Source organism: Oerskovia sp. NPDC060338 (assembly GCF_042726295.1).
Classification (GTDB): domain Bacteria; phylum Actinomycetota; class Actinomycetes; order Actinomycetales; family Cellulomonadaceae; genus Oerskovia; species Oerskovia merdavium.
Genome location: NZ_JBHXCQ010000018.1, coordinates 1 through 57,671 on the forward strand (window position 1 = coordinate 1; position 57,671 = coordinate 57,671).

A 57,671-nucleotide genomic window follows, 5' to 3' on the forward strand; every position below is an offset into this window, starting at 1 on the left:
GGCATTAACTATCAAGCACACTGTTGAGTTCTCAAGCAACCGACACGCACCGACTCCAACCCGTTTCCAGGCCTTCACTCGGGGCAACTTCTCTAATCTACCAGACTCTTTCCGGCTTCTCAACCCGCCGTTTCCGGCGGAGAAGATCTACCTGAGCCGGCCTCCCAGCAGATCATCCAACGACGCACGAGTGCCTCGTCGAGATCTTCAGGGTGGCCACCCGGGGGTTCCAGCCACTTCGCGGCGGCTCCGAGGAGCTTCGCAGTGGTGTCTGTTCCTCCCTGCCGGGCTGACTTCCAGAACATTACGCGGTGCGCCTCGACTCCGTCAACTCCGCCTGGTGCAGCCCTCCGTCGCCACGCCGGACACCCGGAGAGCCTCGCGCACGGTGCTCGCTCGACACCACCGTGGCTAGGTCCCCACCCGCCCCACGTCCCGGACCTGGCGCCCCGCTCGCGCCCATCGGAACGAGACCCTGTCCCCCGGTCGGAGCTGCGCCGCGGTGTCGAGCCCGTCCGCGGCGACGACCGCGATCACCGGGTAGCCGCCCGTGACCGGGTGGTCGCGCAGGAACAGCACCGGGTTCCCGTCGGGCGGCACCTGGATCGCCCCGGGCACGAGCCCCTCGCTCGCCGGCTCCCCGCGACGACGGCGGATCGTCGGGCCCGAGAGGCGCAGCCCCACCCTGTTGCTGGCGTTCGAGACCTCGAACTCCCCCTCGAGCAGCGTGGCCAGTGCGTCGTCGTCGAACCACTCCGGCCGGGGTCCCCCGCGGACGTCCAGCGCGACGCCCACCGGGCCGCCCGTCGGGAACGCGCGACGCGAGGGCACCGCCTCGACGACCGGCAGCGCCGAGGGTCGCGGCCCGATCGCCACCAGGTCCCCCGCACGCAACGGCGCCGGCCCCAGCTCGGCGAGGACGTCGTACGAACGCGACCCGAGCACCGGCGGGGCCTCGAACCCGCCCCGCACGCCCACGTAGGTGCGCGCTCCACCGACGGGGAAGCCCAGCCTCAGCACCGATCCGGGTCGCGCGACGAGGAGCGCCTGCATCCCGACCGGGGTCCCGTCGAGCGTCGCGGGCGCGGGCGCGCCTGCGAGAGCGAACGTCGCTCGCTCGTGGAACCGCACGGCCAGCCCACCGAGCGTCACCTCGAGCGCGGCTGCGGCGCCGTCGTTGGCGAGCAGCCGGTTCACCAGACGGAGTGCGCCCTGGTCCGCCGCGCCGGACCGACCGACGCCAGCCGCGGCCCACCCCGGGCGGCCCCCGTCCTCGACCAGCGTGAGGAGCCCGGGCGCGAGGACCTCGACACCGCGCGGCTCGCGCGGGGCACCCCGGCCGACACGCTCGGCCGCACCGGGAGCACCAGGAGCACCGGTCGCACCGGGCACGAGCCGGTCCTGGCGGGCTCGCCCCGGTCCACCGGCCGCGGCGCCGCCGCCGTCGTCACTGCCACCGCCACCGCCACCACCGCCGACAGGAGTGCGCCCGCCGTCACGCGCGGCCTCGTCACCCTCGCCCACGGTCTGGTCCCCGCGGGCCCCACCGTCCTGGTCGTCGTCCAGCCGCTCGACCGCGCGGAACCGGACCCGGGTGCCCGCAGTGAGCAGCGCGGGCGGGTCCCGGTCGACGTCGAACAGGTCCACGTCGGTCCGCCCCAGCAGCCGCCACCCGCCCGGCGTCGCCCGCGGGTAGACCGCCGTGAGGTCTCCCGCGAGCGCGACCGACCCCGCAGGAACCCGCGTCCTGGGCGTCGCGAGGCGGGGCGCGGCGATCGCCGGGTCCACCTCGGTCAGGTACCCGAAGCCCGGCATGAAGCCGCCGAACGCGACCACGTACTCGCGGCCCGTGTGACGGGCGACGACCTCGCCGACCGACAAGCCGGCCCACGCGGCGACGTCGGCCAGGTCCTCCCCGTCGTAGACGACGGGGATCTCGACGACCGCCGCCTCCCCCGGCGCACCGGCTCGCGAGTCAGGATCCGTTCCTCCCTCCGCGTGCCCGCGGCGGGCGACCGAGGCCCAGGCCGTGCGGACCTCGCCCTCGACGCGGGCCAGGTCGGCGGAGCTCGCCGTGTCGTCGAGCAGCACGAGCACCGTGCGTGCTGCGGGCACGACGTCCGCGACCCCAGGCACACGCCGTGCCCGCAGCGCGGCGGCCAACGCATGGACCTCGTCGAGCCCGGGCAGGTCGACCAGGAGCGCCAGGTCGCCGTAGGGGCGCACCGGCAACCGGTCGGTCCCGTCCCCAGCACCGTTCACGGTCGCTCCCGTGGTCGCGCCCGCCGTGCCCGTCCGGACGTCGCCTCGGGGCGGCCCGCCGACATCCGCCCGCGCCGTGTCACCACCCTGCCCCCGGCCGCCCGCCGGCCGCGCGGCGTCCGTCGGCCTGCTCATCCGCAGAACCGCTGCACGACGACGCCGCTCGCCTCGAGCGTCCGACGCACCTCGGTCAGGAGCGCGACCGCGCCCGGGGTGTCGGAGTGGATGCAGACCGAGTCGGCCTCGACCGTGATCTCGCTGCCGTCGGACGCGACCACGACGCCCTCGGTCACGAGGCGCAGCGCCCGCTCGGCGACCGCGGCCGGGTCGTGCAGGACCGCGCCGGGGATCCCACGGGGCACGAGCGACCCGTCTGGCGCGTAGCCGCGGTCGGCGAAGACCTCGTGCACCACCGGCAGCCCTGCCTGCCGGGCGTGCCGAAGCACGGCCGAGCCGGACATCCCGACGACCGGGAGCGTCGGGTCGTAGCCCGCGACCGCCTCCACGACCGCGCGCGCCTGCTCCTCGTGCCGGACGATCGCGTTGTAGAGCGCGCCGTGGGGCTTGACGTACCGGACCCGGTCGCCGGCCAGGCGCGCGAAAGCGTCGAGGGCGCCGAGCTGGTAGACCACGTCCGCCGTCAGCTCCGCGGGAGCCACCGCGAGGAAGCGCCGTCCGAAGCCCGCGAGGTCGCGGTACGCGACGTGCGCGCCGATGCTCACGCCCCGCTCGACGGCGGCTCGCGTCACGGTGCGCATGATCGTCGGGTCCCCCGCGTGGAACCCGCACGCGACGTTCGCGCTGGTCACGAGGTCGAGCAGGGCGTCGTCGTCCGCGAGCACCCACGGCCCGAACCCCTCGCCCAGGTCCGCGTTGAGGTCGATGCGGCGCGCGCCGGGCGCCGTGAGGTGTGCCATGTCCCCATCATCGCCGAGAACGCCTGCGCCCAGCAGGAGCCGACGCGGACAACAGCGGCCCCGGAGCACGGCTGTCGGCCGTGACCTCGTGGTCACGACCGGCTGTCCCTCCGGGTTCTCCGGTCCCGGTGACTCGGCTCCGTCGCCGGGAGGTTCCGTCAGGCCATCGAGGGTTCGGCGTCGACCAGGTCGGCGCGGATCTCCTCACGCAGCTGTGGCGTGGGTTCGTGTCCGTGCTTGCTGACCATGTGGTCGTACGCGGCGTCGAGGACCTCCTCCTCCTCGCCAGCGATCGTCAGCGTGCAGTTGATCACGCTGGGCGTCGTCCGACAGTCGACCATCTTCCTCATGTGCTCTCACCTCCCCTCACGCGGACCCCGTCGTCGGGGCTCTGGGCGGGGCGGCGTCCGTGGGCTGGGCGGGCGACGTCTCCGGTCCTTCCACCGTCCTCCGTGCGCGGTGAGGTGTCAACGGCGCGGGTCGCTCGCCCGCCGGGGCGCGCGTCCGCAGGGCGGGGGCGCGCGCGGCTCCGTGCTCGCCGGCCCGACGGCGGTCCGCGCCTCCCGCGCGTGGGTGCACCCGGGTAGATTGCGCGGGTGACGACCACCCTGCGCCCCGCGACCCCGGACGACGCCGAGCACCTCGCGGCGCTCGCGGCGATCACCTTCCCGCTCGCGTGCCCGCCCGGCTCGGACCCCGCCGCAGTCGCCGAGCACATCCGCACGCAGCTCTCCCCCGAGAGGTTCGCGGCCTGGGCCGCGAGCGCCGACCACACGCTGCTCCTCGCCGAGGCGGCGGACCCCGGGGAGGACCTCGACGGCGCCCCTGACGGCGGCAGCACCCCGCCCGACGGCACCACAGCGGGCCACCGTCTCGTCGGCTACGCCCTGCTCGTGCGCGCGGTGCCCGCCGACCAGGACATCGTCGCGGTCGTCGGCGACGAGCCGACGGTCGAGCTCTCCAAGATCTACGTGCACCCCGGCTCCCAGGGCACGGGGGTCGCGAGCGACCTCCTGCGGGCCGCGCTCGACGCGGCGCCGGGGCTCGTCCCGGACCGGGCCGTGTGGCTCGGTACCAACGAGGAGAACGCACGGGCCCAGGCCTTCTACCGCAAGCACGGCTTCGAGGTCGCCGGGAGGCGGACCTACGTCGTGGGCGGCGAGTCGCACGACGACGTGGTGATGGTCCGCCCGCTGGGCTGAGCGCGGCCCGGCACACTCCGGGGCACGCGGCGCACCGTGGCGAGCGACGCCGTCGGGCACCGGGCTGAGCCGGGCCCCGCACGCGTGCCGGACGACGGACGGGGCGGGACCCCGAAGGATCCCGCCCCGCCCGCTGCTGCGGTCGACCGGCCGTCGACCGTGCCCGTCACTCGCGCGACGGGTCAGCCTCTCGACCGGTCACCCGGTCACCCGCAGCTCGTGGCCCCGTAGGCGACGTCGAAGGTCGTCGTCCGACCCCCGGCCGTCGCGGTGACCTGCGCGACCCCTGCCTCCACCGCGCCGGCACGCGCGCTGAAGGACTGGTGCGCGGACTTCCCCGGCGCGACGCCGAGGAAGGTCTTGGTGCCGAACGGCGTCGTGACGACGATGTCCGCGGGGACGTCCTCGTCGTTGACCACGCGGACCGAGACGTTGGCGGTCCGCCCCACGCACTGGGACCTGACCGTCGTGGTGACCTCGACCTCGGGCTCCGGCTCGGCCGTCAGGTCCTTGACCTGGACGTTGCGGAACGAGACGTCGTCGCCGTTGCCGTGGTTCTGCAGCCCGATGTAGCCGGACGACAGGTCACGCGACGGTTCGGTCGAGGTGAAGTCGTTGATCAGCGTCCCGTTGAGGAACACCCGGATCCGCTGCCCCTCGACCTTGATCTCGTACGAGTTCCACTCCCCCGGCGCCTTGAGGACGGCGTCGCGAGCCGCGAGGTCGGCGCTCTGGAACGTGTAGATCGCACCTGTCGTGCGGTCGTCGGCGTCCGTCGCGTCGATCTGGATCTCGTAGCCCTGGTTGACCGCGACCCACGGGTCGTTCCCCGGGTCGGGGAACCCGACGAAGACGCCCGAGTTGTCGTCCCCGGCCATCTTCCAGTCGAGCGTGAGGCTGTAGGCCTCGAGCTCCTCGGGGTACCAGAGCAGGCCCATGCCCCCGGTGGACAGCATGGAGCAGTCCTCCTGGAGCGCGAACCCGCCCGGGCCGGCCATCTTCCAGCCCGCGAGCGACTCGGCCGTGCCGTTGAAGAGCATGCGGTAGCCCTCCGCGGGCGTGGCCGGCTCGCAGACCTCGGGCTCGTCCTCGACGAACGTGACGTCGCCGAACGCGACCGTCGTGGGAGCCGTCTGGTTCTTGCCGAGCGCGAACGGCCCCGGCGCGATCCCCGCGAGCGTGTCGTTCGTGACCGGTGCGAGGTCCGTCCAGGTGACACCGTCGAGCGACCAGGAGCCCGTGAACGTGCTCCCGTCACGCGTCAGGCGCACGTGATACGTCTTGTCGGCCTCGCGCGGCAGGTCGGACACGCCGGGCTGCGGGTTCTGGACCACGTCGCCCTTCTCGCTGCGTGCCTCGAAGCCCACGGTCCCGGCTCCCGCCCCGTTGTGGATCACGCCCACCTTGACGTAGTTGGCCTGGTCCTTGAAGACCATGAGGCCGCCCTGGTGGTAGTTCTGCGTGAGGTCGGCCGTGATGGTCGTCTCGACCGTCCACTCGTCACCCGTGACGACCTTGTTGCGCAGGATGTTCGGCACGGTCGAGTTGGTCGCGCCGAACACGTCGTCGTCCGTGGTGGTCAGGCGCAGCGAGCCGCCGCTCACCGCGAGCTTGGACGCGTCCGGGTTGACGACGTACCAGCGACACGCGTCGAGCTCGGTGCCCTCGAACGTGTCGCTCGCCGTCGTGCCCTCGCACGTGGGCGGCGTGCCGTCCACGAGGCGCACGTAGTCGAACGCGACGTCGATCTGCGCCGTGCCCGCGAGCTTGCCGAGCGCGAAGACCCCGACCCCGGCGTCCTGCGCCGCCACGTTCTTCACGCCACCGGGCAGCGCGGCCCAGGACTGGCCGTTGTCGACCGAGACCTGACCCGTGAACGTGTCGCCCGCCCGCGAGAGACGCAGCAGGTACTCGCCGTAGACCGGCTTGGCGAGGTTGTCGATCCCCGGCTGCGGGTTCTGCGTGACGTCCCCGACCTCGCTGCGCAGCTCGGCGCGCACCGAGCCGTCGTCGTTGCCGACCACGTCGAGCTTCACGTAGTTCTTCTCGTCGAGGTAGACGATGATGCCGCCCTGCTGGGCCGACCTGGCGAGCGGCGCCGTGAACGACGTCTCGACGGTCCAGGTGTCGCCCGGCTGGTCGGTCGTGACGATGTTCGGCACGGGCGAGTTCGCCGTGCCGTAGAAGTCGTCGTCGGTCGTGGTGACGACCCACTTGCCGTCGCGGACCTCGGCGAGGTCCGGGCGGTAGCTGTGGACGTCCCAGCGGCACGCGTCGATCGACGCACCGAGGAACTCGTCCTCGGGCCCGCGCTGCGGGTCGGGCTCGGTGCACTCGAGCGCACCGAACGTCGTCACCTTCACGGTGCCCGACGCCGAGGCGCCGGCCGGGTCCTTGACGGTCACCTTGGCCGTGAACGCGCCGCCCGTCGTGTAGGTGTGCGAGACCTGGGCCCCCGTGCCGGTGCCCCCGTCGCCGAAGTCCCACGCGTACGTGAGGTCGTCGCCGTCGGCGTCGGTCGCGGTGGCCGTGAAGGTCACGTCGAGGGGGGCGTCGCCCGTGGTGGGCGTGCCCGTGACGGCCGTGAGCCTGGGTGCCACGTTGTTCGCGGCCCCCTTGCCGGCGAAGTGGAGCGAGTCGACGTCGAACATGTCGCCCGTGCCCCCCGACGCCGAGCGCGCGACGAAGAACAGCGTGTTCGTGCCGCCCGGGTCGGTGATCGGCACGACGTCGGACGACGCGTGCGTCTCCCAGCTACCCGTCGAGCCCATCGTGATGGTCCCGAGGAGCGGACCGTTCGCGGCCCCCACCCGGACGTCGATGAGACCGCCCGCGTTGCCCGACGTGTAGCGCGCCGAGATGCCCGTGATGTCCTTGAGGTTTATCCGGTCGAACGCGAACCAGTCGCCCGCGGCGATGTAGCCGAGCTGCTTGGCGCCCTCGGCCGCGGTCTTGTCGACGACCTGGACCCCCTGCTGCGACGTGAAGTACTCGGCCTGCTTGGTGCGCGTGTGGAGCACCACCTCGTCGTCGCTGCTGAGAGCCGGCACGCCCTCGGCGCCACCGTCGGTGTACGTCGCGTTGACGACCCCGAAGATGTTGGCGTCGAGCCCGTGGCCCTCGTCCTTGACGGTCGTCAGGACGCCCTCGCAACCGGTCGCGCTCGACAGCGGGTGACCGTGGTTGTCGTGGCCGAGGATGTACTCGACGACGACGTTGTCGCAGTCGACCTGCGTCCCGTCCTCGGCGTCGGTGACCGTGACCTTGAACGGCACCTGGTCACCGAAGTCGAAGAACTGCCCGTCCTGCGGCAGGTCGAGCGTCACCACGGGGGCGGTGTTGCCGACCGTGATCGTCGTGGTCGCGACGCCCGTCTTGCCGTCGGGGGCGGTGACCGTGAGACGGGCCGTGTACTGGCCCTTGGTGGTGTACGTGTGCGTCACGACGGGTTCGGTCGAGTCGACCGTGCCGTCCGAGTCCACGTCCCACGCGTACGTGAGCGGCAGGTTCTCCGGGTGCTTGGAGGCCGACCCGTCGAGGACGACCTCGAGCGGCACGCCGCCGTTGGTCACAGACGCCTCGATCTCGGCGACCGGGGAGCGCGAGCCCTTGACGTAGTCGATGCGGTAGACCGCGGAGTCCGCGGCGCCGCCGAAGTAGCCGCTGCCGTAGTCGAGCACGTACAGCGAGCCGTCCGGACCGAACTCGAGGTTCATGGGACGACGGATGTTCAGACCCGTCAGCGCCGGGGCGAAGCCCGCGGGGCTGCCGTCCTCGTCGAGCACGGCCTCCTTGATCCAGCGCCGCTCCCACTCGTACAGCAGGGGCTTGCCGTCGTAGTACGCGGGGAACTTGGTCTCCGAGACGAGCTCGGGGTCGTAGTTGTAGACCACGGCGCCCATGGGCGACTCGCCGCCCGAGCCGAACGCGGGGACGTTGCCGCCGTCGTAGGGCTGCCAGGCCGCGATGGCCGGCGGCAGGTCCACGAGACCCGTGTTGTTCGGGCTCGTGTTCTTGGGAGCGCTGCAGTCGAACGCCGCGCCCGAGGTACCCGTCGCGAAGTCGTAGTCGACGTAGGGGACGTTGGCCCCCACGCAGTACGGCCAGCCGTAGTTGCCGGGCTCGGTGATGACGTTGAACTCGACCGAGCCGCCGGGGCCGCGGTTCGTGTTCGCCCCGCCCGCGTCGGGCCCGTAGTCACCGAGGTGCACATAACCCGTGGCCTTGTCGACCGAGAACCGGAAGGGGTTGCGGAAGCCCATCGCGTAGATCTCGGGGCGGGTCTTGTCCGTCCCCGGGGCGAAGAGGTTGCCGTCCGGGATCGAGTAGGTCCCGTCGTCCTTCATGGTGATGCGCAGGAGCTTGCCGCGCAGGTCGTTGGTGTTGCCCGACGAGCGCTGCGCGTCGTAGGCAGGGTTGCGCGTCGCCCGCTCGTCGATCGGCGTGTAGCCGTCCGAGGCGAACGGGTTCGTGTCGTCGCCCGTCGACAGGTAGAGGTTGCCCTCGGCGTCGAAGTCGATCTCACCACCGGCGTGGCAGCACGTGCCGCGCGAGGCCTCGACCTCGAGGATCTTCTTCTCGCTCGCCAGGTCGATCGTGTTCTGCTCGGTCAGCGTGAAGCGCGAGAGCTGGTTGTAGCCGTCGAAGGCCGCGAACGACTCGGGACCGGTCCCGTTCTCCGGGGCGTCGCCCGCGGGAGTGCTGAGCCGCGGGGCGTAGTAGAGGTAGACCCAGCGGTTCTCGGCGAAGTCCGGGTCGATCGCGACCCCCTGCAGCCCGTCCTCGTCGTGCGAGTACACCGGGATGGTGCCCGCGAGCGAGGTCGTCGCGCCCGCGGTCGTGTACCAGACCCGGCCGTCGCGCGAGGTGTGCAGGACGTCGCCCTCCGGCAGGACCGCGAGCGCGATGGGCTCGCCGGTCTTCTCGGCGCCCTTCGCGAGCGTGATCTGCTCGTACGAGCTCTCGACCGTCGCGCCGCACTCGGCGTCGACCGCTCCCGCGGCGGTCTGGATGCCGCCCAGGAGGTGCTGGACGAACGCCGGGTCGCTGTACGACTCCTGCGTGTGTCCGCCGCCCGTGTACCAGGAGCGGCCGCCGGCCACGTCCTGGCACCAGGCCGTCGGGTGGTCGGCGCCCATGGCACCGCCGCCCGGTGAGTAGCTCGCCTCGTCGAGGGTCGCGAGCACGTGCACGTCCCCGCGCGGGTTCTCGCGGAAGTTGTACCACTCGTCGTACCGCTCCCACGTCGCCGGCAGGTGCGCGGTCGAGGGGTGGTCCTTGTCCGCGACCACGACGTTCGCGGTCTGGTTCTGCGGGTGGGCCGAGAAGTACGCGCCCACGAGCTCGCCGTACCAGGGCCAGTCGTACTCGGTGTCGGACGCCGCGTGCACGCCCGCGTAGCCGCCGCCGTCCGCGATGTAGGCCTCGAACGCGGCCTGCTGGTCGGCGTTGAGCACGTCACCGGTCGTCGAGAGCCAGACGACGGCGTCGTAGCCCGCGAGGTTCGCCTCGGTGAACGCCCCGGCGTCCTCGGTCGCGGTCACGGCGAAGTGGTTGTCCACGCCGAGCTGCTTGATGGTCGCGATCCCGGCCGGGATCGCGTCGTGCCGGAACCCGGCGGTCTTGGAGAAGACGAGCACGGAGAACTCGTCGTGGGCGGCGGCGGGTGTCGCCGTCAGTGCCAGGGTCGGGGCAGCGAGGGTCAGCGCCAGGAGCGCGCTCACCCCTGCCCGTCTCCTTCGGTGTCGTACGGTCACAGCTTTCTCCTTTGAAAGTCGATCGTCGTCCTCGGCGGCGGCCAGGGCCGTCCACCGGTACTGCGTCCGTCCTCACCTCCTCGTGCGCACGGTGCTCCTGGGTGCCCGCCGGGACTCGGCCCACCCGCAGGTGGTCCCGGCGGGCACCGGTCTAGTGGTCGCTCTCCCCCAGGCTCGCGGCGCCGTCGCCCGCGTCGTCCGGGTGGAGCGGGAGGAACACGTGGACGTGCCCCTGGTCTGCGGCGACGCTCAGGTCGTCGAGCTGGGTCGCGGCCATGCTCCACGTGTCCGCGGCGCGCAGGCGCAGGTCGCCCGCGAGCGCGAGGAGCTGCGCCCGGGCCGGCTCGGCCGACGCCTCGGCGAGCTCGAGCGTGTCGAGCGCGTCGCCCAGCAGCGCGATCGAGACGCCCAGACCGTTGCGCGTGACGTTGTACCCCGACGCGCCCGTCGGGAGTGCCTCGGCCTCGGTCGCCAGGGCCGCGAGCTGGTCCCGCCACCCGGCGAGCTGCTCGGGCGTCGCCGGGTTCCCGGGCGCGCCGTCGAGCGGGAGCGCCACGGACAGCTCGTGCATGGTCGGCACGAGCCGCTCCTGGGCCGAGACCGCGAAGTCGGTCACGACGCCCAGGTTCTCGGCGTCGCGCGCCACCTCGGCGGCCTCGAGCTCGGCCACGCGCGCGGGGTCGACGGCGTACGCGCCGGACGCTCCGTCGTCGGGACCTCGCGTCGTGGCCCAGACGACCACTGCGACGACCAGGACGACCACCGCGACCGCGGCGACCGCGAGCCACGCGCGACGAGCGCGCGAGAGGTTCCACGGCCACCGGGCGCTCGCGCGCTCCGGTGGCCGCTGCTGGGGACGGCCGGCACCGTCCCCGGACCGGGGCCCCGCTCCCCGAGCGGTCGCCGACCGGGCTGCGAGGTCCGCCTTGCTGCGTCGTGCTGCGGTCTTCTGCGCCACGGGTCGGTTCCTGTCTGTCGGGGGCGGGAGGTTCGTGCCGGCGCGGGCGCCCGGCACGAAGACGGAGGGTGATGCGGGTGTACGGAAGAGGCCTGCCGGGAGACCTGGCAGGGAAGCGCTGTCAGAGCCGTACGCCGTCGGGCCCGTCACGGGCGGGACGACGTGCGCGGCAGGCGCCGCCCCCGAGGGGGCGACGCCTGCCGCTCGTGCATCAGCTGCAGGAAGCAGCCGCATAGTCGACCGTGTACGTCGACGTCCGGTCCCCGATCGTCGTGGTGACCGTGACGGAACCCGCCTCGATCGCCCCGAGACGCGAGCTGAACGTCTGCGACGCGGACTTGCCCGGAGCGACACCCGTGAAGGTCTTCGTCCCGAACGGCGTGCTCACCTTGATCGTCGCGGGCGCGTCGTCGGTGTTGACGACCCGCACGTTGACGAGCACCTTGCCCGCAGTGCACTGGGGCTTGGCCACGACCTCTGCCGAGACCCCGCCCTCGACCGCGGGCACCGAGAGGGTGAGCGGCTCGCTCACGTTCCCGGCGACGTCGACCGCGCGGTACGAGACCTCGACGGCCCCGTCCCCGACCACGACCGGCTCGCCGTACGTGAGCCACTCGCCCTCGGCCGTGTCGGCGAGTCGGTACTCGACCCGCGCGACGCCCGAACCTGCGTCGGCGCCCGCGAGGGTCACCGTGCGCTCGGCGAGCTCGGCCGTGGCCGTCGGCACCGTGGCGTCGATCTTGACCACGTGAGCGACCTCCTCGGAGACGTTGCCCGCCTCGTCGGACGCCCGGAAGGCGAGCGTGTGCTCCCCGTCCGTCGTGAGCGCCACGCCGGCCGTGTACGGGGCCCAGGCGCCGTCGGCGACCTTGACCTCGATCGACGGCGCCTGCGAGACGTCGTCGGTGGCCGTCGCGGAGACCGTCACGGCCCCGGTGTTCCAGCCGGACGCGCCGGCCGCCGGGTCCTGGGCGACGGTCACGACCGGCGCCTGCGTGTCCTCGTCACCCGTGGTGACGTGGAACCAGTCGAACGCCACCTTGACCGGGACCTCCTGCTCGGGGCCGATGGCCACGAGACCGAAGGACGTCAGTGCCGCGTCGTTCGTGACGGGCGCCCCGAGGGACGTCCAGTTCACGCCGCCGTCGCTGACCCAGCCCTGGTAGGTGTTGCCCACCTTCTCCATGCGCAGGTACCAGTAGCCCGACTCGGTCGTGTCGGCGATCTCGAGCTGGCGGTTGCCGCCGCTCGAGGCCGCGTTCTTCTCCGACGCGAGCTCGGCACCCAGGTTCAGCGGGGTGCCCGGCTGGTTCTTGGCGACCACGTCGAGCTTGACGTAGTTGTCGTCGTCGCCGTACGCCATCAGACCCGCGTACTGCCAACGGTGCAGCAGCGGAGCCTTGAAGCGGGTCTCCGCGACCCAGTCGCCCTCGGGGGCAGCCTGGAGCACGAAGTTGCGCGGGCTGATCGGGTTGTTGTTGTTGATGTCCCCCGGCTGCGTGGTGATGCGCAGCTCGCCACCGGCGACCTCGACCTTCGAGGCGTCGTAGCGGACCACGTTGTTCCAGCGGCAGCCGTCGAGCGAGGTGCCGTCGAACTCGTCGGACGGCTCACGCGTGCCGTCGTCCGTCGAGTCCGGCGTGACCTTGAACCAGTCGACCAGCGCGACCGAGTCGGCCGTGCCCGTGTCGCCCGCGGCGATGACGCCGAAGGTCGCGTTCGCCTTGACCGGGGCAGAGCCCGCGATCGCGGTCCACGTCTGGCCGTCCGCCGAGTACGCGGCCGTGATGGCCGTACCCGTCGAGGTCAGCTTGAGGTACACCGACGACGGGAAGTTCGCGGCGACGTTCGTCTGGCCGTGCCACGTGCGCGCACCGCCGGTCTCGGTCTGGAACTCCAGGAAGCGGTTGCCGTTCTGGTTCTTCGTGAACGCGAACTTGGTGTACTCGTTGTCGTTCACGTGCACGAGGAGACCCGCGTGCTGCCAGTGCCGTGCGAGCGGGACCTCGACCTTGGTCTGGATCTCCCACGCCCCGGCAGGTGCCGGCTGACCCAGGTAGCTGATCGGGCCCGGGACCGCCTCGTTGATGTCGCCCTGGACGACGGGCAGGACCGCCTTGCCGTCCACGACCGTGATCGACTTTCCGGGCGCGGTGCGCACCACGGTCCAGCGACCGGTGTTGATCGACGGGGCGTCGAACTCGTCGGACTTCTGCGCCGCGCACTGCGGCGGCGTGCCCGTACCCGGCTCGGTCGGGTCGACCGGGTCGTCGTCGAACGTGAAGTCCTGGAACTCGACCGCGCTCGTGCTCGAGCTGTGCGCCGTCACGAACAGGCCGACGTCCTGGACCGACGCCGCACCCGGCAGGGACACCGGGTCGCCGATCTGGGTGAAGTTCTCGCCGTCCTTGCTCCACGACGCCGTGTACAGGTCGCCGTCACGCTCGATCCGCACCCACGCGGGGTAGCTCGTCGAGCTCGCCGCGGACGACGTCACGAGCTGCCCCGCGGCGTTGCCGCGCAGCCACTCGAAGCCACCGTTCGGACGGATGCCGAGGGCCGCGTAGCCCGGCGACTTGCCCGGCTGCGTCACGTCGTTGCGGACGATCAGACCCGCCTTGGCGGACCCGTTGGAGTTGCCCTGGCTGTTGACCTTGACCGTCGCGGACCACTTCTCGTCCGCACCGGCCTCCTTGTAGATGGCCGAGTACTCGTCGGTGCCCTGCCACATGTTGGCACCCGCAGAGGTCACGAGGTACTTGCCCTCGGACAGCTGCTCGAACGTGCCGTTCGCGTTGGTGTAGGTCTTCATGCCGGCGAACAGGTCACCGACCTGCGCCATGACGATGCGGGACTTCGTGGTGAGGCCCTTGTCGTTCGTGGCGACCGCGGTCAGCTTGTAGTAGTTGTCCGCCGTCGCGTTCCACGTCGTCGTGTACGGCGCGGACGTGTCCGTGCCGATCGACTGGCCGTTCACGAAGAACTCGACCTGCGTGACGGTGTTCTCGGCGTCCGTCGCGTCGGCCGAGACCGTGATCGCACCCTGCTCGAGCTGGACGCCCGCCTCGGGAGCGGTCACGACGACCTCGGGACGGGTCGTGGCCGAGATGCCCTTGCCGTGCGCCTCGATGAAGTTCAGGCGACGCTCGCCCGCCCCGGGGAACACGACGTACAGGGTGAAGCTCTCGCCCGGGTCCGCCACGTCGACGCGCACGTCGGTGAAGGTCCCCAGGCCGGTCTCCGGGACGGAGGCCGTGGCGAGGAGCTCGCCGTCGGGAGCGTCACGACGCAGCTCGACGGTGCCCGCCTGGGCTGCCGAGACGCGCAGCGACAGGGCGCTGATCTGGTGGAGGTTGAACGGGTCGTACGAGGACCAGGCCCCGTCCTTGCCCGTGATGACCGACCCGCCACCCTCGACGTCCCGGCTCGGGAGCTGGGTCGTGCCCTGCGAGGCCGTCTGGAACTCGGCCTCACGCTTCTTGCCGAACACCAGCGTCGTGTCGGAGCCGGTCAGCGCGGGCACGCCGCCCTCGCCGCCGCCGTCGGTGTAGCGGGCGTCGAGCACGTAGAAGACGTTCATGTCCTCGCCGTGGCCACCGCCCAGGCCGGTCTCGACCGAGCCCGTCGTGCCGTGGAGCGGCTCGGACGGGTGCGCGTGCGCGTCGTGGCCGAGCGCCGGCTGGATGATGACGTTCTCGTCGACGATCGAGGCGTCCTCGGCGTCGGTGACCGAGACGTCCCAGTCGATCCGGTCGCCGAAGTCGAAGAACGACCCGGTCGGCGGCAGGTTGAAGTCGACCTCGGGGCGCGTGTTGCCCACCGTGATCGGCGCCGTGGCGGTACCGACCTTGCCCGAGGGGTCCTTGACCGTGAGGCGGGCGTCGAACACGCCGTTCTCGGTGTAGGTGTGGGTCGGCTTGGCCTCGGTCGAGTCCGTCGTGCCGTCACCGTCGAAGTCCCACGCGTACGTGAGCGCCTCGTTCTCGGGGTCCGTGCTCGCCGAGCCGTCGAACGTGACGGTCAGCGGGGCCGTGCCCGAGTCCGGTGTGGCGGCCGGCTTGGCCACCGGGGAGCGCGAACCGGAGATGTAGTCGATGCGGTGCAGGCCCGAGTTCGGGTTGTCACGGCCGAAGCCGCCGCCCCAGTCGAGCACGTAGAGCGCGCCCTCGGGGCCGAACGTCGAGTCGATCGGTGCGAGGAACTGCTCGTTCGACAGGAAGGGGTTGACCTTCTCGACCGCTGCACCCTGTGGCGTCGCGTCCTTGAGGTCGATCGAGTACATCTTGTTGCGCGCCCACTCGTAGAAGAAGGGCTTGCCGTCGTAGTACTCGGGGAACTTGGTGTCCGACTCGAGGTCGGCGTCGTAGCTGTAGAACGGACCACCCATGGGTGCGAGACCGCCACCGGCGTTGATGACGCCGGGGGCCGAGGTGCGCTGGTAGCCGTAGTACATGTCCGCGGGCTGGGCCGGCGGGAGCTGCGTCAGACCCGTGTTGAGGATCGAGTCGTTGACCGGGTTGGCGCAGTCGAAGAAGGCGCCGACCGTGACCGGGTTGGTGCGGTAGTCGACGTCGCGGAAGGGCTCGTTCTTGCCCATGCACAGGGGCCAGCCGAAGAAGCCCGGCTCCTGGATGTAGTTCCACTCGGCGATGCCCGCAGGACCGCGGTTCGCGAGGTTGTCGGAACCGTTGTCGGGCGAGTAGTCGGCCACGCCCAGGTTGCCCGTGGCGGGGTCGATCGTGAACCGGAACGGGTTGCGGAAGCCCATGGCGTAGATCTCGGGCAGCGTCTTCTCGGTGCCCGGGGCGAACAGGTTGCCCTCGGGGATCGTGTACGTGCCGTCGGCCTCGGGGTGGATGCGGAGCACCTTGCCGCGCAGGTCGTTGGTGTTGGCCGACGTCGCGCGCGCGTCGTGCAGCCGGCCCGGGCGCTCGGAGATCGGCGCGTAGCCGCCCGAGGGCTCGGAGTGCGGGTTCACGTCGTCGCCCACGCCGATGTACAGGTCACCGGTGCGGTCGTCGAAGATCAGGCTGCCGCCGGTGTGGCCCGGCTCGTCGGGCAGACGCCCGGCCGGGACCTCGATGAGGACCTTCTCCGAGGCCGGGTCGATCACCGTTCCGCCGGGACCGCCGTCGGTCACGGTGAAGCGCGAGATCCGGTTGAAGAAGTTCTCCGGGTTCGTGTCGTCGGAGCTCGCCGGCGAGTAGTACTGGTACAGGTACCCGTTGGTCGCGAAGTCCTTGTCGAGCGCGATGCCCAGCAGGCCGTCCTCACCACCGGAGTACACGGGGATGGTGATCGCGGTCGAGGTGTTCTGGGTGCGCGGGTCGTAGACGCGGATCTGTCCGCGCACGAGCTCGGTGAAGAACACGCGGCCGTCGGGCGCGACGTCCATGCCGAACGGTGCGCTCGTGTTGGTGTCGAGCGCGACCTTCTCGAACTGGCCCCAGTCGGTGCCACCACAGTCGCCCGCGACCTGACCCGACGCCCACTGGACGCCGCCGACGATGTGCTGGACCAGGTCCGGCTCACCGGTGAAGTGCGCACCGAAGTGGCCCATGCCGGTCATCCAGGCGCGGCCACCGTCGTAGGGCTTGCACCACGAGATCGGGTGGTCGGCGCCCATCTTGTTGCCGCCGGCGTCGTAGGTCGACTCGTCCATCGTGGCCAGCACGTGGGCGCTGCCGCGCACGTTGGCCGAGTAGTTGTACCACTCGTCCGCGCGGTTCCAGCGCTGGTCGAGGTGGCTCGTCGAGGGGTGGACGCGGTCCTCGACGCGGACCGTGCCGGGCAGGCCGGGGCTGTTGCCCGTGGCCGCGTGACCGGGCATGAGCGCCCCGATCATGTCGTCCCACCAGCCGTAGTTCCCGCGCATGTCGGTCGCGTTGTGGATCGCGACGATGCCGCCGCCCGCCTGCTGGTAGCGCTCGAGCGCGGCCTTCTGGTCGGCGTTCCACGGGTCGCCCGACGTCTGGAACATCACGAGCGCGTCGTACTCCGCCAGGCCCGCGTCGGTGAAGACCGAGGAGTCCTCGGTGTGGTCGGACGCGATGCCGACGTCGGCGAACGCGGCCTCGAGCACGGGGGTGCCCTGCGTGATCGCCTCGGAGTGCCGGAACTGGGTCGTCTTGGTGAAGATGAGGACCTTGCGGTCGTCACCGGGTTCGTGTGGTCCGTCGTGGGCAGCTGCCATGGTCACGGGCGCGAGGGTGAACGCCAGTGCTCCGATGGTCAGTGCCGCGACGGCTCTTCCCCGCAGGGGAAGTCGCGCAGCCTTCATGTGTCTTGCCTCCAGGGCAGTCGGCACGTGGTTTGCGTGCCCCGCTCGTCGGTGAACGGGGCGCACGTGCTGTGAAGAGATACGTCGTCCCACGGCGTGCCGGCGCCGTCGGTGATTCCTACCGATCGATCAGCCGCGCATCAGTCCTTTCAGGAAGTCCAGGCCATCGACGGCGATGGCGTCCTGGGTGGGGGCGAGCGGACGCCAGATGGAGGCGGCCGTCGCGATGGTCGCGTTGTCGGCGGTGAACGACTCGATGCACAGCGAGCCGTCGTAGCCCACCCGGTCGAGCGCGCCGAGGAACGCGGGCCAGTCGAGGTGGTCGCTGCCGGGGGCCCCGCGGTCGTTGCCGCAGACCTGCACGTGCGCGATCCGGTCCCCGGCGCGCGTCACCGCGGCGGCCAGGTCCGTCTCCTCGATGTTCATGTGGTAGATGTCGAGCATCAGCCCGATCCCGGCCGACGGCAGCGGTGCGACGACCGCGAGGCCCTGGTCGACCGTGTTGACGAGGCTCGTCTCGTAGCGGTTGAGCGGCTCGAGGCCGATCCGCACGCCCGCGGCCATCGCGTGGTCCACGACGGGGGCGAGGTGCTCGACCAGCTCGGCGTAGGCCGCCTCGCGCTGGACGGGGGTCATCCGCCAGGTGCGCCCGACGGACGCGTACGCGGGCCCGCCGATCACGCCCGCACCCACGGTGCGCGCCATGTCGACGACCTGGCGCAGGTAGTCCTGGGTCCGGCGGACCGTGCCGGCGTCGGCCGCGACGAGCTCGCGGCCGGGGCCCATGACGAGGGACACCGAGGCCCCGAGGCCGTGGTCGGCGAGCACTCGCGCGGCCTGCTGCGGGTTCCAGTCGGTCACGTCCTCGACGGGCAGCTCGAGGACGTCGAATCCCCACCCGGCGACGCGCGGAGCGATCTCGCGGAGGGAGGCGTCGGTCAGGGGCGAGGTCCACACCCAGGTGTTGACCCCGAGGGGGCGCGTACGAGCCACGGTGCTCTCTTTCGTCGGCGGGTGCGTCACCCGGGTGCCCGACGCCGGAGCTCGCCCTCGCGCGGAGGGCGGGCTGCGTCGTCGGGCACCGTGGGTGGAACGTGCGGTCGTGCTCTGGTGGGCCGTGCCCGGCCCCTCGACCTGGTCGAGGGGCCGGACCGCTGGCCTACCGGTCGTGCGGTCGGACCGGTGCTGGGATCAGCGCTCGGTCCAGGCGGTCGGGAACCCGGGCAGGTCCTCGCCACCGAACTTGGCGTAGTGCAGCGACGGCATGTCCTTGTTGGCGTCGAGGTATGCCTCCAGGTCCTCGCCCGTGATGGGCGACTGCGGCAGGACCCACTCGGCCGGGACCTGCTCGCCGTTCCAGATCTTCTGGGCCGCGAGGATCGGGGTGCGCCACTGGAAGTTGGAGTACACGGCGCCCAGGGCGGTCATGTCCGTCTCCTGCCACTTGCGCATGAAGCTCAGCTCGTCCTCGCCCATGAAGACGGGGTAGGGCTTGCCGGCGTCCTCGAACGCCTCGACCGCTGCGACGGCGCCGTCACCGGCGTCCATCCAGATGCCGTCCACGTCGCCGCGCTGCAGGTACTGCGTCACGATGTCCTTGATCTTGGCACCGTCACCACCGGTGAACTCCTGGCCCACGACCTCGATCTCGCTCTCGGAGAAGATCTTGTCCGCCGCGGCCCAGCGGTTCTCGAGCACGTCGACACCGGGCAGGATGCGCAGGGCGAGGACCTTGGAGCCGGGCTCGAGGTTCTCGACCAGGAACTCGGCGCCGTCGGCGCCGTAGGCGTAGCCACCGATCGGGTGGATGTAGGTCACCATGCAGTCGGAGTTGACGCCGCGGTCGAACACGATGACGGGCTTGCCGCTCTCGCACGCCGCCTCGACCGCCGGGGTCAGGGTCGCGGTGGTCGAGGGCGAGATGATGATCGCGTCGCAGTCACCGGCCTCGACGAACGCCTGGATGTCGGAGATCTGCTTGTTGTCGTCGTCGGCCGCGTCCGAGACGCGGAACTCCGAGATGTCGCCCGAGGCCTTGAGGACCTCGACCTGCTGCTGCATCGTGATGAAGCCCGTGACACGCCACGGGTTGGAGACCGAGGCGTTGGAGAAGCAGAGCTTCTTGCCCCCCTCCTTCGCGTACTGCGCGGTGTCCACGTACTCGGGGTCGATCGCCTGCAGCCACGGCTGCTCGCCCGGCCCCTCGGGGACCGCCGAGCGCTGCGCGAGCTGGCGCTCGTAGTCGGCCTGCACGAACCACTGGCTGTTCGCACCGGACTCGTCGGACTCCTCCGTGGACTCCTCGGTGGCCGCGGCACCCGCGTCCGGGGTGTCGGCGGGCGCGTCGGTGGTGCACGCAGCGGTGAACAGCAGTGCCGCGGTCGCGGCCCCTGCCATGAGAACTCGAGAGCGTCGCATGTTCCTTCTCCTGATGATCGAGAGACTTCTTTGTCCTGCCGTCGCAGCGGGTGCGGCGGCCTGTCGGGGACGGATCTGTGTGGCGTTCCGGGGGGTGACCGGAGGTCTAGGGTGCTGCTGGCTGGGGCTCCTTGGGGACGGTGGGTTCGGGGACCCCTGCCGGGGTGGTCGGGGAGCTCGGGGCTGCCTTGGACCTGCGCGGCATCGCGGCGTAGGCGACGGCCGCGATGATGATCACGCCCTGGACCGCGGGGCGGATCGTCGACGGCAGGCTGAGCTGGTTGAAGAGCGTGAACAGCGCCTCGAGGGTCAGCGCGCCGGCCATGGCCGCGACGACCGACCCGCGACCGCCGCCCAGGACCACGCCGCCCAGGACGACCGCCGTGATGGCCATGAACTCGAGCCCGTCGCCGACCTGGGCCGTCACGCCGGCGTAGCCGCCGATGAGGATGCCTGCGACCGTGGCCATGAAGCCCGAGAACAGGAAGGCGCGCGTGCGCACCCACCAGACCGAGGCGCCGGAGAAGGCGGCCGCCACGTCGTTGTCGCCCGTCGCGACGAGGGTGCGCCCGTAGGGGCGCCGCATGATGATCACGGCCACGACGCCGAGGACGAGCGTGATGAGCACCGCGTACGGCACCTGGAACTGACCGGGCGTGTCCGGGAAGCCGCCGCGCCCCCACTGGCGGAAGCCCTCGGTCAGGGAGCCCGTGGGCGCCCCACCGGTCCAGAGGCGGATCGCCCCGTACAGGACGAGCATCATGCCGAGCGTCGTGATGAACGACGGGACCTTGAGCAGCGTGACGATGAGGCCGTTGATCAGCCCGACCCCCAGACCGAAGAGGACCATCAGACCGATCACGGGCCAGGTCATGGACTCCTCGCCGTCGATGAGCTTGGCCGCGATGACGACCTGGGCCCCCACGAGGGACCCGACCGAGAGGTCGAACTCACCGGAGACGATCACGAAGTACTGACCGATCGCCAGGACGATCAGCGGTGCCGCCTTCTTGAGGAAGGCCATGAGCGACATGGGCTCGCCGAACGACGGGTTCATGACGAGGATCGCGACGAAGACGACGATCAGCAGGGCGTAGACGGTCCAGGAGCTGCCGGACGTGGCGCGCTGCACCAGGCGGGAGAAGCCGTTGCCGGAGGGCCCCGGCTGCGGTGCGCCGGCGGTGCCGGTGCCGCTCGGCGTGGTCGCGGACGTGCTCGCGCTCATCGGGTGGCCTCCTTGCCGGACGAGGTGGACGGGGCGGACGCGGACGAGGAGCCTGGAGGGGCCTGCCTGTCCCGCGCGCCGCCGGGACGGACGGACTGGGCCAGTGCCCGGAACCTCGCTCGGCTGCTCGCGGGGTCGATCTGACGGCGGGCGTACATGGCGACCGCGGCGATGATGATCGCGCCGCGCAGGACGTCCTTGAAGAACGGGCTGACGTCGAGGACGTTGAACACCGTGTCGAGCGAGGCGAGGATCAGGACGCCCGCGATCGTGCCCATGATCGATCCGCGCCCGCCCATGAGCAGGGTCCCGCCGAGCACGACGGCCGCGATCGAGTTGAGGTCGTAGCCGTAGGTGTAGACCAGGGCGTTGCCCGTGCCGAAACGAGCGGCGATGAGGAGCCCCGCGACGCCCGCGCACAGCGAGCACAGGACGTGGGCCAGGATGATCGACCGGTCGGTGCGGATGCCCGAGAGCCGGGCGACGTCGATGTTCCCGCCGACCGCGAACATGTGGTACCCGGAGCGGGTGCGGTTCAGCAGGACCACGCCGAGCACCATGACCACCGCGAGCACGATGACCGAGATCGGCACCGGGCCGATCCGCGTGTAGCCGAAGCCCTGGAACGCCTTGGGGATCTCGCCCGACGGACCCTTGTACTGGGTGTCGAGGTAGCCCTTGATGATGAGGCCGACGCCGAGCGTCGCGATGAACGAGTTCACGCGGAGCTTGGAGATCACCAGGCCGTTGACCAGGCCGACCCCCGCGGCGACCGCCAGGGCCGCCACCACGCCGAGCCAGATGCGCGACGGGTCGCCGGCCATGGTCGTGGCGGCGACGAGCGAGGACCAGGCCACGACGTAGCCGACCGACAGGTCGAGCGACTTGCAGAGGATCACGAACGTCTGCCCGATCGCGACGAAGCCCAGCAGGCTCGTCTGCGACAGCAGGTAGAACAGGTTGCCCTGGCTGAAGAAGTTGCCGCCCTGGGCCGCGACCAGTCCTGCCGAGATCACGAGGATCCCGACGAGGGCGAGGTAGACGATCCCCGTCGAGCCGAGCCGGCGCCGGCGCGGGCCGGAGGTCGACTTCGCGCTCCCCGTCGAGGGCGAGGCGGTGCTCACCGCGGTGCTCATTGGTCCTCCTGGGTGGTGTCACGCTGCGCGTGCCGGGGGGAGGCGGGCTCGCCGCCGGGCAGCACGGACTGGGGTGCGCGGGCTGCGTCGCCCACGGGTACGTCGAGGGCGGAGAGGTCGACCTCGACGTGCTCCGAGGTGTCCCCCGCCCCGGTGGCCATCGCCATGATGGTCTCCTCGTCGCTGCCCGCGGGGAGCTCCCCGGCCAGGCGGCCGTCGCGCATCACGAGGATGCGGTCGGCCATGGCGACGACCTCGGGGAGCTCCGAGGAGATGAGCAGGATCGCGACCCCGCGCGCCGTGAGGGTGCGCATGAGGTCGTAGACCGCACGCTTGGCGCCGACGTCGATCCCTCGCGTGGGCTCGTCGAGCACGATCACCGAGGGGTCGGTCACGAGCCACTTGGCGAGGACGACCTTCTGCTGGTTGCCACCCGAGAGGTACTGGACCTCGGCGTCCTTGGAGCGCGAGACCAGGTCGAGGGACGAGAGGATGCCGGGGATCGCCTTGGCGCGGCGGTCGGAGGACCCCGGGGTCACGGAGTCGAGCACGAGCCGCGCGTTCGCGGAGATCGACTGCTCGAGCGCGAGCCCCTCGGCCTTGCGGTCCTCGGTCACGAGCGCCAGGCCCAGGCGGACGGCCTCGCGGGCCGAGGAGACCGTGACGGGCTTGCCGTCGAGCAGGATCGTGCCGCGCGTGAAGGGAGCGACACCGAACACGCCGTGCGCGATCTCGGTGCGGCCGCTGCCCTGCAGGCCCGCGAGCGCGACGATCTCGCCCGCTCGGACCTCGAGGTCGATCCCGTCGACCTGGGTGTTGCCCGCACCCTCGAGCGCGAGCTTGACCGCGCCGGGCACCGTGCCGGGGTCCTTGTCCGGGTAGTAGCCCGCGAACTCGCGCCCGACCATGGTGCGCACCAGGCGGTCCGGGGTGATGTCGGCCGTCGCGGTCGTCAGCACGAAGTCGCCGTCCTTGAGCACCGTGATGGTGTCGCAGAGGTCGAAGATCTCCTTGAGGCGGTGCGAGACGTAGAGGATGGCGACGCCGCGGGCCCTCAGCTGCGCGACGAGCGCGTAGAGGAGCTCGACCTCCTGGTCGGCGAGCGCTGCCGTGGGCTCGTCCATCGAGATGATGCGCGCGTCGTAGGAGACGGCCTTGACGATCTCCACGATCTGCTGCTCGGCCACGGACAGCGAGCCGACCCGCATCCAGGACGCAAGGCCGTGCAGGCCGAGGTCCGCGAGCAGGGCGTCGGTGTCGCGGGCCATGCGCCCGGCGTCGACGATCCCGAACCGGCGGGGCTCACGACCGAGGTAGACGTTCTCGGCGACCGTGCGCTCGGGCAGGAGGTTGAACTCCTGGAAGACGGTCGAGACGCCGGCGGCCTGGGCCGCGAGGGGCGAGGCGAACGCGACGGGCTTCCCGTCGAGCTCCATGGTGCCCGAGTCGGGCTTGTGGACCCCGGCGATGATCTTCATGAGCGTGGACTTGCCCGCGCCGTTCTCCCCGACGAGCGCGTGGACCTCACCGGGCCGCACGTCGAGGTCGATGCCGCGCAGGACCGAGTTGCCGAAGAAGACCTTGCCGATGCCCCGCAGCTGCAGGATGGGCGCGCCCGTGGTGCTCGCGCCTCCTGCTGCCGTCGATGCGGTCATGCTCCTACCTCCACCCAGGTGCCGGTGCGTGCGGATCGGGCGACGGCCTCGGCGAGGCGCGCGGCCCGGAGCCCGTCGGCGAACGTGGGCAGCCCGTCGGGCGTCTGCCCGTTGATGGCCGCCGCGGTGTCGCCGACGAGGGCGTTGAAGCAGTCCTGGTATCCCTGCGGGTGTCCTGCGGGGAGCCGGGAGTAGCGGGCGGCCTCGGGCGTGAGCGCCTCGGGGTCGCGGATGAGCAGGCGGCTCGTGTCGCGGCGGCCCTCCCAGAGGGTCTCGGGGCCCTCCTGGTCGAACGCGAGGGTCGACTCGGAGCCCGAGATCTCGAGGAAGAGCCGGTTCTTGCGCCCGGCCGAGACCTGGCTGATGACGGCCGAGCCGAGCGCTCCTCCGTCGGTCTCGTACTGCAGGGTCACGGCGTCCTCGGTGCGGACCGCCGCGGGGCGGCCGTCGGCGCCCGTGCGCTCGGCGTTGATCGTCGCGGTCTGCGCGACGAGCCGCACGATGCGCTGCCCCGTCGTGAACTCGAGCAGGTCGCAGAAGTGCGAGCCGATGTCACCGAACGCACGGCTCGCGCCGCCCAGGGCGGGGTCGACGCGCCAGTTGTCGTCGCTCGCCCGCAGGAGCCAGTCCTGGAGGTAGGAGCCGTGCACGAGGCTGATGGTGCCGACCGCGCCGCTGCGGACCCGGGCGCGCGCCTCGCGGACCATGGGGTGGAAGCGGTAGGCGAAGGGCACGACGGCGACGCGGCCATCGGTGGCGGCGGCCTCCTCGGCGAGGCCGGCGAGCGCGATCGCGCCCTCGAGGTCCATCGCGAGGGGCTTCTCGCACACCACGTGCTTGCCCGCGGCCAGCGCGGCCGTGGCGAGCGGGACGTGCAGGAAGTTGGGGGTGCAGATGTGCACGACGTCGATGTCCGGGTCGTCGATGAGCTCCTGCGACGTGGCCGCGTACCCCAGGGCACCGAGGTCGGCGGCGGCCTCGCGCGCCCCCGGCGCGTCGATGCCGGCGACCGAGACGAGGTCTCCCCCGGCCGTGCGGATCGCGCGGGCGTGGACCTCGCCGATGAACCCGGTCCCGATGATCCCGGCGCGGTAGCCCGCGGCGGGCAGTCGGCTCGGGAGCAGGTCGCTCGCGGGGTGGACAAGAACTGGGGTGGTCGCGGTGCCCACGACGGCACGGCCGTTCAGGGAGGACGGCTCCGTCCTGGCTGCGGGGGCGGTGACGGCCCCGTGGTCTCGCGCGACTTCTTCGGCTCGCATGTCCCATACCGTAGGGGGACTTATGTCGAGCGTCAAGCAAAAGCCGGATGTTAGATGTCACCGTAACTCCATCGGTTAAACAATTGCCGAGGCCTACTGTCGCGCGGCTGAACCGTGACGAACCGCGTGCCGAGACGTGCCCCTCAAAGGTCTCGACCCTCGCCCCGGACACGCCGGAAGGGCGCCCTCCCCGGTGGGAGGACGCCCTTCCGGCGCCTGCTTCCTGCTGCTACTCCTTGGTCGAGAACGCCGCGTCGAACGCCGCGTCGGGAGCCTCGAACGCGTACTGCTTGACGAACGCGAGGGCCTCGGGCGCACCCACGAGGCGGTCCATGCCCGCGTCCTCCCACTCGACCGAGATCGGACCGTCGTACCCGATGCTGTTGAGCATCCGGAAGCTGTCCTCCCACGGGACGTCCCCGTGACCCGTCGAGATGAAGTCCCAGCCACGGCGCGGGTCGGCCCAGGCCAGGTGCGAGCCCAGACGGCCGTTGCGGCCGTTGTGCATGCGCTTCTTGGTGTCCTTGCAGTCCACGTGGTAGATCCGGTCCTGGAAGTCCCACAGGAACCCGACCGGGTCCAGGTCCTGCCACACCATGTGGCTCGGGTCCCAGTTCAGCCCGAACGCCTCGCGGTGGCCGATCGCCTCGAGCGTGCGGACCGTCGTCCAGTAGTCGTACGCGATCTCGCTCGGGTGGACCTCGTGCGCGAAACGGACCCCGACCTCGTCGAACACGTCGAGGATCGGGTTCCAGCGGTCCGCGAAGTCCTGGTAGCCCGCGTCGATCATGGCCTGCGACGCCGGCGGGAACATCGCCACGTACTTCCAGATCGAGGACCCCGTGAAGCCGACGACCGTCTTGACGCCCAGCCTGGCCGCCAGGCGCGCCGTGTTCTTCATCTCCTCGGCTGCGCGCTGACGCACGCCCTCGGGGTCGCCGTCGCCCCACACGCGGTCCGAGAGGATGTCGCGGTGACGCTGGTCGATCGGGTCGTCGCACACCGCCTGGCCCTTGAGGTGGTTCGAGATGGCGTAGACCTTGAGCCCGTGCGCCTCGAGCAGCGCGAGCTTGCCCGCGACGTACTCGTCGTCGTCCCAGCGCCAGGGATCCAGGTGGTCGCCCCAGCAGGCGATCTCCAGGCCGTCGTAGCCCCAGCCGGACGCGAGGCGTACGACCTCCTCGAAAGGCAGGTCGGCCCACTGGCCGGTGAAGAGGGTGATCGGTCGTGCCATGTCGGTGTCTCCTTCGTTCCGTCGTGCTGCGGGTGCGCCCGTGTGCGGCGTGCACCCGGGTGGGCTGTGGTGCGGCGCGCGGTGGTCACCGCCGCGCCAGGTCTCAGGGGCGCTCGGCGGCCGTGGCCCGACGGCGGAGCACCAGCACGGCTCCGGCGGCAGCGAGCAGCACGACCACGCCGACGACGATCGCGGTCGTCGGGACGCCCGCCCCGTCGTCCTCGCTCGCGGCAGCGGACGACGCGGCCTCGTCGCCCTGTGCGGCGACCTCGCCGTCGGCGCCATCCTCCGCGGGCGCGGGCGGGGCCGCCGGGGGCACCACGTCGATCTGCGTCGTCGCGGTCGTCGCCACGGGCGTCGTGGTCGTCGCGGTCACGGTCCAGTTGCCCTCGCCCAGGACGTCGGGGGCCGACGTGTACCAGCCGACACCCTCGGAGGCCGAGGAGAGCTGGATCGGACCGACCTCGGTGCCCTCCGCGGAGACCGCGGTCACCATGACGTCGACGATCTCCTCGACGGGGTGCCCGTCGGTCTTGTACGTCACGTTGACCGACACGCCCCCGGCACCGTCACCGCCGATCGACAGGATGATCTCCCCGCCGTGGGCGCTCGCCGGCGCCGCGCCGAGCACCGAGGCGAGCAGCAGGACGGCCCCTGCCAGGACCGCGCGCAGCGCGTGCGAGAAGGGGCGGGGGCGCGGGGTACGCGTCCGGTCCGGACCGGAGCTCCGGTTCGCCTGCTGAGTCATGTCGCTCATCACCTCGTCGTGAAGGAAAGGGGTCGTGCGTCGGGCTGCGCGGCCCGGCGGGCCGCGCGGTGGTGCTGGTCCTGCTGGTCCTGCTGGTCCTGCTGGTCGTACGGTAGGTGGCTCCCGGCACCAGCCGGAGCACCGGGTTCCGGTGCCGGGAGCCGGCACGTCCTCGTCGTCGACGGGGAAGTGCCAGACGTGCTGACGAGCCTCGGCCATGGTGCCGACGTCCCGGCCGAAGGGTCGTCGACGCCACACGTCGGTCGAGGCTCCTCAGCCCGCCCGTCAGGGGCGGTGGGGCCGCGGTTCACCGCGGCCCCACCGGTGATCGGTCAGCCGCAGCTCGCAGCGGCGTGGTCGATCGTGTACGTGCTGGTCCTCCCCTCGGCGTCGGTCACCGTGACGGTGACCTGACCGGCCTCGATCGACGCAGCACGGGTCGCGAACGACTGGTGGGCGGACTTGCCCGCCGCCACCCCCGTGAAGGTCTTGGTGCCGTAGGCCGAGCGCACCACGATCGTGACCGGGGCGTCACCCGTGTTGACCGCGGTGACGCCGAGCGTCACGCGGTTCGCCACGCACTTCGGTGCGGCCGTGACGGTCGCGGGGACCAGCTCACCGGCCGGCACCTCGAGCGAGGAGGCCGTGACGTTCCCGGCCACGTCCGTGGCCCGGTAGGCGAGGGTCGCAGCGCCGTCGCCGACGGCGACCGGTGCCTCGTACGCGACCCAGGTCGTCCCGTCGAGCGAGTACTCGACCGACGCGATCCCGGAGACGGCGTCCGTGGCCGTGATCTCCACCGTGCGGTCCTCGCGCAGCGTCGCCGCCGCGGTCGGTCCGTCACCGTCGATCTTGACCGCCACGTCGGCGCCCGTCACGTTCTCGGTGCCGGCCGAGGCCCGCACCTTGATCGTGTGCTCACCCGGTGCGTCCACGACCACGGGGGCCGTGTACTCGGCCCACGCGCCGCCGTCGAGCTGGTACTCGCGGTAGACCTGCTGGCCCGCCGCACCGCCCGTGGTGGCGACCGTGACGGTCACCGGACCGGTCCACCAGCCGTTCGCGCCCGACGGCGAGGCCGGGTCGAGCGACCCGCTCACCGTGAGCGGCTCGGCCTGCGGGCCCACGACGCGGAAGTGCTCGAACGTCGCGGTCGCCGAGGCCTTCTGGCCCGCGCCGAGGGCGTACAGCCCGACCTTGGCGTCCGCCAGGCCCGGGTTGGTCACCTTCTCGGCGATCTCGGTCCAGGTCACGCCGTCGGCGCTGTACGAGCCGGTGAAGGTCGTGCCCACCTTGGCCAGGCGCAACCACCACACGCCCTGCGTGAGGTTGTTGACGTTGGGCTGCGGGTTGAGGACGGTCGCGCCGGCCTCGCTGCGCATCTCGAGCCCACGGTCGACCGCCGCGCCCTGCTGGTTCTTCGTGATGAAGTCCAGCTTGACGTAGTTGTCGTCGTCGCCGTAGAGGATCAGACCACCCTGCTGGTACTGCTGGTCGAACGTCGAGCCGTCGACCTTGGTCTCGACCGTCCAGTCACCAGCGGGCTGGTCCTGCAGGACGATGTTCGGCACGTCGGTGTTGCCCGTGCCGTAGATGTCCGTCGGGGTCGTGTCGATCTCGAGCTTGCCGCCCGCGACCCGCAGACCCGATGCGTCCGGACGGACCACGCTGTTCCAGCGGCAGCCGTCGAGCGACGTCCCCTCGAACTCGTCGTCCGGCCCGGCCGCGGTGGCCGTGTCGTCCGGCGTGATGTGGAACCAGTCGAACTTGGCGTCGACCACGGCCGGCACCGAGCCGTCGTTCGCGAACGCCACGAGCCCGATCTTCGGGTTCACGAGGCCGTGCAGCGACTTGGTCTCGGACATGGCCGTGAAGTCCAGGCCGTCGGCCGAGTAGTACGCCCTGAGGTTGGACCCGTCGCTCGTGTAGCGCACGTAGAACGTGTCCGGGAAGTCCGTCGTGATGTTCACGTTGGACGCGGCCACCTCGTTGGGCGTGCCGTTCTCCTCGCGGATGAACTGGAAGACGCGCGAGTTGGGGTTCGCCCCGGTCCCGCGGCCCTGGATCACCATCTTGGCGTAGTTGTCGCCGTCGCCCCACAGGAGCAGACCGGCCTGCTGGTACTGGGCACGCGCCGGGAAGGTGACCTTGGTGGTCGCCGTCCACGGACCCGACGGGAGGTCCTGCAGGACGATGTTGGACACCGGTCCCTCGCCCTGGCCGTAGAAGTCCGCCTTGCTCGCCGGGATCACGAGGTGACCGTCGGCGACCGCGAGCTTCTGGTCACGACGGATGATCGTGGACCAGCGGTCCTCGTCCACCGCGGTGCCCGTGAAGTCGTCCGAACGGCCCGAGAAGCACATGACCGGACCGGACTCGTTGACCTTGATGTTCACGTACTTGACCGTGTAGGCGCCGCCGGCGTCGGTCACACGGACCTGCAGCCGGTAGGCGCCCGCCGCGGTGTACGTGTGCGAGAACTCGGGGCCACCGTCGACGAACCCGCCGCCCAGCCCGTCGTCCCACGCGTAGACCAGGTCGGACGCCTCGCCGTCGGGGTCGGAACCCGTCGCGGTCGCGGTGACCGTCAGCGGGGCCGAGCCGACCAGGGTGGGCACGTCGAGCTCGACGTCGGGACGGATGTTGTCCGTGACGCCGCGGCCGTCGATGTCCATCCAGTTGACGTTGATGCCGCCCGAGAGCAGGACGAAGTAGAGCGTCCCGCTGCCTTCCGGCACGTTCGTGAGCGGCGTCGAGACGTCGCGGTAGACCTGCCAGTCCCCCGTGTTCGGCACGGTGATCCGGCCGATCTCCGGGCCGTCCGGAGCGTCCCAGCGCAGCGAGACCACGCCGTTCGCGTTGGGCGAGGCGACGCGCAGGCTGATGGCCTCGACGTTCGTCAGGCTCACGGGCTCGTGCGCCCACCAGTCACCGGGCTCGATGTAGCCCAGGTTCTGACCGCCGCCCGCGGAGTCCGAGGTGGTCTCCTTCTGGACGCCGGGGGTGCCGCTGGTCCCGATCGAGGTCTCGCGACCCGTCGAGGTGTAGAACTCCGACTGGACGCGCTTGGGCTGGAGCACCTGGAGAGCGTTGCCCGTCAGGGGCACGCCGGCCTCGCCGCCGTCGTCGGTGTAGGAACCCTCGATGACCCAGAAGATGTTCGACTCGATGCCGTGACCCTCGTCGCGAGCGGTCTGGAGGACCCCCTCGCAGCCGTACAGCTCCTCCATGGGGTGAGCGTGCGAGTCGTGGCCGAGCGAGGTGCGCAGCGCGACCGACGAGCAGTCGACGTCGCCGTCGGGGTCCTCGACCGTGATCCGGTAGCGGACCTGGTCGCCCCACTCGAAGAACCCGCCGTTGTCCGGGAACTCGATCTTCACCGTGGGCGCCTGGTTGCCGACGACCACCGTGACGTTGGCGACGGCGAACTTGCCGTTGCTGTCGGTCGCGGTGAGCTGGGCCGTGTAGGAGCCGTTCGCGGTGTAGGTGTGGGTCGGGTTCGCCTCGGTCGAGGGCGCGGAGCCGTCGCCGAACGTCCACTGGAGCGCGATCGGGTCGCCCGACGGGTGACGCGTGCCCTCCGAGGAGAACTGGACCGTCAGGGGTGCCGCACCGCTCGTCACGTCCGCACGGGCGTGGGCGATCGGCGACGGGTCGCCCTGGACGTAGTTGACCTTGTAGACCGCGCTCGAGTCGTTGTTGCCGCCGAAGCCCGAGCCCCAGTCGATCACGTACAGCGCGCCGTCAGGACCGAAGTCGAAGTCCATGGGGCGGTCGAACCCGTTGGACGGGTCCAGCACGCCCGGCATGATCCGGTTGATGTCGACGATCTGGTCACGCTTCTCGCCGTCGAGCTGGATCGAGAACATCGTGCCGTGGTTCCACTCGCCGAACAGCGCCTTGCCGTCCCAGTACGCGGGCCACTTCACGTCGGAGTCGAGCTCGGGGTCGAACTCGTAGACGGGGCCGCCCATGGGCGCACCGCCGCCACCGATCTCGGGGAACTGCGGGTTGGCCGCGCCGGTGTACCAGATCTCGGCGGCGATGGCGGCCGGGAGCTTCTGGATGCCCGTGTTGTTCGGCGAGTCGTTGGTCGTGCCCGCCGCGCAGTCGAACGACGCACCGGACTGGCCGGTCGCGAAGTTGTAGTCGACGTACGACGTGTTGGCGCCCGTGCAGTACGGCCAGCCGTAGAAGCCCGGCTCGCTCACGACGTTCCACTCGACCGCGCCGCGGGGACCGCGAGCGGGGTCGGCCGAGCCCGAGTCGGGACCGTAGTCGCCGACCAGGACGTTCCCGGAGGCGTTGTCGATACCGATCCGGAACGGGTTGCGGAAGCCCATGGCGTAGATCTCGGGCCGCGTCTTGTCCGTGCCCGGGGCGAACATGTTGCCCTCGGGGATCGAGTACGTGCCGTCGTCCTCGGGCGTGATGCGCAGGACCTTGCCGCGCAGGTCGTTCGAGTTCGCCGAGGAACCCTGGGCGTCGAAGTTCTTGCGGCCGGGACGCTCGTCGGTCGGCGTGAAGCCACCGGACTCGAACGGGTTGGTGTTGTCACCCGTCGCGAGGATCAGGTTGCCGTCCTCGTCGAAGATCATGTCCCCGCCCGCGTGGCAGCACGTGTCGCGCTGCGTGGTCACGGTCAGGAGCTTCTTCTCGCTCGTGGGGTCGAACGTCCTCGACGCGGTGTCGTAGGTGTAGCGCGAGATCCGGTTGTGCGGGCCGTCCGACCCCACGTTCGCGGGCGACCAGTAGGCGTAGAGCCAGCCGTTCGTCGCGAAGTCCGGGTCGAGCACCAGGCCCAGCAGCCCGTCCTCGTTGGCCTGCGTCACGTTGAGGCTCAGCGCCGTCGTCGTGACGTTGGCGTCGTGGTCGATGCGGCGGACGCGACCGTCACGCTCGGCGTAGAACACCGTGCCGTCGGGGGCGACGTCGAGCATCATGGGGTTGCTCGTGTCCTCGTCGAGCGCGACGCGCTCGAAGCTCGCGCTCTGCGTCGCGTTGCAGTCCGAGTCGACGACGCCCGCGGCGGTCTGGATGCCGCCCAGCAGGTGCTCGACGAATCCCGGCTCGGTGTAGCTGGCCTGGGTGTGCCCGCCGCCGGTGTACCAGGAACGGCCGCCCTCGTAGGTCTGGCACCACGCGATCGGGTGGTCGGAGCCCATCTTCGCGCTGCCCGCGTCGTACGAGGTCTCGTCGAGGCTCGCGAGCACGTGGACCTTGTCTCGCGGGCTCGTGCGGAAGTTGTACCACTCGTCGTGGCGGTCCCAGCGGGACGGCAGGTGCGCGGTCGAGGGGTGGACGCCGTCCTCGACCTTGATCGTGGCGTCCTGGTTCTGCGGGTGCCCCGAGAAGTAGGCGCCCACGAGGCCGCCGTACCAGGACCAGTCGTACTCGGTGTCGGACGCCGCGTGCACGCCCGCGTAGCCGCCGCCGTTCGCGATGTACCGCTCGAACGAGGCCTGCTGGTCGGTGTTGAGCACGTCGCCCGTGGTCGAGAGCCAGATCACGACCTCGTACTGCGCGAGGTTCTCGTCGTTGAAGGCGGCCGCGTCCTCGGTGACGTCGACCGTGAAGCCGTTCTCGGTCCCGAGCTTCTCGATCGCGGCGATGCCGGCCGGGATCGCGTCGTGCCGGAACCCGGCGGTCTTGGAGAAGATCAGCGCGTCGAAGGGGGCCGCGGCGGCCTCCTGGGGCACCACGACGGACGTGGTGGCGGACTGGGCGGCACCGGGGGTGGCGGCGAAAGCCGCCGCCCCGGTCGCCATGGACAGTGGGAGCGCCACCGCGGTAGCGGCGACGGCCGCGACCGTGCGCATCGTTGCGCGCGGGGCTCTCCAGAGCACGTTTCTCACCTAGGACTCCTTGTGATGATGGGACAAGGGTGCTGCGCTCCGGGGTGTCGACGGCATCGGCCGTGACCCGTCGTCACCGGTGGCGGACCTGCTCCGCCGGGCATCTCGCACCACGCCGCACTCCGGCGCGTGGCTCCCGCACGCTGCGGGCCGAGACCTCCTCTCAGATCTGCTGCCAGTCGCTGTCGGACGCAGCGCTGCGCTCGACGGCTTCGAGGATTCGCTGGACGGCCAGGCCGTCGGCGAAGGACGGGGTGGGCTGGGTACCGGCAGCGACGTCGCGCACGAGGTCGACCGCCTGGTGCGTGAACGCGTGCTCGTACCCGAGCCCGTGACCGGCGGGCCACCAGCTGGCGATGTACGCGTGCTGGGGCTCGGTCACGACGATGCGCCGGAAGCCCGCGACCTGCGGGTCGTCCGAGGCGTCGAAGAAGTGGAGGACGTTCATGTCCTCGAAGTCGAACGCGACCGACCCGAGCGAACCGTTGATCTCGAGACGGATCGCGTTCTTGCGGCCGTAGGCGAAACGGGTGGCCTCGAAGACTCCGAGCCCGCCGCCCGTCAGGCGCGCGAGGAAGACCGCGGCGTCGTCGACCGTGACGGGACCCGTCTCGGTGCCGCCCGTGCCGGACAGGCCCGAGAAGCCCGTGGCGATCGGGCGCTCGTTGACGAACGTCTCGAGGATGCCCGAGACCCCGGTGATCGACTCGCCCGTGATGAACTGCGCGAGGTCGATGATGTGGGCACCGATGTCACCCAGGGCACCCGAGCCGGCCTTGGTCTTGTCGAGGCGCCACGAGAGCGGCGCGGTCTCGTCGGCGATCCAGTCCTGGAGGTACTGGGCGCGCACGTGGCGGATCGTGCCGATCCGGCCGTCCACCACGAGCTGGCGGGCGAGCTGGACCGCGGGGACCCGACGGTAGGTGAAGCCCACCGTGGCGAGCACGCCGCGCGCGGCGGCGGCCTCGGCGGCGGCGACCATGAGCTCGGCCTCGGCGACCGTGTTGGCCAGAGGCTTCTCGCACAGGACGTGCTTGCCCGCCTCCAGGGCCGCGATCGCGATCTCGGCGTGCGTGTCGCCCGGGGTGCAGATGTCCACCAGGTCGACGTCGTCGCGCGCCACGAGCTTGCGCCAGTCCGTCTCGACGTCGTCCCAGCCGAGCTTGTCCGCAGCAGCCGTGACGGCTGCAGCGTTGCGGCCCGCCAGCACGCGCATCTCGGGCGCGAGCGGCAGGTCGAAGAACCGCGGTGCGGTGCGCCATCCCTGCGAGTGGGCAGCCCCCATGAACGAGTACCCGACCATGCCGATCCCGAGGGTCGGGTGACCGTTTTCTGCCATCTCAGGCACTTCCTTTCGTGGTGGACGTCGCGGGCCGGGCGCCCGCCGGGGGCGCTGCGCCCGGCCCGCGACGTCAGTGGTGGGTCGTGCTCAGGACTCGAAGGCCGACGGCAGGTACTCGTCGACGTTGTCCTTGGTCACGACCGGCGCGAAGAGCTGGATCTGGCGCGGCACGCCCATCGAGGCGAGGTCGCTCATCGACTTGCCGTGCTCGATCAGGCGGGCCAGCTTGATGCCGTCGGCTGCCTGGGTCGAGGGGTAGATGACGGTCGCCTTGAGGACGGTGTCGTCGGCCTCGATCGAGCGCATGACGTTCGCCGAGCCGGCGCCGCCGACCATGAAGAACTCGTCACGGCCCGCGTTGTCGATCGCCGCGAGGACGCCGACGCCCTGGTCGTCGTCGTGGTTCCAGATCGCGTCGATCTTGGGCGCGGCCTGGAGCAGGTTGGCAGCCGCCTGCTCGCCGCCCTGGACCGTGAAGTCGGCCGCGACGCGGTTGCTGACCTCGAGCCCGCAGCCCTCGAGCGCGTCGGAGAAGCCCTTGCTGCGGTCCTGCGTCAGGGGCAGCGAGTCGATCCCGGCGATCTCCGCGACGACCGCGTCCTTGTTGTCGCCCAGCTGCTCGCAGATGTAGGTGCCTGCGCTCACGCCCATGCCGTAGTTGTCGCCGAGGACCGTGGACCGGGCCGCGAACGGGCTCGAGAACTCGCGGTCGACGTTGATGACCGTGATGCCCGCCTCCATGGCCTCGGTCGCGACCTCGGTGAGGGCTGCGCCGTCGAACGGGAGGATGACGATCGCGTCGACGCCGTCGTTGATGAACGTCTCGATCTGGCTGATCTGGAGGTTGACGTCGTTGGTTCCCTCGGCGACCTTGAGGTCGACGTCGTCGTACTTGTCCGCCTCGGCCTGGGCGGCCTTGGTGATGGCGCCCATCCAGCCGTGGTCGGCCGCGGGGGCGGAGAAGCCGATGACGACCTTCTCGCCCGAGGCGTCGTTGTCCGACGACGCGCCCGGGGCGGCGGCAGCGGCGCTGGTCTCCGAAGGGGCCGGCGTGTTCGACGTGCAGGCCGAGGCGAACAGCGCGACCGAGGTGAGCGCGACGGTCGCGAGGGCCAGACGGCGTGGCATCGGGGTACGGGTACGAGCGGACATGAGGATCTCCCTTGATTCTGGTCCTGCTGGTGCTGGTTGGGACGTGCTGGACGTGCTGGGTTCCGGCCCCGCGGGCGGGGTCGTGGTGCGGTGGTGCGGTACGAGAAGCCCCGACGGCGGAGCTAGTCGGATCTGGTGCGCGAGGCGAAGCGCTGCTGGAGGAGCACGGCGACCACGATGATCACGCCCTTCGCCACGTTCTGCGCCGAGGTCGACATGTTGTTGAGCGTGAAGATGTTGGTCAGCGTCATGAAGATCAGGACGCCGAACACGGTCCCGACGATCGTGCCGCGGCCGCCCACGAGGAGCGTCCCGCCGACCACGACCGCCGCGATGACGTCGAGCTCGTAGAACAGACCGTTCGTCGAGGAACCGGCCGTGGTGCGGCCGAGCATCATGACCGCCGCGATGCCGGCCGTGAAGCCCACGAGGCAGTAGAGGTACATGAGGTGACGCTTGACCTTGATGCCCGCGAGGCGGGCGGCCTCGGGGTTGCCTCCGACCGCGATGGTGCGTCGACCGAACGTCGTGCGGTTGAGGAGGATCCAGCCGGCGACCGCGACCACGACGAACATCCACACGAGGACCGGGATCCCGATGAAGTCGGCGCGGAAGAAGTTGAGGAACGGCTTGACCGTGACGATCTGCGTCTGCCGGTTGGAGATCATCTCGGCGAGCCCTCGGGCGGCGACCATCATCGCGAGGGTCGACATGAACGCGACGACCTTGCCGTAGGCGATGAGGACGCCGTTGATGAGCCCGCAGACCGTACCGACCGCGAGGGCCGTGACGACCATGACGATCCAGTGGGTGTCGGCGGCCATGGTCTGGGTCGCGAGCGTGCTGGCCCAGACGGTGGACAGACCCATGACGGAGCCGACCGAGAGGTCGATGCCGCCTGCCGTGATGACGAAGGTCATGCCGATGCTCAGGACGCCGATCACGGCGGCCGAGCGGAGGATCGTCAGGACGTTGTCGATGCTCGCGAACCGCTCTCCGGCCGTGACGTAACCGACGATGCCGAGCGCCACGAGGGCGAGGACCAGGCCGACGTTCCGACCCATCGATCCATTGAACAAATTCCGGCGCGACGACGCGGGACCGGACGAACCGGAGCTCCCGGCGTGCGCCGACCCGTCCACGACGGTTGCGGTGGACACCTCCTGCTCGCTCACGCGGCACTTCCTTCCATGACGAGGTCGAGCACACCGTGCTCGTCGATCGAATCTGCTGGTCCCTGGTGGACGACGCGGCCCTCCGAGATCACGAGGACGCGGTCGGACAGACCGAGCACCTCGTCGATCTCGCTCGAGACCACGAGGACAGCCGCCCCCGAGGCCGCGAGGTCGCGGATGAGGTTGTAGATCTCGGCGCGTGCCCCGACGTCGACGCCACGGGTGGGCTCGTCGAGCAGCAGGACGCGACAGCCGCGGACGAGCCAGCGCGCCAGGAGCGCCTTCTGCTGGTTCCCGCCAGACAGCGTCCGGGCGTGGCGTTCGACGCCGGCGGGGCGCAGGTCGAGCGAGACCGCCTGCTCCTGTGCCGCCGACCTCTCGGCCTGCTCGTCGAGGAAACCTCCCTTGGCGAAGCGCCCGAACGTCGAGAGGGTGATGTTGCGGTAGACGGGCTCGTCGAGGAGGAGCCCCTGGCTCTTGCGCTCCTCGGGGCACAGGCCGATGCCCGCGTCGACCGCGACCGCGACCGAACCGGCCCGGAGCTGCTTGCCCCCGACCACGACGGTCCCCTCGGTCGCGTGGCGCGCCCCGTAGATGGTCTCGAGGATCTCTGAACGCCCCGAGCCGACGAGACCGGCGAGACCGACGACCTCGCCCGCGCGCACCTCGAAGGACACGTCCGAGAACTCGCCCTTGAGACCGAGCGACTCGACCGCGAGCAGGACCTCCGCCTCGGCGGCGACCGGTTCACGTGCCGGGAAGACGTTGTCGACCGCGCGGCCCGTCATGAGCTTGATGAGCTCCGCGGTGGGCGTCTGCGAGACCTGGAGGTTCTGCGCGACCGTGCGCCCGTCCTTGAGGACCGTGATCCGGTCGCCGATCTGCCGGATCTCCTCGAGCCGGTGCGAGATGTAGACGATCGCGACACCGCTCGAGGTGAGCTCGCGGACCACGCGGAAGAGGTTCTCGACCTCTTCGCTGTCGAGCACCGCGGAGGGCTCGTCCATGACGATGACCCGCGCGTCGTGCGAGAGGGCGCGAGCCATGGACACGATCTGCTTGCCCGCGGCGGACAGCTCACCCACCTCGCGGTGGGGCGAGATCTCGGGGTGACCCAGCCGCCTCATGAGGTCGCGGGTGTTCTTGGCGACCACGCGCCGGTTGGAGAAGCCGACGGTCGACAGCTCGTGCCCCAGGTAGATGTTCTCGGCGACGGTCAGGCCGTCGACGACGTCCAGCTCCTGGTACATCGTGGCGACGCCGAGCTTGAGCGCGGCGACCGGGTGAGGGATGGTGACGGGCTCCCCGTCGATGAGGATCTGCCCCTCGTTGGGCTGGTGCGCACCGGCGAGCACCTTGATGAGGGTCGACTTGCCGGCGCCGTTCTGTCCGAGGAGGCAGTGCACCTCTCCGGGGAGGATGTCGAGATCGACGCCGTCGAGTGCTCGGGCGCCGGGAAACTGCTTGACGATGCTCCGCATCTGCAGGAGCGGCCTGGTGGGCTGAGGGTCTGCGTTGACCATGTGAGAGAAACTAGCCGACCTTTTGACGAGCGTCAATCAGAAGATCTCGATCTTTTGCTTCGTTACAGACCCGTGACCAGCAAAAGTGGACATAGAGGTGCGACGCGCCGGCCGAGACCCTGACTCACGTCCGGCCCCGCGAGCAGGCGGCGAGGACCTCGTCCAGGGTGGCAACAAGGGCAGATTGTCGGGGATATGACGCTACTGACAGGTGGAGGTGCGAGACTCCGTCCGCCGCGGCGTCGCTGCCGCAGCAAACCACACGCTAGGTCGGCTTCTGTCGATCGTCAAGCAAAAGCCGAAGATCGCAGTACGCTAGAGAACGCCACCACTGCGTAGTAACGAGAGGCTCCGTGATACATCGTGCCCACCGAGGAACTGCTGAAGTTCGCCCCACGCCCCACCGGCGCCGGGGACATGTTCCAGCTGCTCCGCGACGGCCAACCCCGGACACGGGCTGACCTCGCCGCGATCACCGGGCAGGCGCGGTCCACGATCGCCGCCCGCATCGACCTGCTGATGGCCTCGGGGCTCATCGCGCCCGCGGGCGAGGCGAGCTCGACCGGTGGGCGCCCCCCGGTGACCTTCGCCTTCAGCCCCGGCGCACGGATCGTGCTCGCGGTGGACCTCGGCGCGACGCACGCGCGCCTCGCGGTGACCGACCTCGCCTCGAACGTCCTCGCCGAGATCGACGCGCCCCTGTCGATCTCGGAGGGACCGGAGACGGTCCTCGCCTGGGTCGCGGAGACGGGTGAAAAGCTCATCGCCGCGGCAGGGCGCGACCTCAAGGACCTCGTGAGCGTCGGCGTCGGTCTCCCCGGGCCGGTCGAGCACTCGACCGGGCGGCCCATCAACCCGCCGATCATGCCCGCGTGGGACGACGTCGACGTCCCGGCGATCCTGGGCAAGACCTTCGACGCGTCGGTCCTCGTGGACAACGACGTGAACATCATGGCGCTCGGTGAGCACCGCACGGCGTGGCCCGCGGTGAGCGACATGCTCTTCGTCAAGGTCGCCACAGGCATCGGCGCGGGCGTCATCTCGGACGGCGAGCTCCGGCGCGGCGCCCAGGGGGCTGCCGGGGACATCGGCCACATCGCGGTCCCCAACGCGACCGACACGCCCTGCCGGTGCGGCAACATCGGCTGCCTCGAGGCCGTCGCGAGCGGCCAGGCCATCGCCGGCGCGCTCAAGAAGGAGGGGCTCGAGGCCCTCAACAGCGGCGACGTCGTCACGCTCGTGCGCGGCGGCGACCTCATGGCGAGCCATGCCGTCCGTCAGGCCGGTCGCGACATCGGGGCCGTCCTGGCCGCGTGCGTGAGCCTGCTCAACCCCTCCATGATCGTGGTCGGCGGCATCATCGCCGAGGCCGGTGAGCACCTGATCGCGGGCATCCGGGAGATCGTCTACCAGCGCTCGCTCCCCCTGGCCACGCAGCACCTGCGCATCGTCACGTCGCAGGCACGCGGGCAGGCGGGCGTGCTCGGTGCGAGCGCCATGGCGATCGATCACGTACTGTCTCCCGCAGCGATCGATGCCCTGATCGCGTGAGCGCCAACGGAGGACTCATGAGCGTGCCGGACCGTCGGGCCCTGATCGTCCGGGGAGGATGGCCAGGCCACTCCCCCGAGGAGAGCACCGACCTCTTCCTCCCCTTCCTCGAGGAGTCAGGATTCGACGTCGACGTCGAGTCCTCGCTCGAGGTCTACGCCGACGCCGGGTACATGGCGGGCGTCGACCTGATCGTCCAGTCCTGGACCATGGGCGAGATCCTGCCCGACGAGATGCGCGGGCTGCGCGACGCCGTGACCAACGGTGCCGGTCTCGCCGGCTGGCACGGCGGGATCATCGACTCGTTCCGCATGGCCACGGACTACCTGCAGATGCTCGGTGGGCAGTTCGCCGCGCACCCCGGCGACCTGGTCGAGCACACCGTGGAGGTCCTGCCCGAGCACACGGACCACCCGCTCGTGGCCGGCCTGGGCCCGTTCCACCTGAACTCCGAGCAGTACTGGGTGCTCGCGGACTCGCTCAACGAGGTCCTCGCGACCACGACGATCCAGCCCACGGCCGACTCGCCGTGGCGCGCGCCCGTGGTGTCGCCGTCGATCTGGACCCGGCAGTGGGGCGCGGGCAAGATCTTCGTGTGCGCACCGGGTCACCAGCTCTCGGACCTCGAGAGCTCCGACCTGCGCACCGTGATCGAGCGCGGCCTCCTGTGGGCCAGCCGGTGAGGCACCACCGCTCCTGAGCGGCACCGTCGCGAACGGTCGGCACCCCTTCCGGGCTGCCGACCGTTCGTGCGTCCGGCCCGACGCCGGAGCGTCCCCCGGGCGTGCGGGTACGCCCGGGGGTGCCGCGCGGGCGGCGACTACCAGGCGCGCGCGACCGCGGTGTGCAGCTCGAGCAAGGGCGCGGTGCGCTCGCTCGGGCCACGCCCGAACCCGCACTCGGTCCCGACCCCGACCTCGCCCTCACCCAGGACCTGCGCCGCGGCCGCGAGGCGGCGCAGCGCGCCCTCCTCGCCGTCCTCGTGGTGGACGACGCCCAGGTAGAGCTCGGTGGTCGGCTCGATCGCGAGGTCGGCGAGCGGCGCGACGTACTCGACGTCGTCGCGCTCGATCGGCACGGGCAGGTGGAACCAGTCGATCTTGCGGGTCACTGTCGTGGCGAGGCCGTTCGCGACCTCGACGAGCCGGCGCGCGTCGGCCGGCTCGACGAAGTGCTTCTCGGCCACGTCGCCGTAGCAGAGGTGGAACCCGAGCTCGACGCCCGCGGGGACCGCGGAGGCCACCCGGGCCGCGCGCGCGACGCAGCCGGCGAGCACCTCGTCGGAGTCGACCGCGAACCACGCCTGCGCGGGTCCGGCCCCGAGGTTCGCGCCCTCGATCAGCGCGAACTCGCTCGCGAGGTCGAGCTGGATCGCGAGGTCCTCGGCGGGGACGGTCGCGACGATCGCCTCGATCTCGCGCAGCATCGCGGCCTCGTAGGCCGTGTGGACGGCCGCACGGGCGTCGGGCACGGCGAACGCCACCACGGGGGCGAGCGGCGTGGGCAGGCAGACCTGGAAGCGGGTCCCGGCCGGGATGACCCCCTCGGCGCGCAGCCGCACGAAGTCCGCGTACGACGACGACGCGGCCGCCGCGTAGCCCAGCTCGCCGAAGGTCAGGTCCCCCGGGGCGACCGAGCCGTCGAGCACGTGCGGGCGCACGTCGAACCCGGCGACGACCACCGGGTCGATCGGGAGGCGCGCCAGACCGGGCACGGCTTCGAAGCGTGAGCCCTGGAACAGGATCCAGTGGAACCTCTCGCCGACCTCGCCGTCGGGGATCCGCCGGAGGTGGGTGCCCGCGTGCGCGGCGACGGTGCGGAACGTGTCCTCGGCGGTGGGGAGGTTCACGGAGCCCACGAGGTGGGCGCCACGCACGAGCGTCGAGGTGTCGGCGGGCGCGACGAGGTCAGGGATCAGGTCCTGGGTCATGCTCGCCATGGTAGGCGCGGGCGCCGATCGGGCGGTGGGTCGTTCATCCCTCGGGCCTGCTCGTGTGGCAGCATCACGCGGATGACCGTGCCGTCGCCCTTCAGCGGGCTGCTCGCCTATCCGATCACGCCCGTGGGACCGGGCTCGGGCGCCCCCGACCTGGAGGCGCTGGCCGGCCTGGTCGCGAGCACGGTCCGCGCGGGGGTCGACGGCGTCACGGTCCTCGCGTCGTCGGGCGCGGGCACGTCGTTCTGCCACGAGGAGCGCGCCGCGGTCGTGGGCACGGCCGTCCGCGCGGCGCGCGATGCCGGGCCCGGCCGCTCCGGGGCCCGGGTACCGGTGCACGTCGCGGTCGCGGCGCCGGCCACGACGGAGGTCGTGCGGAACGCGGTGGCCGCGCAGGCAGGCGGCGCCGACGGCCTCGTGCTCACGCCCTTCTCGTACGTCCCGCTGGTCGACGACGAGGTCGTGGCCCTGTTCGAGGCCGTGGCCGCCGAGACGGACCTGCCCCTGTGCTTCTACAACCGGCCCGCGCAGAGCGGGTACGACGCGACCCCGGAGGTCCTGGCTCACCTGGCACGCCAAGCCCGGCTCCTGGGCCTCAAGGACCCCGCCGGGAGGGCGGGCGTGGGCGCTCGCCTGTCCGCCGTCCGAGGCGCGGTCGACGACGACGCGTTCGCCGTCGGGCTGAGCGGTGACCTCGCGATGATCGAAGGGGCCTTCACGACCCTGCCGTCGAGCGACGCCTGGCACACCGGGGTGGCCGCCCTCGTGCCCGCCGAGTACGTCCGGTTGCACCGGGCGCACGTCGACGGCCGGCCCCTCGACGCCGTGCTGGAACGGTCCTGGCTCCTGGCACTGGCCCGCGAGCTCGGGCAGCTGCGCCCCGTCGCGGGGCTCCACGCGCTCGCCGAGCTGCTCGGCGTGCCGGCCGGCCCGCCGCGAGGTCCGGTCCTCGCGACACCGCCCGAGCAGGCTGCGGGTCTGCGGTCCGTGCTGGCACGCCGACCGGCTGCGGCGGCAGGGGCCGCGGGGCCGGAGGCCGCGGGGTCAGGGGCGCCGGGGTCGGGGGCCGGGAAGCCCGGTCGCGCGAGGTAGAGGTCTCGTGTCGAGGGAGAGGCCCAGAGACCTCTTCCTCGACAGGAGACATCTATCTCGGCGTACGCGTCCGACGGCTTCGCGTCGTCGGCTGATGTCTGTGGCTTCCAGCCCGACGTCGTGGCCGCCGGTCGGTCGTCGGGACCGTCAGCTGCTCGCCGGTGCCACCGGTCGGTCGTCGGGGCCCTCTGCGCCGTCGAGCTCGATCGGCACGTCTGCCTCGTCGGCCGGCACGTCACCGACCGCCGCGGGCCCACCCGCGAGGAGCGCCACGAACCCGGCCTCGTCGAGGATCCGCAGGCCCAGGTCGCGGGCCTTGGTCTCCTTGGACCCCGCGTTCTCGCCCACGACGACGTAGTCGGTCTTCTTGGACACCGAGCCCGAGGCCTTGCCGCCCGCCGCGAGGATCGCCTCCTTGGCGCCGTCGCGCGAGAAGCCCTCGAGCCCGCCCGTGACCACGACGGTCAGCCCGGTCAACGGACCGGCTGCGGACTCGACCGAGCCAGGACCGGGGTGGCCGGGGATGGCCATCTGCACACCCGCGGCCGTCCACTCCTCGACGATCTCGCGGTGCCAGTCGACCTCGAACCAGGCGAGGAGCTGGTCGGCGATGACGGGCCCGACGCCCTCGACCGCCGCGAGCTCGTCACGGCCCGACGCACGGATCGCGTCGAGCGAGCCGAACCAGTCCGCGAGCGCCCGCGCGGCGACCGGTCCGACGTGCCGGACGTTGAGGCTCACGAGGATGCGCCACAGGTCCTTGGTCTTGGCGCGTTCGAGCTCGGCGACCAAGGTCTCGGCCGTGGTCGAGGGCCCGTACACGGGGAAGTCCTTGCGGACGCCTGCGGCGCGGCGCTCGGCGGGCGTCGCGTCCTCGTACCCGGGCGGGTAGGTGCGGCTCACGACCTTCTGGAACGGGCGGGCCACCTTGGCGCTCACCACGGATCCGTCGGACATGGTGACGTCGGCGGCCTCGCTCTTGCCGTCGCTCGGTCGGGGCAGCCCGGTCTCCGGGTCGCGCACGACGACCCGGATCGGCGCGAGCTGTTCGACGGTGAGGGAGAACAGGCCGGCCTCGGTCGGCAGCGGAGGCTCGGCCGGCTCGAGCGGCCGGGTCAGCGCCGCGGCCGTGACCTCGCCCAGCGCGTCGATGTCGAGCCCGCCGCGCGACCCGATGTGCTCGACGCGACCCTGGACCTGCGCGGCGCACGAGCGGGTGTTGGTGCAGCGCAGGTCGACGTCGCCCTCCTTGAGCGGGCGCAGCGGCGCGCCGCACACGGGGCACTCGGTCGGCATGACGAACTCCGTACGCTGCACGCCGTCCTCGCGCAGCGCGACGACCGGACCGAGGATCTCCGGGATGACGTCCCCCGCCTTGCGCAGCACCACGACGTCGCCGATCAGCACTCCCTTGGCCCGCACGACGTCCTGGTTGTGGAGCGTCGCCTGGCGCACGGTGCTGCCCGCGACGAGCACCGGCTCCATGACGGCGTACGGCGTTGCCCGCCCGGTCCGGCCGACGCCGACCTGGATGGCGAGCAGGCGCGTGTTGACCTCCTCGGGAGGGTACTTGTAGGCGATGGCCCACCGCGGTGCGCGGCTCGTCGCACCGAGGCGGCGCTGGAGCGCGAGCTCGTCGACCTTGACCACGATCCCGTCGAGCTCGTGCTCGATGCTGTGCCGGTGCTCGCCGTAGTAGGCGATCATGTCCTGCACGCCCGCGAGCCCGTCGACCACGCGGTTGTGGGGCGAGACCGGGACGCCCCACCGCTCGAACAGGGCGTAGGCGTCCGACTGGCGCTCGAGCTCGGCGTGCTCGCCCTCGTCCCACTGCAGCGCTCCGACGCCGTGCGCGTACATGCGCAGGTTGCGGCTCGCCGTGACGGCCGGGTCCTTCTGCCGGAGCGAGCCTGCCGCGGTGTTGCGCGGGTTGGCGTAGGGAGCCTGGCCGGCCGCGACGAGCGCCTCGTTGAGGGCCGCGAAGTCCTCGACGCCCAGGAAGACCTCGCCGCGGACCTCGATCACCGCCGGGTGCGTGGCCGGGTCTCCCGCGAGCTGCTGCGGGATGCTCGTGATGGTGCGGACGTTGGCCGTGACGTCCTCGCCCGTGCGCCCGTCGCCTCGCGTCGCGGCCCGCACGAGGCGCCCCCGCTCGTACAGCAGCGCGATCGCGAGGCCGTCGATCTTGACCTCGCACAGGTACTCGACGGGGGCCTCGGGCGGGACGCCCAGGTCACGGTGCACGCGCGCGGCCCACGCGGCGAGGTCCTCCGCGGAGAAGGCGTTGTCGAGCGAGAGCATGCGTTCGAGGTGCTCGACCGTCGCGAAGCCCGTCGCGGCCCGTCCGCCGACACGCTGCGTGGGCGACTCCGGGGTCTGGAGCGCGGGGTGCGCCGCCTCGAGCGCCTCGAGCTCGCGCATGCGCGCGTCGTACTCGGCGTCCGACGACACGGGCGCGTCGGCCTCGTAGTAGGCCCGCTGGTCGGCCTCGACCAGGGCCACGAGCTCGGCCCAGCGCCGTTGGGCGGCGGCTTCGTCGAGGGCCGGGGCGGCGTCGGCGGCGAGGGGCTCGAGGAGGTGCGAGGAGGCGTCGTTCACGTGCCCATCATCGCGTGCTCCACCCACACCCGCGCGGTCCACCGGCTCGCCCTGCCCCGACGCAGAGCAGCGCCCCGCGCTGGAGGACGCGGGGCGCTGCGTGCGGGTCCGGGACGAAAGGGGGAACCCCGGACCCTCGGTGAGTGGCGCCACCCGGCAGGACGCGCCACCCGACCCTGACCCGTACCGCTCGGGTCGTCGGTCGGGCTACCGGCGTCCGGGCTGCTCCCCGGACGCCGGTGCCCAGATCATTCCGAGGTCTCGGCGGCCGCGGCGAGCGCGAGCGCCTCCTCGGTGGCCTTGCGCTCGGCACGGACCTCTTCACGGCTCGTGCCGTAGTAGGCCGCGACCATGATGTCCTTCATGTCCTCGAGCATCGGCAGCCGCGGGTTGGCCGGGGCGCACTGGTCCTCGTAGGCCCGCATCGCCAGGGCGTCGAGGCCTCCGATGAACTCGCGCTCCGAGACACCCTGCTCCTTGAACGAGCGCTCGATCCCGACCTTGGCCCGCAGCTCCTCGACGGCCCGGGCGTACGACTCGACGGCCTGCTCGGGCGTCGAGGCCGGCAGCCCCAGGTGCTTGGCGATCTGCTGGTAGCGCTCGTGCGCGATGTACTTCTCGGCCTTGGGCCAGCCCGTGACCTTGGTCGGGATCTGCCCGTTGTAGCGGATCGCGTGCGGCAGGAAGATCGCGTTGGTGCGACCGTGGACCAGCCCGAACGACGAGCCGACCGTGTGGGCCATCGCGTGCACGATCCCGAGGAACGCGCTGCCGAACGCCATGCCGGCGATCGTGGCCGCGTTGTGCATCTTCTCGCGGGCCTCGGGGGCGTCGGCCCCCTGCGTGACCGAGGCCTCGATGTGCTCGAAGACCAGCTTGATCGCGTGCAGCGCCAGGCCGTCGGTGAAGTCGTTCGCGTAGACCGACACGTAGGCCTCGGTCGCGTGCGTCAGGGCGTCGAAGCCCGAGTCGGCCGCGAGCTTGGCGGGCATCGTCGCGGTCAGGACCGGGTCGATGATCGCGACCGACGGGGTCAGCGCGTAGTCGGCCAGAGGGTACTTGTACCCGGTCGCGTGGTCCGTGATGACCGCGAACGGCGTGACCTCCGAGCCCGTGCCCGACGAGGTCGGGATGCAGACCAGCTTGGCGAGGTCACCCAGGGTGGGGAACTTGAACGCGCGCTTGCGGACGTCGAAGAACTTCTCGCGCAGGTCCGAGAACGCCATCTCCGGGTGCTCGTACTTGAGCCACATGACCTTGGCGGCGTCCATGGGCGACCCGCCGCCGATCGCGACGATCGTGTCGGGCTTGAAGTCGCGCATCATCTCCGCGCCCTTCTCGACCGTCTCGACGCTCGGCTCGGGCTCGACCTGGTCCATGATCTGGATCGAGACCTTGTTGGGACGGCGGCCCAGGACGTCGAGGACCTTGTCGACGATCCCGATCTGGCTCATGACCTTGTCCGTGACGATGGTGACGCGCTCGACGTCGGGCATCTGGGCCAGGTACTGGATCGAGTTCGGCTCGAAGTACGTCTTCGGCGGGATCTTGAACCACTGCATGTTGTTGTTCCGGCGTCCGATCCGCTTGACGTTGATGAGGTTGACCGCCGACACGTTGTTCGACACCGAGTTGTGCCCGTACGAGCCGCACCCGAGGGTCAGCGACGGGATCAGCGCGTTGTAGATGTCGCCGATGCCGCCGAGCGCCGACGGCTGGTTCCACAGGATGCGCACGGCCTTGACGCGCTGGCCGAACTCCTCGGCGATGTCCTTGTCCTCGGTGTGGATCGCCCCCGAGTGGCCCAGGCCGTCGAACTCGACCATCTGCTCGGCGAGCGAGATGCCGTGGTCGGTCGACTGGGCGCGCAGCACCGCGAGGACCGGGCTGAGCTTCTCGCGCGTCAGCGGCTCGGCGGGGCCGACCTCGGCGCACTCGGCCAGGATGATCGACGTGCCGTCCGGGACGGTGAAGCCCGCCTGCTCGGCGATCCACTGGGGGCTCTTGCCCACGATCGAGGCGTTGAGCTTGGCGCCCGCGCAGTTCGCGCCGCCGGCCTCGACGCCGAAGATGAACCGCTCGAGCTTGGCCTTCTCCTCGGGGCTCGCGAGGTAGGCGTGCATGTGGGCGAACTCGGCCAGGGCCTCGTCGTAGATCTCGGTGTCGAGGATGACGGCCTGCTCCGAGGCGCACACCATGCCGTTGTCGAAGCCCTTGGACAGGACGACGTCGTTGACCGCGCGGCCGAGCTTGGCGGTCTTCTCGATGTAGGCCGGGACGTTGCCCGCGCCGACGCCGAGGGCCGGCTTGCCCGCCGAGTAGGCGGCGCGGACCATCGCGTTGCCGCCGGTGGCGAGGATGAGCGAGACGCCGTCGTGGTTCATGAGGGCCGAGGTGGCCTCGAGCGAGGGCTGCTCGACCCACTGGATGCAGTCCACGGGGGCACCCTCGGCGACCGCGGCGTCACGCACGATGCGGGCTGCGGCGACCGAGCACTGCTGGGCGCTGGGGTGGAAGGCGAAGATGATGGGGTTGCGTGTCTTGAGCGCGATGAGCGCCTTGAAGATCGCGGTCGAGGTCGGGTTGGTCACCGGGGTGATGCCGGCGACCACGCCGACCGGCTCGGCGATCTCGACGATGCCCGTGAGCTCGTCACGGCCGATCACGCCGACCGTCTTGAGGTTGGCCATCGAGTTCGGCACGTGCTCGCACGCGAAGATGTTCTTGGTGGCCTTGTCCTCGAAGACTCCGCGCCCGGTCTCGGAGACCGCGAGCTGCGCGAGGCGACCGTGCTCGTGGAGGGCCGCGACCGACGCCTTCTTCACGATGCGGTCGATGTCCTCCTGGGTGAAGGCGTCGTACTGCTTGAGCGCCTTGAGACCGCGGTCGACGAGCGCGTCGATCTCGGTGACTCCTACGGGGGCCTTGCTCGTGCTGCTCACGTTGCTCCTCCAGTGACCCGAGCGGCCGGGTCTGCGTGGTGTCTTTCCCTTGCTTGTGAATACTTTCACAAGGTACGGATAGATGCAAGAGCCGCTCCAGGATGTGGCACGGGCCACAGGGGGTCGCCCTCTTCCGGGGCGGCCGGGCCGAGACTCCCCGTCCGCCAGGTCGCCTAGGGTGTTTGCATGAGTGCTGAGAACGCCGTGACCGACACGCCCACCGCACAGCCGACCACGCCGCACGACCCGTACCTGTGGCTCGAGGAGGTCGACGGCCGCGAGGCCATGACCTGGGTCCAGGGCCGCAACGCGGAGACCGCGGCGACCATCGAGGCCACCCCTGAGTTCACCGCGACCGAGCAGGCGATCCGCGAGGTCCTCGACTCCGACGACAAGATCCCCGACGTCTCCCGGATCGGCGAGCACTACTACAACTTCTGGCGCGACGCGCAGCACGAGCGCGGCATCTGGCGCCGCACGACGCTCGACTCCTACCGCACCGACCATCCCGCGTGGGAGCTCGTGCTCGACCTCGACGCGCTGGGCGAGGCCGAGGACCAGAGCTGGGTCTGGCACGGCGCGAGCGTGCTGCGCCCCGCGCCCGGCGAGGAGTGGCGCCACGCCCTGATCGACCTGTCCCCCGGCGGCTCCGACGCCGACGTCACGCGTGAGTTCGACCTCGTGACCAAGTCGTTCGTCGCGCCCGAGGACGGCGGGTTCCTGCGCGAGGAGTCCAAGGGAGGGCTCGGCTCGATCGACGCGGACACGGTCTACGTCTACACCGACTTCGGCCCGGGCTCCATGACGCCGTCGGGATACCCGCGGATCGTCAAGCGGTGGCGCCGCGGCACCCCCGTGACCGAGGCCACCGTCGTGTACGAGGGCGAGCCCGAGGACATGTACATCATGGGCTGGCGCACGCACTCCCCCGGGTTCGAGCGCGACTTCGTGGGTCGATCGATCGCGTTCTACGACAGCGAGACCTACCTGGTCCAGGATGCCGGCACCCCCGACGAGAAGCTCGTCAAGATCGACGTCCCGCGCTCGGCGGAGGTCGGCGTCAAGCGCGAGTGGATGCTCGTCGAGCTGCGCGACGACTGGACGGTCGGCGGCGCCACGTACGTGGCGGGCTCGCTGCTCGCGACCCGCTTCGAGGACTTCCTCGCGGGGGCCCGCGGCTTCACGGTCCTGTTCGAGCCCACGCCCTCGACCTCGCTCGCCGGGGCCACCTGGACGGCGCACCACCTCGTCGTCAACGTCCTCGAGGACGTCAAGAACCGCCTGCACGTGCTGACCCCGCCGCCTCTCGCCGAGGGCCCGGACGTCCCCTGGACCCGCAGCGAGCTACCGGGCCTGCCGACCATTGGCATGGTCGTCGTGGGCGCGGTCGACTCCGAGGAGAGCGACGACGTCTGGCTCGTCACGACCGACTACCTCACGCCCTCGACGCTCTCGCTCCTGACCGTGGGTGCGGGCACCGCCCCCGAGGTCCTCAAGTCGAGCCCCGCGTTCTTCGACGCGCAGGGGCTGGTCATCGACCAGCACTTCGCGGTGTCCGACGACGGCACGCGCGTCCCGTACTTCGTCGTCGGGCGCGAGGACCTCGTCCGGCCCGCAGCAGGTGCGGACCCGACCAGCGCCGCCGAGCCCGCCGACGGCGCCCCCGCTCCGGTCGGCTCCCGCCCGGGCGCCGCACCCACGCTGCTCTACGGGTACGGCGGCTTCGAGGTCTCCCTGACCCCGGGCTACTCCGGCACGCTGGGCCGCGCCTGGCTCGTGGACGGCGGCGTCTACGTCGTCGCGAACATCCGCGGCGGCGGCGAGTACGGACCGGCCTGGCACCAGGCGGCCCTCAAGGCCAAGCGCCACAAGGCGTACGAGGACTTCGCGGCCGTCGCCCGCGACCTCGTCGCCCGCGGGATCACCACGCCCGAGCACCTGGGCATGGAGGGGCGCAGCAACGGCGGGCTCCTGGCGGGCAACATGCTCACCCAGTACCCCGAGCTCTTCGGCGCCGTGATCGTGGGTGTCCCGCTGCTCGACATGCTCCGCTACACGCACCTGCTCGCGGGGGCGTCGTGGGCCGCCGAGTACGGCGACCCCGACGACCCCGCGCAGTGGGAGTTCATCAGGACGTTCTCGCCGTACCACCTGTTCGACGCCGAGCGCGAGTACCCGCCCGTGCTCTTCACGACGTCGACCAAGGACGACCGCGTGCACCCCGGGCACGCCCGCAAGCTCGCCGCGAAGATGCTCGCGGCGGGCAAGGACGTGACGTACTACGAGAACGTCGAGGGCGGGCACGGCGGCGCGGCGAACAACGCGCAGGCCGCGCACATGGCCGCGATCCACTACCGCTTCCTGCGGGAGCAGCTCGGCTGAGACTCACCGGGACGACGTGAGGGCGGGCTCCCCGGGGAGCCCGCCCTCACGTGTGTCGACCTGGCCGGCGACCCGACGCCTCGCTGGATGCCGGGCGTGGCCGTCGAGCGCTAGGAGTGCGGCACCTGGGCCGTGATGAGCGTCCCGTCCTCGCGGCGGTTGCCGGTCAGGTCGCGCAGGCTCGGCGTGCCGTGGAGCACGGGCCCCTGGCCGTCGAGCGCGACCGTGACGCTCTCGCCCGCACCGACGTGCACGGCCCCGCCCCGCACGTGCACGTCCGCGCCGTCGCCCGTCTCGCACACGAGCTCGATCGCGTCGACCGTGACCGTCACCTTGAGCCGGGAGTCGCGCAGCGACACACGGAACGTCAGGGACTCCCACTCCTGGGGCAGACGCGGGTCGAAGCTGATGCGCCCGCAGTCGTCCCGCATGCCGCCGAACCCGAACGCGAGCGCCGACCAGGTGCCGCCCGCCGAGGCGACGTGCACGCCGTCGGCCGCGTTGGCGTGCCGGTTCTCGAGGTCGACGAGCAGCGACGACGTGAAGTACTCGAGCGCGAGCTCGTGGTACCCGACCTCGGCCGCGATGATCGACTGGACGACGCCCGACAGGGTCGAGTCGCCCGTGGTCAACGGGTCGTAGTACTCGAAGTCGGCGAGCTTCTCCTCGGGCGTGAACTCGGCTCCCTGAAGGAACAGCGCGAGCACCACGTCGGCCTGCTTGAGGACCTGGTATCGGTAGATCACGAGCGGGTGGTAGTGCAGCAGCAGCGGCCGCTTGTCCGCCGGGGTGCCCGAGAGGTCCCAGATCTCCCGCTCGAGGAAGTGCGAGTCCTGGGGGTGGATGCCCAGGTGCTCGGCGAACGGGATCGACATGTGCTTGGCGGCCCGCTCCCACTCGGCGGTCTCCTCCTCGCTCACCCCGAGCCGGATCGCCAGCGCCTGGTACTCGTGCGGCGCGTCGCGCCGCATGGTCTCGAGCGTCTCCGCGGCGACCCGCAGGTTGAAGCGGGCCATGACGTTGGTGAAGAGGTTGTCGTTGACGACCGTCGTGTACTCGTCGGGACCCGTGACCCCGTGGATGTGGAAGTAGTCGTCCCCGTTGACGCGCCAGAACCCCAGGTCGGCCCACATGCGCGCGGTCTCGACGAGGATGTCGACGCCCTCGCGCTCGAGGAAGTCGACGTCGCCCGAGGCCCGCACGTACTGCATGAGGGCATAGGTCACGTCGGCGTCGATGTGGTACTGCGCGGTGCCCGCAGCGTAGTAGGCCGAGGCCTCCTCGCCGTTGATCGTGCGCCACGGGAAGAGTGCGCCCTGCTGCGAGAGCTGCCCCGCCCGGCGCCGGGCGGCGTCGAGCATCTGGTAGCGGAAGCGCAGCGCGTTGCGCGCGTACCGCGGGCTCGTGTACGTCAGGAACGGGAGCACGTAGATCTCGGTGTCCCAGAAGTAGTGCCCGCCGTACCCCGTGCCCGTGAGCCCCTTGGCCGGCACCCCGTTGCCCTCGGCGCGGGCCGTGGCCTGCGCGAGCTGGTAGATGTTCCAGCGCACGGCCTGCTGGACCTCGGGCTGACCGGGGATCTCGACGTCCGAGCGCGCCCAGAACTCGTCGAGCCACTCACGCTGCTCGGCGTGCTGGAACGCGATGCCCTCGTCGCGCACGCGGTCGAGCGTGCGACGGCAGCGGTCGATGAGCTCGATCGCGGGCACGCCACGCGACGTGTGGTAGGCCACGGTCTTGGTCAGACGCACGGTCTTGCCCGGCTCGGCCTGGATCCGGTAGACGTGCTTGGCCAGGTCCTCGTCCACCTGGGTGCGCACGTCGTAGGTGTTCTCGGTGACCAGGTCGTCGTCCGCCGCGACCGCGAGCGTCATGCCCGAGTTGGTGCAGCGGTAGGAGAGCACGAGCCGCTGGTCGTCGCCCCACTGCGCCTGCGGCTGGAGCACGCGCTCGGTGAACTGGTTGGCCTTGCGCGGGTCGAAGCCCTGCCCCATCGCGGCCGAGGGGACGTGGTACTCGTCCTGCCCGTCCTGACGGTTGAGGATCTGCGACGAGATCGCGATGGGCGCCGGGTCGTCGAGCATGGTGACCTCGAACGTGAGCACGGCCAGGTGCCGCTCGACGAACGAGACCATGCGCTCGGACTTCACGAGCACGCGCTTGCCCGACGGCGTCCGCCACAGGAGCTCGCGGCGCAGCACGCCGTCGGCCATGTCGAGCGACCGGTCGTAGGAGATCAGGTCCGCGACGGGCAGCAGGAGCGGCTCGTCGTCGACGTAGAGGCGGATGATCTTGACGTCGGGGACGTTGACGATCGTCTGCCCGACCTCGGCGAAGCCGTAGGCCTCCTCGGCGTGGTGGATGCGCCAGGTCTCGTGGAAGCCGTTGATGAAGGTCCCCTGCGTGTGGGACTCGCGGCCCTCCTCGACGTTCCCGCGCATGCCCAGGTACCCGTTGGCGACCGAGAAGAGCGTCTCGGTGACCCCGAGGTCGTGCGACGCGTACCGGCTCTCGGTGAGCTTCCACGGGTCCGCCGGGAAGCGGCTGCGGTCGATCGTCCCGTCGAACCCGTGCTCGAACCCGCCCATCAGCGGACCCCCTCGTGTGCCGGACGGTCGAGGACCGTCGCGTCGAGCTCGCCCAGGTCGCTCACGACCAGGTCCGCGCCGTGCTCGGCCAGGGCCTCGGCACCGACCCCGCGGTCGACGCCGACGACGAGACCGAAGTCGCCCGCCGCCCCGGCCTGGACGCCCGAGATCGCGTCCTCGACCACGATCGCCGCGGTCGTGGGCACGCCCAGCAGCTCGGCCGCGTACTCGTAGGTCGCGGGCGACGGCTTGCCGTCGAGGCCGTGCGCGGCCGCGACCGTGCCGTCGACGACGACCTCGAAACGGTCCGCGATGCCGGCCGCGGCCAGGACCGACGGCGCGTTGCGCGAGGACGAGACCACGGCGACCTGCGCCCCGGCCGCCGTCACGGCGTCGAGGAAGGCGATCGAGCCGGGGTACGGGGAGATGCCCTCCTCGACGAACATGCGGTTCACGATCTCGTTCTTCTTGTTGCCCAGCGCGCACACCGTGCCCTCGCCCGGGGCGTCGTCGATCGTGCCCCGCGGCAGCCCGATCCCGCGCGAGGCGAGGAACGTCGCGACCCCGTCGAAGCGCGGCTTGCCGTCGATGTGCGCGAAGTAGTCGGCCGAGGTGTACGGCTCGACACCACGCTCGACGCACAAGGGGGCGAACAGACGCTCCCAGGCACGCATGTGCACCTCGGCAGTCGGTGTCAGGACCCCGTCGAGGTCGAAGAGGACGGCGTGCAGAGCGGGCATCGCGCTCCTTCGGGAGAGTGGACGGACGTGGGCACCGCAGATCGCGAGCGCGTGCTTCGAGCGTACGCACCGGGGGCCGTCCCGGCGAAAACGAGCGGGCACCGCGGACGTACGGCAGCCCGGCTGCCGAACCTCGCCACCGGGGGGCACGAGGTGCCCGCGCCCCCAACCCGTTCCCCTGGGGGGCCACGGCCCGCAGGCCCATGCCCTCACGAGCCCTCAGTCCTGGGCCCGCTCCGCGAGCATCTCCGCGACCCGCCCCAGGTTCCCGAGCATCGCCCGGTTCTCGTCGGTGCTCCCGAGCCGGCTCCCCGAACCCAGCCCCACTCCCCCTGCGCGAGGTGCCGCCAGGAGCGTCACGTCGTCGAGCCCCGAGGCAGGGAGCCCGATGCGGCGCCACGGGACGGTCACGAGCGACGCGAGCTCGCCGAGGTGGGGGCCCGAGCACTGCGAGACCTTCGCGGGCGGCAGACCCGCCCAGACCCCGGTGCCGCGCTCGACCGCGCGAGCGACCAGCTCCCAGCCCTTCTCGTCCCAGCCCGTGCCGCGCGCGGCGAGGTCGAGACCCACGGCGTCGGCGCCCGCGAGCACCACGGGTGCGATCCCCACCCAGGCCGGCCCCACGTGCACGACGCTGCGCGCACCCCACCCGCGCACGGCGTCCAGGACCCCGGTGAGGCCCTCGACGATGTCGGGCCCCTCGACCGCGCGCAGGCGCGAGTACCCGGAGAACGTGGGCAGCACGCCCGCGTTGATCTGCCCCAGGAGCGGTTCGGAGACCTGCACCACGAGGTCGGCACCGGGCACCTGTCGCCGGACCTCGTCGAGGTGCGCACGCAGCCCGACGGCGAGCGAGCCCGCCAGGTCGGCCGCCGCACCACGGTCGGAGAGCACGCGGTCGCCCCGCGCGAGGTAGAGCTCGGCCGCGAGCGTCCACGGCCCGACGACCGACACGGCGAGCGGCCCCGTGTACCCGTGGCCCGCGATCGCGAGCGCACCGAGGTCCTCGCGCAGGAACGCCTGCGCGCGACGCTCGTCCATGCCGGGTCGGTCGGCGAGCTTCCAGCCGTGCGGGCCGATCTCGACGGGCAGGTCCGCGAGCAGGGTCGCCGTGCGTCCTACGCCGTCGGCCCCTGGTCCCCGCTGGGGCAGGCGCGCGAGGAACGGGACCGGCGTGACCCCCGTGGGCACCTCGGCGAGGTCCCCGAAGATCATCTGCTGCGCCTCGAGCACGTCGGTGCCCTCACCGCCCGGCCACGGTCCGTGCCCGCTGACTGACGTCATGACGTGAGCTCCTTGCTGGTGTGTCGTGCTGAGAACTGCTCTGCTGATCGCGCTGCACGGCCCGTGGGGTGCGCGTCGCGGGGATCTCACCCGCGCATCACCCGCACGAACCCTTGCGGCGGCCCTCTCTCCGAGTGAAGGGTGATGAGTATGCACCACAGACCGTGACGACGCGGTGGCCGTTGGACGACCCCGCCGGACGAGCGAGGCGGACATGAGAAGCACCCACCAGGCCGGGACCGCGGCCGACGCGAACCACGAAGCCGCTGCGACCCACGAGGCCACCGCGACCAACAAGGCCACCGCGATCGCCGTGCACACCCAGGCGATACCGGGAAACCACGCACAGGCCCTGGCGGCGCTGGTCGCCGCCGACTTCCACAACCACGACCCGGCCCCCGGGTCCTCGGGCGGGCTCGAAGGGCTCGTCGCGACCATGCACTGGTTCTCGGACGCGTTCTCCGACCAGCACGTCGAGGTGCTGCACGCCGTGGCCGAGGGCGACCTGGTGGCGCTGCACGTCGCGTTCAGCGCGCGGCACACCGGCTACTTCCGGGGACTGGCCCCCACGGGCCGTCACTTCACGGTCCGCGAGATGCACATGCTGCGGTTCGTGGACGGCCGCGAGGCCGAGCACTGGGCGGTGCGCGACGACGCGTGGCTCGTGCGCGAGCTGAGCGAGCACCCCGTGGTGCCCACGAGCGCGGTCGTCGCGGCGACCCGGCCGGGCGCCGCGGTGGGGAGCAGCGTGCCCGTCACGGTCTGAGACGGGCTCAGCCCGCGAGGCTCGTGGCACGCGCGGCCCGGTAGGCACGCTGCACGGTCGACTGCCCGACCACGCGCGTGCCCTGGTACACGACGAGCGACTGCCCCGCGGCCACGCCGCGCAGCGTCTCGCCCGTGAGCTCGACCTCCATGCCGCCGCCCTGCGCGGGCGCCGCACCGGACGCGTCCGCCGCAGGCCCGACGACGGCACGCGCCCGCGCCGGGACCGGCGCCCCGTGGGCACGCACCTGGACGGTCGCCTCGAACCAGTCCGACGCGGCCCGGGTCCCCTCGCCGGGCTCCGCCCCGTCGTGGGTGCCCGAGACCGACGCCGCCCGGTCCCAGCCCGCGGCGGCGAGGACGTCGTCCGCGAGCCACACCGACCGGTCCCCCACGATCCGGTCGACCGTGAGCAGCTCCGCGGGCCCCACGACGACGCGGTTGGACACCGGCTCGACCTCGAGCACGTAGCGCGGCTTGCCGTCGGCCGCGGGACGCCCCAGCGCCAGGCCCTTGCGCTGGCCGACCGTGAACGCGTACGCCCCCTCGTGCTCGCCCAGGACCTCGCCCTCGGTGTTGACGATCTCGCCCGTGCGTGCTCCCAGGCGCGACCTCAGGAAGCCCTGCGTGTCGCCGTCGGACACGAAGCAGATGTCGTACGAGTCGGGCTTGTTCGAGACGGACAGCCCGCGCCGCTCGGCCTCCTCGCGCACCTCGTCCTTGGATGCGAAGCCGCCCAGCGGGAAGATCGAGCGGGCCAGCCGCTCGGGCCCCATGACCGCGAGCACGTACGACTGGTCCTTGGCCTCGTTGGGCGAGCGGTGCAGCTCGCGGACCGTACGGGTCACGGGCTCGCCGTCGGGCCCGGTCTCCGTGACCTCGCGCGTGACGACCTGCGCGTAGTGGCCCGTCGCGACCGCGTCGAAGCCGAGCGCGGTCGCCTTGTCGAGCAGCGCCTCGAACTTGATGTGCTCGTTGCAGCGCACGCACGGGTTGGGCGTGCGCCCGGCCTCGTACTCGGACAGGAAGTCCGCGACGACCGTGTCCTCGAAGCGCTCCGAGAGGTCCCACACGTAGTACGGGATGCCCAGGACGTCGGCCGCGCGGCGCGCGTCGCCCGCGTCCTCGATCGAGCAGCACCCGCGCGACCCGGCGCGGAACTGCTCACGGTTGCGGGACAGGGCCATGTGTACGCCGACCACCTCGTGGCCGGCCTCGACGGCCAGTGCGGCCGCGACGGCGGAGTCCACCCCGCCGGACATCGCTGCCAGGACTCTCATGCAGGCCTCCTCGTCGTGCTGGTGGTGGTGCTGCTGACGCCCCGGCTCGTGCCCGCCGAGGACGCGAGACCCGCGGCCTGCGCGCGCGCCACGACCTGGGGCAACGCGTCCAGGAGCCGCTGCACGTCGGCGTGCGTCGAGGTCGCACCGAGCGAGAACCGCAGCGCACCGCGCGCGTCGTCCTCGGGCACCCCCATCGCGAGCAGGACGTGCGAGGGCTGCGGGACCCCGGCCTGGCACGCCGAACCCGTCGACGTCTGGACGCCGGCCGAGTCCAGCAGGTACAGCAACGAGTCTCCCTCGCAGCCGGGGAACGTGAAGTGGGCGTTGCCGGGCAGGCGCCGCGACGGGTCGACCAACGGGTCCGGCCCCCGCAGGACCGCGCCGGGGACGGCCGCGCGCACGCCGCGCACCAG

The 57,671-nt window shown here is 71.4% G+C and carries 33 protein-coding genes (1 of these 33 running past the window's edge); 6 read left to right on the forward strand and 27 right to left on the reverse strand.

The features are described 5' to 3' along the window. Positions 1–411: 411 nt before the first annotated feature. The 3 genes from ACFWGN_RS19625 to ACFWGN_RS19635 form a co-directional block, all read right to left on the reverse strand. A complete protein-coding gene (locus ACFWGN_RS19625; RefSeq protein WP_377619260.1) occupies positions 412–2,397 on the reverse strand; it encodes a 5-oxoprolinase/urea amidolyase family protein in 1,986 nt (661 codons plus the stop codon). Further along, complete coding sequence (locus ACFWGN_RS19630) at positions 2,394–3,179, reverse strand: LamB/YcsF family protein (RefSeq protein WP_377619262.1); 786 nt, start codon at positions 3,177–3,179, stop codon at positions 2,394–2,396. The genes ACFWGN_RS19625 and ACFWGN_RS19630 overlap by 4 nt, the downstream gene beginning before the upstream one ends. 158 nt (positions 3,180–3,337) lie before the next feature. Beyond that, on the reverse strand, positions 3,338–3,529 hold the full coding sequence (locus ACFWGN_RS19635) for a DUF1059 domain-containing protein (protein ID WP_191799874.1): 192 nt from the start codon (positions 3,527–3,529) through the stop codon (positions 3,338–3,340). A gap of 246 nt (positions 3,530–3,775) precedes the next feature. Here ACFWGN_RS19635 and ACFWGN_RS19640 point away from each other — a divergent pair, with 246 nt between their 5' ends. Further along, on the forward strand, positions 3,776–4,381 hold the full coding sequence (locus ACFWGN_RS19640; RefSeq protein WP_377619264.1) for a GNAT family N-acetyltransferase: 606 nt from the start codon (positions 3,776–3,778) through the stop codon (positions 4,379–4,381). Between the two features lie 206 nt (positions 4,382–4,587). Here the strand turns inward: ACFWGN_RS19640 and ACFWGN_RS19645 are convergent, their stop codons facing one another. The 16 genes from ACFWGN_RS19645 to ACFWGN_RS19720 all read right to left on the reverse strand — a co-directional run bounded on the left by ACFWGN_RS19645 (position 4,588) and on the right by ACFWGN_RS19720 (position 38,097). Further along, a complete protein-coding gene (locus ACFWGN_RS19645; RefSeq protein ID WP_377619266.1) occupies positions 4,588–10,104 on the reverse strand; it encodes a ThuA domain-containing protein in 5,517 nt (1,838 codons plus the stop codon). A 184-nt stretch (positions 10,105–10,288) separates the two neighbouring features. After that, positions 10,289–11,095: a hypothetical protein gene (locus ACFWGN_RS19650; RefSeq protein WP_377619267.1), complete on the reverse strand. Its 807-nt coding sequence runs from the start codon at positions 11,093–11,095 to the stop codon at positions 10,289–10,291. 211 nt (positions 11,096–11,306) lie between these two features. Then, entirely contained in the window at positions 11,307–17,288 is a 5,982-nt protein-coding gene (locus ACFWGN_RS19655; RefSeq protein WP_377619348.1) for a ThuA domain-containing protein, read from the reverse strand. A gap of 216 nt (positions 17,289–17,504) precedes the next feature. Then, a complete protein-coding gene (locus tag ACFWGN_RS19660) occupies positions 17,505–18,368 on the reverse strand; it encodes a sugar phosphate isomerase/epimerase family protein (RefSeq protein WP_377619269.1) in 864 nt (287 codons plus the stop codon). 198 nt (positions 18,369–18,566) lie between these two features. Next, a complete protein-coding gene (locus tag ACFWGN_RS19665; RefSeq protein WP_377619271.1) occupies positions 18,567–19,793 on the reverse strand; it encodes a substrate-binding domain-containing protein in 1,227 nt (408 codons plus the stop codon). A gap of 106 nt (positions 19,794–19,899) precedes the next feature. After that, positions 19,900–21,018, reverse strand: a complete 1,119-nt coding sequence (locus ACFWGN_RS19670; protein WP_191799886.1) for an ABC transporter permease — start codon at positions 21,016–21,018, stop codon at positions 19,900–19,902. Beyond that, positions 21,015–22,154 carry an ABC transporter permease gene (locus ACFWGN_RS19675; protein WP_377619273.1) on the reverse strand — a complete coding sequence of 380 codons (1,140 nt, stop codon included), beginning with the start codon at positions 22,152–22,154 and terminating at the stop codon, positions 21,015–21,017. Before ACFWGN_RS19675 ends, ACFWGN_RS19670 begins: the two co-directional genes overlap by 4 nt. Further along, positions 22,151–23,809 (reverse strand): sugar ABC transporter ATP-binding protein, encoded by a 1,659-nt coding sequence (locus ACFWGN_RS19680; protein ID WP_377619275.1) that lies wholly within the window; start codon positions 23,807–23,809, stop codon positions 22,151–22,153. The genes ACFWGN_RS19675 and ACFWGN_RS19680 overlap by 4 nt, the downstream gene beginning before the upstream one ends. After that, on the reverse strand, positions 23,806–25,068 hold the full coding sequence (locus tag ACFWGN_RS19685) for a Gfo/Idh/MocA family protein (RefSeq protein ID WP_377619276.1): 1,263 nt from the start codon (positions 25,066–25,068) through the stop codon (positions 23,806–23,808). Before ACFWGN_RS19685 ends, ACFWGN_RS19680 begins: the two co-directional genes overlap by 4 nt. A 229-nt stretch (positions 25,069–25,297) precedes the next feature. After that, positions 25,298–26,302, reverse strand: a complete 1,005-nt coding sequence (locus ACFWGN_RS19690; protein WP_377619278.1) for a sugar phosphate isomerase/epimerase family protein — start codon at positions 26,300–26,302, stop codon at positions 25,298–25,300. Positions 26,303–26,405: 103 nt separating this feature from the next. Next, complete coding sequence (locus ACFWGN_RS19695) at positions 26,406–27,059, reverse strand: hypothetical protein (protein ID WP_377619280.1); 654 nt, start codon at positions 27,057–27,059, stop codon at positions 26,406–26,408. A gap of 323 nt (positions 27,060–27,382) precedes the next feature. Beyond that, positions 27,383–32,905: a ThuA domain-containing protein gene (locus ACFWGN_RS19700; protein WP_377619282.1), complete on the reverse strand. Its 5,523-nt coding sequence runs from the start codon at positions 32,903–32,905 to the stop codon at positions 27,383–27,385. A 163-nt stretch (positions 32,906–33,068) separates the two neighbouring features. Next, complete coding sequence (locus ACFWGN_RS19705) at positions 33,069–34,244, reverse strand: Gfo/Idh/MocA family protein (RefSeq protein WP_377619284.1); 1,176 nt, start codon at positions 34,242–34,244, stop codon at positions 33,069–33,071. A 90-nt stretch (positions 34,245–34,334) separates the two neighbouring features. Then, positions 34,335–35,375, reverse strand: a complete 1,041-nt coding sequence (locus ACFWGN_RS19710) for a substrate-binding domain-containing protein (protein WP_377619285.1) — start codon at positions 35,373–35,375, stop codon at positions 34,335–34,337. Between the two features lie 146 nt (positions 35,376–35,521). After that, entirely contained in the window at positions 35,522–36,574 is a 1,053-nt protein-coding gene (locus ACFWGN_RS19715; protein WP_377619286.1) for an ABC transporter permease, read from the reverse strand. Further along, positions 36,571–38,097, reverse strand: coding sequence for a sugar ABC transporter ATP-binding protein (locus ACFWGN_RS19720; protein ID WP_377619288.1), 1,527 nt, complete (start codon positions 38,095–38,097; stop codon positions 36,571–36,573). Before ACFWGN_RS19720 ends, ACFWGN_RS19715 begins: the two co-directional genes overlap by 4 nt. A gap of 417 nt (positions 38,098–38,514) precedes the next feature. On the opposite strand from ACFWGN_RS19720, the gene ACFWGN_RS19725 reads away from it, so the two are divergent. Next, positions 38,515–39,648 (forward strand): ROK family protein, encoded by a 1,134-nt coding sequence (locus tag ACFWGN_RS19725; RefSeq protein ID WP_377619350.1) that lies wholly within the window; start codon positions 38,515–38,517, stop codon positions 39,646–39,648. A 17-nt stretch (positions 39,649–39,665) separates the two neighbouring features. Continuing rightward, positions 39,666–40,331, forward strand: a complete 666-nt coding sequence (locus ACFWGN_RS19730) for a ThuA domain-containing protein (RefSeq protein WP_191800564.1) — start codon at positions 39,666–39,668, stop codon at positions 40,329–40,331. A 137-nt stretch (positions 40,332–40,468) separates the two neighbouring features. Here the strand turns inward: ACFWGN_RS19730 and ACFWGN_RS19735 are convergent, their stop codons facing one another. After that, a complete protein-coding gene (locus ACFWGN_RS19735; RefSeq protein WP_377619290.1) occupies positions 40,469–41,578 on the reverse strand; it encodes a hypothetical protein in 1,110 nt (369 codons plus the stop codon). Between the two features lie 81 nt (positions 41,579–41,659). On the opposite strand from ACFWGN_RS19735, the gene ACFWGN_RS19740 reads away from it, so the two are divergent. Beyond that, the gene (locus tag ACFWGN_RS19740) at positions 41,660–42,676 is read left to right on the forward strand and encodes a dihydrodipicolinate synthase family protein (RefSeq protein ID WP_377619292.1); all 1,017 of its coding nucleotides are present in this window, start codon (positions 41,660–41,662) and stop codon (positions 42,674–42,676) included. 147 nt (positions 42,677–42,823) lie between these two features. On the opposite strand, the gene ligA is transcribed toward ACFWGN_RS19740, so the two are convergent. Continuing rightward, positions 42,824–45,274 (reverse strand): NAD-dependent DNA ligase LigA, encoded by a 2,451-nt coding sequence (ligA, locus tag ACFWGN_RS19745; protein ID WP_377619294.1) that lies wholly within the window; start codon positions 45,272–45,274, stop codon positions 42,824–42,826. Between the two features lie 248 nt (positions 45,275–45,522). Next, on the reverse strand, positions 45,523–48,216 hold the full coding sequence (gene adhE / locus ACFWGN_RS19750; protein WP_377619296.1) for a bifunctional acetaldehyde-CoA/alcohol dehydrogenase: 2,694 nt from the start codon (positions 48,214–48,216) through the stop codon (positions 45,523–45,525). A 186-nt stretch (positions 48,217–48,402) separates the two neighbouring features. On the opposite strand from adhE, the gene ACFWGN_RS19755 reads away from it, so the two are divergent. Then, entirely contained in the window at positions 48,403–50,598 is a 2,196-nt protein-coding gene (locus ACFWGN_RS19755; protein WP_377619298.1) for a prolyl oligopeptidase family protein, read from the forward strand. Positions 50,599–50,708: 110 nt separating this feature from the next. Here ACFWGN_RS19755 and ACFWGN_RS19760 read toward each other — a convergent pair whose 3' ends face one another. The 3 genes from ACFWGN_RS19760 to ACFWGN_RS19770 all read right to left on the reverse strand — a co-directional run bounded on the left by ACFWGN_RS19760 (position 50,709) and on the right by ACFWGN_RS19770 (position 55,210). Beyond that, the gene (locus tag ACFWGN_RS19760; protein ID WP_377619300.1) at positions 50,709–53,186 is read right to left on the reverse strand and encodes a glycoside hydrolase family 65 protein; all 2,478 of its coding nucleotides are present in this window, start codon (positions 53,184–53,186) and stop codon (positions 50,709–50,711) included. Beyond that, complete coding sequence (locus ACFWGN_RS19765) at positions 53,186–53,926, reverse strand: HAD family hydrolase (protein WP_377619302.1); 741 nt, start codon at positions 53,924–53,926, stop codon at positions 53,186–53,188. Before ACFWGN_RS19765 ends, ACFWGN_RS19760 begins: the two co-directional genes overlap by 1 nt. A 219-nt stretch (positions 53,927–54,145) precedes the next feature. After that, a complete protein-coding gene (locus ACFWGN_RS19770) occupies positions 54,146–55,210 on the reverse strand; it encodes a hypothetical protein (RefSeq protein ID WP_191799919.1) in 1,065 nt (354 codons plus the stop codon). Between the two features lie 214 nt (positions 55,211–55,424). On the opposite strand from ACFWGN_RS19770, the gene ACFWGN_RS19775 reads away from it, so the two are divergent. Continuing rightward, positions 55,425–55,976, forward strand: coding sequence for an ester cyclase (locus ACFWGN_RS19775; protein ID WP_191799921.1), 552 nt, complete (start codon positions 55,425–55,427; stop codon positions 55,974–55,976). Between the two features lie 7 nt (positions 55,977–55,983). On the opposite strand, the gene mnmA is transcribed toward ACFWGN_RS19775, so the two are convergent. Both mnmA and ACFWGN_RS19785 read right to left on the reverse strand, forming a co-directional pair. Next, a complete protein-coding gene (gene mnmA / locus ACFWGN_RS19780) occupies positions 55,984–57,255 on the reverse strand; it encodes a tRNA 2-thiouridine(34) synthase MnmA (RefSeq protein ID WP_377619304.1) in 1,272 nt (423 codons plus the stop codon). Further along, positions 57,252–57,671, reverse strand: partial view of a cysteine desulfurase family protein gene (locus ACFWGN_RS19785; RefSeq protein WP_377619306.1) — the 3' portion only. It continues 852 nt past the right edge of the window; only the last 420 of its 1,272 coding nucleotides appear in the window; the start codon falls outside the window, past its right edge; it ends in the stop codon at positions 57,252–57,254. Before ACFWGN_RS19785 ends, mnmA begins: the two co-directional genes overlap by 4 nt.

Bases quoted from the DNA above. Each gene is read 5' to 3' on its own strand.
- ACFWGN_RS19720 (WP_377619288.1), bottom strand. From the start codon at position 38,097: ATGGTCAACGCAGACCCTCAGCCCACCAGGCCGCTCCTGCAGATGCGG.
- ACFWGN_RS19635 (WP_191799874.1), bottom strand. From the start codon at position 3,529: ATGAGGAAGATGGTCGACTGTCGGACGACGCCCAGCGTGATCAACTGC.
- ACFWGN_RS19775 (WP_191799921.1), top strand. From the start codon at position 55,425: ATGAGAAGCACCCACCAGGCCGGGACCGCGGCCGACGCGAACCACGAA.
- ACFWGN_RS19770 (WP_191799919.1), bottom strand. From the start codon at position 55,210: ATGACGTCAGTCAGCGGGCACGGACCGTGGCCGGGCGGTGAGGGCACC.
- ACFWGN_RS19625 (WP_377619260.1), bottom strand. From the start codon at position 2,397: ATGAGCAGGCCGACGGACGCCGCGCGGCCGGCGGGCGGCCGGGGGCAG.
- ACFWGN_RS19630 (WP_377619262.1), bottom strand. From the start codon at position 3,179: ATGGCACACCTCACGGCGCCCGGCGCGCGCCGCATCGACCTCAACGCG.
- ACFWGN_RS19765 (WP_377619302.1), bottom strand. From the start codon at position 53,926: ATGCCCGCTCTGCACGCCGTCCTCTTCGACCTCGACGGGGTCCTGACA.
- ACFWGN_RS19705 (WP_377619284.1), bottom strand. From the start codon at position 34,244: ATGGCAGAAAACGGTCACCCGACCCTCGGGATCGGCATGGTCGGGTAC.
- ACFWGN_RS19755 (WP_377619298.1), top strand. From the start codon at position 48,403: ATGAGTGCTGAGAACGCCGTGACCGACACGCCCACCGCACAGCCGACC.
- ACFWGN_RS19655 (WP_377619348.1), bottom strand. From the start codon at position 17,288: ATGGCAGCTGCCCACGACGGACCACACGAACCCGGTGACGACCGCAAG.
- ACFWGN_RS19710 (WP_377619285.1), bottom strand. From the start codon at position 35,375: ATGCCACGCCGTCTGGCCCTCGCGACCGTCGCGCTCACCTCGGTCGCG.
- ACFWGN_RS19740 (WP_377619292.1), top strand. From the start codon at position 41,660: ATGACCGTGCCGTCGCCCTTCAGCGGGCTGCTCGCCTATCCGATCACG.
- ACFWGN_RS19725 (WP_377619350.1), top strand. From the start codon at position 38,515: ATGTTCCAGCTGCTCCGCGACGGCCAACCCCGGACACGGGCTGACCTC.
- ACFWGN_RS19685 (WP_377619276.1), bottom strand. From the start codon at position 25,068: ATGCGAGCCGAAGAAGTCGCGCGAGACCACGGGGCCGTCACCGCCCCC.
- ACFWGN_RS19670 (WP_191799886.1), bottom strand. From the start codon at position 21,018: ATGAGCGCGAGCACGTCCGCGACCACGCCGAGCGGCACCGGCACCGCC.
- ACFWGN_RS19675 (WP_377619273.1), bottom strand. From the start codon at position 22,154: ATGAGCACCGCGGTGAGCACCGCCTCGCCCTCGACGGGGAGCGCGAAG.
- ACFWGN_RS19735 (WP_377619290.1), bottom strand. From the start codon at position 41,578: ATGACCCAGGACCTGATCCCTGACCTCGTCGCGCCCGCCGACACCTCG.
- ACFWGN_RS19760 (WP_377619300.1), bottom strand. From the start codon at position 53,186: ATGGGCGGGTTCGAGCACGGGTTCGACGGGACGATCGACCGCAGCCGC.
- ACFWGN_RS19695 (WP_377619280.1), bottom strand. From the start codon at position 27,059: ATGAGCGACATGACTCAGCAGGCGAACCGGAGCTCCGGTCCGGACCGG.
- ACFWGN_RS19730 (WP_191800564.1), top strand. From the start codon at position 39,666: ATGAGCGTGCCGGACCGTCGGGCCCTGATCGTCCGGGGAGGATGGCCA.
- mnmA (WP_377619304.1), bottom strand. From the start codon at position 57,255: ATGAGAGTCCTGGCAGCGATGTCCGGCGGGGTGGACTCCGCCGTCGCG.
- ACFWGN_RS19680 (WP_377619275.1), bottom strand. From the start codon at position 23,809: ATGACCGCATCGACGGCAGCAGGAGGCGCGAGCACCACGGGCGCGCCC.
- ACFWGN_RS19665 (WP_377619271.1), bottom strand. From the start codon at position 19,793: ATGCGACGCTCTCGAGTTCTCATGGCAGGGGCCGCGACCGCGGCACTG.
- ACFWGN_RS19690 (WP_377619278.1), bottom strand. From the start codon at position 26,302: ATGGCACGACCGATCACCCTCTTCACCGGCCAGTGGGCCGACCTGCCT.